The organism is Roseateles sp. (genome assembly GCF_049240545.1).
Taxonomy (GTDB): Bacteria; Pseudomonadota; Gammaproteobacteria; order Burkholderiales; family Burkholderiaceae_C; genus Paucibacter_A.
The window spans coordinates 1-41,370 of sequence record NZ_JBMLSK010000386.1 but is presented as its reverse complement, the minus strand read 5'-3'; the positions used below and the strand labels follow the sequence as shown (position 1 = coordinate 41,370).

The window sequence follows — 41,370 nt, the reverse complement described above, 5'->3', positions numbered from 1 at the left end:
CTTCGAGCCTGCAACTGCGCCAATCACCACGTCATCTCGTCCCACAAAAAACACCTGTCCCTCAAGAAGCCCGCGATTAGACTGGCCGGCGGTCAATTCATCAATCTTGATCAAGTTCATCAATATATGAATTCACAACAGCCCAGCAGAGGCCGCCAAACCAAGGCCAGGCCGGCAGCGCCCAAGCTCGCCCTGAACCTGCCCATCACCGGCACCTACACCCTGCTGGACTCCAGCGAGGCGGCAGCGCGCCTGGGCATCAGCAAAGCCACGCTTTATGCCTATGTGAGCCGCGGCCTGTTGAGCGCGTCCAGCGATCCCAGCGATCCGCGGGTGCGGCGCTACTCCAGCTTCGAGGTTGAGTTGCTGCAGCGGCGCAAGGAAGGTGGCCGGCAACGCGAGCAGCAGGCGCGGGCTGCGCTCAGCGAGGGCCTGCCGGTGATGGACACCGCCTTGTCCTGCGTGCGCGAGGGCGAACCGATCTATCGCGGCCGCCCGGCCCTGTCCATGGTGGACGCCCATTGCAGCGCCGAAGATGTGGCCCGGCATCTCTGGCAGTTCGACCCTGAAATCGACCCATTTGCCAGCCCTGCGCCGACCTTGGGCGCAAGCTGGCAAATGCTGCGTGAGCAACTGCCGCTAGGCCCCAACAGCCGCCCTTTGGCCTTGTTCGCCACGGCCTTAAGCGATCTGCATGGGCCGGCCTGGCTGCCCGATGGCGAGGCCTTGGCACTGGCCTGCGCGGCTCATCTGCGCGCCTTGGTCGCCAGTTTCTTGAACCGTCCGCCCAGCCATGAAGCGCTTCACACGCAGTTCCGCCGCGCCTGGCGGCTGCCAGCTTCTACAGACGAAACCTTGCGCCGGGCCTTGGTGCTGGTGGCCGATCATGAGATGAATATGGTCAGCTTCACCGCCCGCTGCTTGGCCTCGGTGGAGGCCAGTCTGGGCGCCGCCATGCTGGCCTCCATGTGCAATCTAACGGCCACCTTCAACGGTGGCGCTTGCGCGCAGGTGGAGGCGCTTTGGGATGAGATTGCGGCCGCACCGGATATGGAGGCCGCGCTGATGCGGCGGCTGGACCGCGGCGAAGGCTTGCCGGGTTTCAATCATCTGTCCTACCCGGGCGGTGATCCGCGCGCCCGCCGATTGCTGGAAGAATGCGCTCGCCTCGCGCCAAGTGATGCGCAGTCTTTGCCGCAAACCCTGGCGCCGGCCGTGGCCCGCCTGACCGGCTGGAAGCCCTCGGTGGACTTTGGACTGGTGGCGCTGCGCCGCGCGCTCGGCGCCCCCGCCGACGCCGCACTCAGCTTGCAAATGGCCGGCCGCGGCGTCGGCGTGCTCGCCCATATCCTGGAGCAAAAACGCAGTGGCCAGAGGCTCTGGGTGCGGGCCCGCTATGTGGGGCCTTGAGCAAGCCTCAGCTCGGCCGGTTCGGTCTCAGTGCAGCAACTGCTCCACATCGCTGGCCACATCGCCAGCGGCTTCGATCTTGGCGGCCAGGAAGTCCAAGTCCAGATGCAGGTGCTCGACCAACTCGGGCACCGCCACTTGCAGGGCCTGGCTGGGGTTGTCATGGTGTTCGGCCGCATCGGCCAGCACTTCGGCCAGGTGCAGCACCGCCGCCATCAGCGAGAAGGGGCGGATCTCCATCGGCGTGTTGGCATCCTTGAAAGCCTCCACCATGGTTGCAGGGAAATGCCATTGCGAGGCCAGCGAGGCCGTCACATCGGCATGGGTGCAGCCAAAGCGATGTTCTTCAAGCGAGAATCGGCTGCCAGGCTCGGCGGCATGGGCTTCCACGTCGGCCACCAGGTCGGGCTCGCTCATGGCCATCATGATCTGGCCGGTGCGCAGCATCAGGCCAGAAAGATACGCAGTGTCGGCATCCAGGTGCAGCATTTTGCTGAGGATGCGGGCATAGGCGGCGGTGCTGACGCTGTGGCGCCAGAACAGCGTGCGGTCCAGTCCTTTGACGACCGGGAAGGCCCCAGACAGGCAAGCCGCTAGCGAGAGGTTGCGCAGGGTTTCCATGCCCAAGGCTGCCGCGGCGTCGCTGAGGCTGGAGATTTGGTGCGAGGGGCTGTAGCGGGCCGAGTTGGCGAGCCGCAGCACCTTGGCGGAGAGGCTGGCGTCCTTGCCGATCAGGTCGGCAATCGCGCCCAGGCTGATGTTGTCGTCATCGAAACTGCGCATCAGGCGGCTGGCCACCTCGGGCATGGTGGGCAGTGCGTGGTTTTTCTGGAAGAATTTTTCTGCAGCAAGGCTCACGGAGTGTCTCCTCTGGCTCGGACGGTGAACGAGGGTTGAAGGGGAGAAAGCACCTCCCCTCGGTCACAGTCTAAGGGGCGAAAGCCCTAGGAGGCCAGCAAGAAAGACCCGGAAAGCGGTGAATTTCCAACGCAGGAGGGACGTGGGCACAGCGCCGGTGCGCGCCCGGATCTCAGTCGTGGGCCAGGGACTGCAGCGCGCCCAGATTGAGCAACTTGATGGAGTAGCCCTTGACCTCGATCAGGCCGGCGCTCATCAGGCTGCGCAGCAAGCGGGACAAGGTCTCCGGCGTGATCGCCAGCTGAGCGGCCAATTCGCGCTTACGCTCTTTCAAGGCCACATCCCCGCCGCTGGCTTCCGAGCGGCGTGAGAGCAACCAGGTGGCCAAGCGTTTTTGCGCGTCTTTGGCCATCAAGTCGTGGGTGGTTCCGGTCAGGCTTTGCACCGCATGTGCCAAGGCACACATCATCCGTTCGCACAAATCCGGGCAGCGCCCCAGCAATTGACGCAAGCCATCGAGGGGTAACTCAAGTACCGTCGCGGTCTGCAAAGCCTGTGCATCTTGAACAAACATACCGCCAGCCCACGCGCTGCTGATATCGAGCCAAGCCGGGCCATGGATATTGCGTTCCAGATGAAAGGCCTGGCCTTGCGTGGCCACCCCCAGCCCGACGGCCCCTTCAAGCACTGCAACCAGTTGCAGGGAGGCTTGGCCGCGCCGGAACACCGATTCACCCACCGCCACCGCCCGGCTGCGCAGCAGCAAAGCCAAGGCTTGACGCTCCGCCTCACTCAGTCGGGGCAGACCAAACAGCGCATCCCACCTGGGATCCCAGGCCGGGGATCGGGTGGAACTGCGCGCAAGCAAGGAGGCTGTGGGGGTGTCCACGATGGAGGTGGTCCATTCATCAAGAGGCTGAGCCGCAGCAAGCGTCGCCGCGACCAGCAAGCCAAAGCATGGCCCGCACTTTCCGATATGGCGACGTTCTTGTCTTTGCGCCATGTCAAAGCAGGACTTCGCCGCACAATCGAGCTTCGCCTTTTCAACAAGTACGCTGCAAGCCGGCAGCAGCGATACACGGCCAAGCTCAGAGAATCAGCAGCGCCCTGAAATCGTTCACATTGGTGAAGGTCGGGCCGGGCGACACCAAGTCCCCCAAGGGCTCAAAAAAGCCGCGGGCGTTGTGCGCCTCAAGCTCGGAGCGCGCCTTCAGGCCCAGCGCCCGCGCGCGTGCCAGGCTGCTCGGGGTCAGCACAGCGCCGGCGTTATTGCCAACACCGTCAATACCGTCGGTGTCGGCAGCCAGGGCATAGACACCGGGCTCTCCGTCTAAAGCCAGCGCGCAGCCGAGCAAGAACTCGGTGGCACGCCCACCCTGCCCCAAGGGATGCGGGCCCGACCGCACCGTCACGGTGGTTTCGCCTCCTGAGAGCAAAACACAGGGCTTGGCGAAAGGCTCGCCGTGCCGGGCCACCGACCGCGCCAGGGCCGCATGCATGGCGCCAATCTCGCGGGATTCGCCCTCGATTGAATCGCTCAGCACATAGGCGTTCAGCCCCAGACCACGCGCTGCCTCGGCTGCTGCTTGCAGGCTCTGCCGCGGAGTTGCCAGCATGCGCCACTGATGGCCGGCAAACACCGGATCCTCAGGCTTGGGCGTTTCAAACGCACCGGATTCCAAGCCCGCTCGCGCCGCGTCGGGCAAGGCAATGGCGTAGCGCTGGCAGATGGCCAAGGCATCGGCGCAGCGGCTGGGGTCAGCCATGGTTGGGCCTGAAGCGATGAGGGCCGGGTCATCGCCCGGCACATCGCTGATCAAGAGGGTCAGGACTTGCGCCGGCGAACAAGCTGCCGCCAAACGGCCTCCTTTGATGGCGGAGAGATGCTTGCGCACGCAGTTCATTTCATCGATGGAAGCGCCACTGCGCAGCAAGGCGCGGTTGACAGCCTGCTTGTCGGCGAGGCTCAAGCCCGGCGCCGGCAAGCACATCAGCGCCGATCCGCCGCCAGAGATCAGGCAGATGACCAGATCCTCGGGGCTCAGTCCTTGGGTCATTTGCATCAGGCGCGCCGCTCCGGCCAGTCCCGCGGCATCGGGCACCGGATGAGCGGCGTACATCAACTCAATGCGCTGCGGCCTGTAGTCGGGCGGGCAATGCCCGTAGGGCGTGAGCACCAGCCCGCTGAGCGGCATGTCTCGGGGCCAAGCGGCCTCCAGCGCCTGCGCCATGGCACCGCCGGCCTTGCCTGCGCCCAAGACCAGCGTGCGCCCTCGACGGGGCGGTGCGGGCAGATGCGCGGCCAGCACCGCAGCGGGCAAGGCGCGCCGAACCGCCACATCAAACAGATGACACAGCAGGTCGCGTGGCGGCATGGGCAACTCGAGCAAGGACTTCTCCCTATCTTTCGGCTCAGGGTCGAGCCTTGAACCACCGGTCGATCAGCGCCCGCTCAGACTCGGTCATGCCGGTGGCATTGTTCAAGGGCATGGTCTTTTGCAACACCGCCTGCTGATGGAGCGCCTGGGCATGCTTCTCAATCAATTCGGCGCTGTGCAATTGCACCCCCTTCTGCGCCAGCTCAGCGTTATGGCAGACGACGCAGCGCTGCGCCATGACCGCTTGCACCTCGCCTATGCTGGCGGCCGCTGGCTTGGGCTGTCCAGGACGGGTGGAATCCTTCTGGGGCGCCAGACCCACCATCAAGCCCGCCAGCAGCAAGAGCGCCGCCACGAGCAAGCCCCAGGCATTCGCCCCTTTGTGGCGCTTCACGAAATAGCTGCGCACCAGCACGCCCACCGCCATCAGCACGATCAGTACCAACCAGTTCTGCGCGTGGCTGTAAAGCATGCCGTAGTGGTTGCTGAGCATGGCCACCAGCACCGGCAGCGTGAAGTAGGTGTTGTGCACGCTGCGCTGCTTGCCGCGCTGGCCAAAGACCGGGTTCACCGGCCGGCCGGCGCGCATATCGGCAATCACCTGTTTCTGGCCCGGAATGATCCAGAACAGCACATTGGCGCTCATCATCGTGGCCATCATGGCGCCGACCAGCAAAAAGGCGGCGCGGCCCGCGAAGAGCTGGCAGGCCAGCCAGGTGGCGGCTGCGATGAAGATACCGATCAGGCCCAACACGCGGCCATCGTGGCCGATGCTGCCATCGGCGGTATGGCCCAAGCGGCGGCAGATTTGGTCGTACACCAGCCAGCCCGCCGCCAAAAATCCCAAGGCCGCGCTGATGGCCGCCGGCGCGCTCCAGTCCAGCACGCGCCGGTCGATCAAATAGCTGTCGGCATTGAACAGATACAGCGTGACGAAGAGCGCAAAGCCGCTGATCCAGGTCCAGTAGCTTTCCCAGTAGAACCAGTGCAAGTGCGCCGGCAGATTGGGCGGTGCCACCATGTACTTCTGCGGGTTGTAAAAGCCCCCGCCATGCACGGCCCAGAGCTCGCCGTCCACGCCTTTGGCGCGCAAGTCATCGGCCGTCGGCTTGCGTAAATGGTTGTCCAACCAGACAAAGTAGAAAGAGGCACCGATCCAGGCAATGCCAACAATCACATGCAGCCAGCGCAATAAAAGGCCGGCCCAATCGAGCAGATAGGCGCTGTTCATCCAAACCCCGAAGCGGCTCACCACAGGCGGGCGCTGTGAGCTGCGTTAGGTCGCGTCACTCAAAGCCGCTGCGACACCATTCCTTTGTGCGGCAAAGTGTAGCGAGCTTCAGGGAGCGCTCTTAGCCCATCAGGTCTTGTGCCCTTTCTTGGCCCGAGCGGCTTTGCCCCCGGGGCTGCCACCCTTTTAGCGCGGTCTATCGCTGCGCGCCACATGGCCGGGCAGAAGGCCTTGCGCCAAGGCAATGAGACGGTCGGCGGTACGACTCAGCGCTTCGTCTTCATGCTGCGCCAGAGCCAAGGCATCGACGAAGCGAGACAGGCGCTCCAGCCGGTCCACCATGGCCTGCAGTTGCAAAGGCCGCACCGTCACGTAGCTCAGCGACTCGGCATAGCTGGAGGAAAGATCCTCGAAGCAGCGCCGCCCTTCCTCGTCAGCGCGCCCCAGTTGGCCATCAATCAAGCGCTCGACCAACAAGGCCTCGGGCTGGATCAGCAAGTCCCAGGGGCTGGGCTGGATGGCAAAGCTCTGCGCCGCCGCACGCCGGCATTGCTGGGCCAGCTCGATGGCGGCGTCCTTGGCGGCCGGGCTGGGCCAATCGGTCAGGGCATCCAGGGCCAGGCGGTACAGCGCGTGACAGGGGCTGAACTGCTCGGCGCCGGGCTGACTTTCGCCGGCCCGGTAGGCCTCAATACTCATTTGCAAGCCATGCAACATCGCCTGCGTGGCGGCATCCTGATCGGCCGGCGGCAGTTGCCCACTCAACAAACGCCGCGCCTGCAAATTGGCCTTGCGTTGCCAAGCGGCGCCACGCAAGGCGGTGCGTTCGCTGTGCATGGAGGCCTGCGGCGCCAGGGCTTCACCCTCAAGTTCACTGTCGCCATTCACCACCAGGGCATCCAGCCCATCCAGGCGACGCAGGGCCAAATCGATCATGGCCTCGCCAGCCCGCCATTGCTGCTGGGCCAGCGGCTCGCCCGCCAAGGCTTGGCCCAAGGCTTTGACCGCGCGCGCCTCGCCCAAACGAGACTCCACATCGACCAGCTTTTCCAGATCCGCGATGGGCACGCCTCCGATGCGATCCACCGCTTGCGCCGCGCTCAAAAAGGCCGCCCGCGCACGCTCCCACTGGCCCAGATCGAACCAGGTTTTGCCGAGTGCATATTGCAGCTGCGGGTTTTGCTGCCAGCCCGGCGGGCAGCGCCGCGCCAGGCCATCGGCCACCCGGTCGACTTGCGCTTGCAGGGCCCGAGAGCCCAGATCGTCACCGCGCCGCGCCAGGTCGGAGCGCAGCCGCGCCAACTCATCCAGCATCTCGTCTGGCGACACATAACGGCTGGCGCCCCCGCCCCCGGCGCCACGCTCGGCGGCGGGCTCGGCCAACCAGACCGGGTCGCCATAGGCCTGGAAGGCGCCCCAGGTGATGTCCTCGGGATGGCTGGTCCACACCGCTTTGCGGGCGCTGAACACGGCATCGCCAAAGGACTGACGTTGCAGCAAGAGCTGCGCATAAAACACCTCGCCGAACAGCCGGGCCGACTCGTCATTGACTGCCCAACCCGCCACCACCACACAGCGCACGCCAATGGCAATCAGCTCGCGCGCCACGCTGGCGGCGAGCTTGTTGCTGCCAGGGCCTTGCGCGCCGCTGTCGACCTGGCCCAGGTGGCAGCAGTTCAAGAACACCAACTCCGGCACCGTCTCCATGGCCATGATCTCGGCCGCGGTGATCAGCAAACCATCGGACAAGAGCACGCCGCTGCGGCGCCGCCCATCGACATGCGGCAAGTCAAACACGCCGTGCGCCGAGATGTGCAAGATGCGCCAGGGCTTGGCATAGAGCTTGGCCAGCACATCGCTGGCCCGGTTGTGGCTGCCGACCAGCGCTTCAACCTGGTAGCCCATGCCGGTCAAGAGTTCTTGGCAGGCCTCGCCCTCGGCCTGGGCGCCCGGCAGGTCCGGCGGGTCTTGCGTGGGCTGGCCATTCAAGACCGGGAAGCCTTTGGCAAAGCCCGCCACCGAGGGGTTGCCGATCACCAAGGCCTGGCGCAGGACGCTCTGGCGCACTGCCGCGCGGAAGGTCTGCGCAGACAGCTGCCGCACCACCGCCGTGCGCAAGGCCAGCGGTTGTTTGACTTCGGAGAGGCGGTCCGGGTCATCGGCCAGCATCAGCTCCCAAGGAAGATTGGCGGTGTAGGCATCCACCACCAGCACCACCCGGTCGAGCTGGCGGGCGGCGTCCTTGAAGTCATGCGGCACCATCAGCTGGAACAGCATGCGGCCGAAGTCTTCGTTCCAAATCGGATTGCCAATTTGCTGCGCCACCATCTGCTCGATCAAGCCGGGCTGCCGCTGCAAGGCTACCGACTCGGCACGAGCGCGCTGGCCCACAAACACAAAGCGCAGCTTGTCGGCCAAGGGGGCAGCCCCATGCGCCGCCACGTTCTGCGCTTCGCTGCGATCGGCATCGGTGATGATCAGGCGCGGCCAATAGCTAGAGTTGCCATCGTCAAAGAGCCGCTGCCGGAAGCCCTCGCCTTGCTGCAACTCGTTTTGGCAATGCAAGGCCGTGCCTTGCTTCTCGGCCTGAGCCGCCAGTTGCGTGCTCAGCGTTCGCAAGGCATAGGTGGCGCCAATGGCGGTATCCAGATAGAGCTCGATGATGTCCAGCCGGGCGATGCGGATGTTCAAACGGGTGGCGGCATAAAAGCGCGCATTTGCCTCCATCACGCCGCGAACCAAGGCCTCCACCGAAGCCGCCACGGTCAGATTGGCCGAGGAGTTATAGCCCAGCAACAAGCTGGACAGCGGCACCTCGCGGTCGGCCTTGCCCAAGACATCGATCACCTGCAACAGATAGCGCAAGGCGCCGGTGCGCACCGCTTCGGTCAGATCGGCCGGGCTCAAAGCGCGGTCATAAGAGCCCAGGCCGGTGACCACCGCGCCACTCAGCGCCCCACTCAAAGCGCCGAATTTGCGCTCAAAGTCGCCGCGCACCCGCAGCACCACAGACGCCGAGCCCCGCGCCCCAGCGTAAAGGCCCAGGCTGTGGCGCTCACTCAGCTCCCGGTTCAAGAGCTCACGGTCGATCAAGGCCTCGGCGCCGGCGATCGGGTCGCGTTCGTAATGGCCCACCAAGATGGGGTCGCTGACAAAGCGCAGATCCATGGCACGCACCGCCACCTCGAGCCGCCGCTGGGTGCGTGCAGGCACCCGGTTACGCGCCGAGCTGCCCATCAACCCGCGCATCAGCGCATCGGGGTCATCGGCATTGGGTGGGCCTGCGTCGTAGATGAGGGGCCTCGCCTGCTCGATGGCGCGGCTCGTCGGCGCTTGCGCGCTCAGGCCCGAGGTTGCCCCCGAGTTCAAGAGCTCGGTGATGGCGGTGAAGTAAGCGCTGGTCGACAAGAGATCGCCATGCGCCGCCGGCATGTAGTACTGCCGTCCGACACCGCCGATGCGCCCCGAGGCCCAGGTGACCGTGCCATCGCCCCGCGCGGTGCCGACCATTTTCAGCCGCCCGCCCTCCTCGCGCAGACCGCAAGGCGTGTTGGGCGCCTGGCCGAAGATGTAGATGCTTTTGCTCTCATAGGCGGCAGGCAAGGCCGGCTGGGCCAAGCCGTCTTGCGCCCAAAGCCAGCTGGCCGAGTCCAAAACCGCTTGTTCAGGGCGACCCGCCAGCTTGTCACCGAACCAGAAGTCGCTGACCTTGTCCTTCAAGTCCAACCAGGTCTTGGCCTCTTGATACGCATAAGTCGCGCCGCCGCCGGGCTGGCCCTGGAACTGGTCTTGAAAACCCGGCTTGGGCAGCAACTGCAAAGCACCGCGGAAACCGGCGATGATGTCCAGCACCTCTTGCATATCGTGCGTCAAGTCCAGTCGCACCAAGGTGCGCAAGGTCGAACCCTTGCCAATCAGGTTCTCCACCATGGAATGCGCGCCCTGGTGGGGCGTGCCCAGCATCAGCAGGCGCGCGCCTTCGCGCGCCATCAGCTGATCCATCACCGCGCGGCGCTTGTAGATGCAGGCCCGCACCACCAGTCCGCCCATGCTGTGCGCCAGCAAGCGAATCGGTTGCTGGGTCTGGTGCATCAAGCGATCCAAGAACTCACCCAGGCGTTCGGCCAAGACATCTAGCGGTTGGCGCCAGTCATAGGGAAAAGGTTCGACCCGGTGGCTGTCGGCCAGTTGCTTGCAGATGCGGCCATAGAACATGGCGAACAGCTCATCCGCCTCCACCGTGGGCTGCGACCACTCGATCTTGGCCAAGCCGCCGGTGGCGATATCGCCCGGATCGAACCAAACCCGGTCTTTCGCCCCAACACGCAGATGCGAACCCATGATGCCCGGCAGCAGCACCACCACTGGCCGGTCGGCCGCGCCGACACTGCGACTGGCCCCGGCTGCGGCGAGCGCCGCTTCGTAATCGGCCGGGTCGGGCAGGGGCCGGAAGCTGCTCAGCTCCAGCGGCTGCGCTACCACCAGCCAGTCCCGCAAGGCAGCGCGGGTGTCGATATTGACGAAGTAGCGGAAGTGCGAAACATCGGCCCCGCGGTCAAACAAAACACGTGCCGCAGACTTGGGCGCAATGCCGGCCAGCATGGCGGTGGTGTTGACCACCAGATCGTTGTCGTCGTTATCGAAGAGCAAAAAGTCCGTCAGCATGACGCCGAGCCGGCGCAGCAAATGGCCGCCCTGGATGTCGCCGGCAATCACCGACATGGCCGTACCCGGCCGCACCGGTGCATCGCGTAGCAGGCGGGCCATGGGCGAGTCGGGCAGCATGGCCTCGATGCCGGGCACCAAATGGGCATTGGTGCGGTTCTTGGCGATCTCGATCACCACCCGCTTGAAGGCCGAATACCAAGGGCTGCCAAAGAAGAAAGGCACGGTGCCAATCAAGCTCAGCAAGCCCGACAAAAACACATCGAAGTTGCCGCTGGCCAGCTTGGTGCCGCTGGCGGGTGAGGCCGCACGCACATAGCGCTGCACCACGATCTGCCGCTCGCGCAAGAGCTTCGCCAGTTCGCGCAACTGCTCGCGTTGCTCCGCATGGGCGTTCGTCAACTCCCGAATGACGCGCTGGGCCTCCTCCGCATCGGCATCGCCCGTGCCTTTGAAGGCATAGGCATAACGGTCAATCAAGGCGTCAAAGTCACCCAGGCACAGCAGGTCGGCCACCAGACCGCCGCGCGAATGGGACACCAGGCAGACCTGCGCGCCCTTGGGGAGCGCACGAACCAGATCGATCGCGTTCTCGATCGGGCTTTGCGAGAGCGTCCGGTGCTCAAAGCCGAAGATGCCGCCGCTGAAGCGGGACTGCAGCGTGCCCCACAAGTCGCGGTCGCCACTGCGCAGCTCGCCAAAGCTGCCCAGGGTGCTGGAGCCGGTGCCATGCACAAACACCAGCAGCGGACCGGCCGGCGGATTGGCAAGCAAGTCACAGGGTTCCAAGTCTTGCGGCTTGCCGGTGGCCGAGATCCAGCGGTACAGACCCGGGTCTTGCGAGAGCTGCTTCTCGATGGCCCACATCAGCGCCTTGGTGCCGGCCCAGCTGACGCCAAGCTCGGCCTTGTTCTTCAGCTCGCCCAGCGCCGCGTCGATGATGGCATCGGGCGCCGCCCCCACCGCAAAGCTGAAGACCTTGCTGATCAACCCACCCACAGCTTCGCCCAAGCCCCGGCCCGGCGCAGCGCCATGGGCGCGCAATTCCTCCAGCAAGATTTCCCCGTCTTCCCCAATCAGCTCGGGATGGGTTTGCTGCAGCGTGGCCTTCAAACGCGCTGCGCTGGTGATCAGGCAGCTGCCATCGGCCAACTCCAGCACCAGCACCTCGTTGGGCGCGGCGGCATGGCTTTGCGCCAGCGGCACGCCCTCGGCGCTGCGGGCCGCCGGGCTCATGTCAAACGCACTCAGGGGCTGCAAATAGCCGTCGGGCAAAAACGCGTCATCGCGCCGCTCGGCGGAGCGCGCCGCCGGGGTCAGCAAGGCGGGCAGCTGCAGCCGTGCGGCGGGACGCCCGTTCAATTTAAGAGTGATCTGCGGCTCGGCCATGTCTTGAATCTCCTCACTGATGGTTCATGCCATGGCCCGCTCGGCCGGCTCACAGTTTCACTCAGTTCAAACCGTGAAAGGCTTTTGCTTCATGAAGGCCGCCAAAGTGCTCGGGTCGCCGAGCAAGAACAAGTTCGGCGACTGGCTCGGCGGCAGCCCGGCACGGATGCGGCTGTGAAAGCTGCTGTAGCTGCCACTGAAAGCGCCGCCGTTCCAGATCTTCAAGAGCTGGCCGGTGAAGGCGCCGTTGTGCTCGCCGTCCATCGAGGTCTGGTTGTCTTGGCAGCCCGAGATCAAGACCACGGCGGGCTTGAACTTTCCCACCAAGGCGGTCGCCTGCGAAGCGCCACCCAACAAGGCCAAAGCCGCATCGGGGTCGACGACGCTCTTGGCGGCATCGGCCAAGACCTTGCGCTGCAGATCGTCATAAAACTTCTTGTGTGCCTCATACACCCGGCGCGCCACCTCGGCGGGCATCAAGCGGGCACGCTGACCAGGGGGCGGTGGCGGCGGCGGGAAGTCACGCGTGACCGTGCCGCTGTGGCAGCTGTCCGACAAAACCAAAATCCGCACCCCGGCCGCAAACTTGCTCAACTCAAAGTAAAGCTCGTCATCGATCAGCTGCCCGTCGTACAAACACATTGTTTCGTCTTTGCGGTCGGGCTCATCGCCATTCACGTCGCCCACCTGTCCGCCGTGGCCGGAATAGGTCATGAAGAACAAGTCCCCCGCCTTCAAGCGCTTGGCGGCGCTGCGCATGGCCGCCAAGGTGGCGGCGCGGGTGCCTTTTTTTGTCAGCAAGACGGTGGGCTTCATGCCTTGCGCCTTGGCCAAGGCAGCCATGTCATTGGCATCGAACTCGCAAGCGGCAAGCGGCCCGTCCCAGCCGCCATAAGCGGCCGGGTCCACGGCATTCAGGCCAATGTGCAGCGAGAGCGCATTCGCCTTGGCCAAGCTGGTTTTGACGGGGGCCTTGCTGGCCGGGGTGACTTTGCTTGCCATGATGCGGATCTCCTGGCCGAATCGCGCGAGGCTTCCGGCTTGTTGTGAATCATTGAGAAAGAGAAACACGGGCCACGTCGCTGACAACGCCCGCCTCCGATCTTGGGCGCTGCCCCGAGAATGCGAAACCCCTAGGTTCAATCGCCTTCTCAGGAGCTCCTGCCATGCCAACACCCAACCCGCTGCGCCAGCATCTGCTGCGCATGGCTTACAACAATGCTTGGGCCAACTACCGGCTCTTGGGCGCCTGCATGCAGCTCAGCCCGGCCGACTTCGAGGCGCAGCGCTGCAGCTTCTTCCCCTCCATCCAGGCCACGCTGAACCACAGCCTGTACGTGGATTGGTTCTATCTGGATGCGATGGAGCGCGAGTTGCAAGGCCTGGCCCCGCATCCCGATTGCTATGTGTTCTTTGAGAAAGAGCAGCCCTTTGCGCAATGTGCCGAGCTGCGCGCAGAGCAGATGCGCATCGATGAACGACTGATCCGCTACTGCGAAGCGCAAAGCGATGCGGACTTGCAGCGGCCCGTCACCATTGCTCGGCCGGGCCGACCCCAGATCGACAGCCGCAGCCGACTGCTGGCTCATCTGTTTCAGCACCAGATCCACCACCGCGGTCAAGTGCATGCCATGCTGGCAGGCACCTCGGTGAGCCCGCCGCAGCTCGACGAGTTTTTCTGCGCCGGCGAAGCCGAGGAACGCGCCGCTGACTTTGCGGCGCTGGGCTGGACCGAAACCCTGGTGTTTGGCGAGTCTGCCGCCGGGACATAAAAAAACCGGCCCAGGGGCCGGCTTGGTCACACGCACTCAACGGGATCAGGCACTCTTGCGGCGGCGCACCAGGGCCAAGGCACCCAGGCCAGCCAAGAGCATCGCGTAAGTCTCGGGCTCAGGCACCGCCGTCACCGCGGCCACAGCCGCCAGGGCCGCGACCCCGGTATCCGGGAAGTCGGTGAAGACACCGTCCACACCCATCTTCAAATAGGCCTCCATCTCCTTCTGAGGGTCGGCAAAACCCAGCAAGGACGCATCGTTGCGGAAGGTCCAGGTGTGCACGAACAAGCCATTCGCATGGGCGTTCTCGATCACGCCGGTGGAACCGTCGACACGGCGATCCTTGCCGGTCAGCTTGCCATCACCGTCACGATCCACTCCGTCGTCCACGGTCTTCAGCAAGTACGGCTTCCACGGGCCAATGCCATCGGCATAGGTGGCCACAAAGGACAGACCGACTTCGCTCACCATATCGGCGAAGGTCAGCTTACCGCCCCGCTTGGCCACGTCGAATGGTTTGTCATAGGGCGCCACCAAGGACAAGGATCCGTCGGCCTTGACATCATCGGCATCCACCAACTGGACCAGCTTGATATCGGTCTTGGTGTTCAGGTATTGCAGGTTCGAGACTTCAAAGCTCTGGATGAACACCGGCGCATTGGCCACATTGCCGTAGGCGCTGTGCAGCGTCGAGACCAGGGCATCTTCGAAGTAGGTCTTGCTGCGACCTTGAGCCAGCGACACGCCCTGCATATAGGTCGAGTGCTTCAGCTCGGGATAGATGCCAATGGGGCGGCCGGTTTCGATGCTCTTGGCCTTGGCCAGCGCGATCACCTCGTCCAGGGTCGGCACCTTGAATTGACCGTCATAGGTCGTCGGGCGGCCGGCGCGGGTTTGCATCGCACGCAGGGTCTTCAACTCGGTCAAAGTGAAGTCCTCGACGAAGTACTGGTCTTTGTAAACCACACCATCGATGGTCTTGGTCCTCATGCGGTCGGCGAACTGCGACAGCTGACGCACATTGGTCGAGTCTCCGATCACCGGTTCATGGCGAGCGACCAGCACGCCATCCTTGGTCATGACCAGATCGGGCTCGATGTAGTGGGCACCCATCTCGATGGCCTTGGTGTAGGCCTCGAGGGTGTGCTCAGGCAGATAGCCGGATGCACCACGGTGGGCGATCACCAGCGGCGCATTGCCGTCCAGGGTTTTCCAAGCCAAAGCCGGCGCCGCAGAGAGCACCAGGGCTGCGGCCACGGAAGAAAGAATGAATGTCGACTGCATGAAACCTCCTTGAAGTCCACGCATCATCGCGACGGATCATGAAGGATTTACGTCAGATGTAGTCCGAAAGAGCCACGGGCGATTCCCTGGGCGCGCGCGATCCGTCTTATTCACACAGGAGAAGATGGGCCCCGCGATGAGACGAAGGAATCAGCGCGCATCGACAACAACTGCGCGGCCACCGCCACCGCAATCACCTCGGGTTGCTTGCCTTGGATGCCGGGCAGTCCGATGGGGCAGGTCACATGGTCCAGTTCGGCTTCACCGAAGCCACGCTCGCGCAAGCGGGCGCGAAAGCTGGCCCATTTGCTCTTGCTGCCAATCAGCCCGATAAAGGGCAAATCGCCCTGGGCGCGCTGGCGCACAAGACAGGCCCGCACAATTTCCAGGTCCTCGGCATGGCTGAAGCTCATGATCAGTACGGCCGAGCCAGGGCTCAGGTCCTTCACGGCCGATTGCACCGGCTCCGAATGCTCCGCCGTGATCGACGCCGGCAGATCCTCTGAAAACACCTCATCGCGGCTGTCGATCCAGTGCAAGCGCATCGGCAAGCGGGACAAGACCCGCGCCAAAGCCTGGCCTACATGGCCGCCGCCAAACAAGGCCACCGGCATGGGCGTCGGCTCCGCTGAACTCAGGCGTTCGGCCAAGCCGGCGCTCTCGCTGGCCTCCAGGCATTCATATCGCAGCGCCACCGTGCCACCACAGCACTGGCCCAGGCTGGGCCCCAAAGCGTGTTCGCTCAGCACAGCGCCAGCAAAGCGGCCCGCTTGTAGAAGCTGCCGCGCTTTCGCAATCGCCTCGAACTCCAGCTGCCCGCCGCCGATGGTCGCAATCAAGGGCGCCAGCGATCCCTCGGCCCCCACGGCCATCCAAGTGCCCGGCCCGCGCGGCACGCTGCCTTTCACCTGCATCACCGTGACCAAGACCAAGCTCTGTTGCTGCAGCGCCGACTGCAGCCGGTCCAGATCGCTATGCAGAGCAAAAAACGATGAGGCTCCCATATCGGCGCTCAAGCTCCGCTCAGCTGCCACGGTAGGTTGAATAGCTCCAGGGGCTGGTCAGCAGCGGCACATGGTAGTGAGCGGCGGCATCGGCCAGCCCAAAGTCCAGCGGCACCTCATCCAAAAAAGGCGGCTCGGGCAAAACCACGCCGGGCTGCCGCCTGAAGTACTCGGCCACGGCAAACACCAGGCGATAGCGGCCAGGCAAGAACTCCGCGCCCGACAGCAAAGGCGCGTCGGCGCGGCCATCGGCGTTCAAGACCAGCGACTTCAGCAGCAAGACCTGACCCTCGCCCTGCAGCCGGTACAGGCGCACCTCCATGCCTGCGGCGGGCTGGCCTTGCATGGTATCCAGCACATGGGTGCTGAGCCAACCGGGGCTGCTGGCCGGATCGTTGCTTGCTGCGGTGCTCATGCTTTGCTGGCTTTCGAGTGAGAGGCGATCAAGATTTGAGGCAAAGTGTAGGCAAGAAAACTCCTGCCACCATTGGCTGCCCGCCATGCGACAAAGCCCGACCCCTCATCGCTACCCGCGCGACCTGATCGGCTATGGCGAACACCCGCCCCATGCCCAGTGGCCAGGGCAAGCGCGCATCGCGCTGCAGTTCGTGCTGAACTACGAAGAGGGCGGCGAGAACTCGGTGCTGCATGGGGATGCGGGCTCGGAGCAGTTCCTCTCCGAGATGGCCAACCCGCCGGCCTTTTCCGCTCGGCATCTGAGCATGGAGAGCATTTACGAGTATGGCTCGCGCGCCGGGGTATGGCGCTTGCTGCGCGAATTTGAAGGGCGCGGCCTGCCGCTCACCGTGTTTGGCGTGGCCATGGCCTTGCAGCGCCACCCTGAGCTCTGCCAGGCCCTGGTGCAGATGAACCATGAAATCGCCGGCCACGGATGGCGCTGGATCAGCTACCAGGGCGTGGACGAAGCCACCGAGCGCCAGCATATGAACGAGGGCATGGATCTGCTGCAACGCCTGGTTGGCGAGCGGCCATCCGGCTGGTACACCGGCCGCGACAGCCCCAACACCCGCCGCCTGGTGGCCGACTACGGCGGCTTTGAGTACGACAGCGATTACTACGGCGACGACCTGCCCTTCTGGCTGCAGGTGCGCAAGACGGATGGCGCGCTCAGCCCGCATCTGGTCGTGCCCTACACGCTGGATTGCAATGACATGCGCTTTGCCCTGCCACAGGGCTTCTCGCAAGGCGACGAGTTCTTTGAGTACCTGCGCGACAGCTTTGATGTGCTCTACAAAGAGGGCGATGAAGCGCCCAAGATGATGAGCGTGGGCATGCATTGCCGCCTGCTGGGCCGACCTGGGCGCATGCGCGCGCTGCAGCGCTTTCTTGATCATGTGGAGAAGCACGAGCGGGTCTGGATCTGCCGCCGGGTGGACATCGCGCGCCACTGGCGCAGCGTTCATCCCTTTGACGCTTCACGCGCCTTCATTTGGGAATGAACAAGATGATGACTTTGAGTTTGAGCGCATTGAATGCGGCCACGGTGGCAGGGTTCACCGAGCTGCTGGCCGGCACCTATGAGCATTCACCCTGGATCGCCGAGCGCGCCGCCGCCGCGCGGCCCTTTCAAAGCCTGGCCCAGCTCAAGCATGGCCTGGCGCAAGTGGTGCGTGAAGCTAGTCGTGAAGAGCAACTGCAGCTGATCCGCGCCCACCCCGAGCTGGCCGGCAAGGCCATGGTGGCCCAGGCGCTGACCGCCGAGTCCAGCGACGAGCAGGGGCGCGCCGGGCTGACGCATTGCACGCCTGAAGAGTTCGCCCGGCTGCAGCAGCTCAATGCGGACTACAGCGCGCATTTCGGCTGGCCCTTCATCCTGGCGGTGCGCGGCCCGCGCGGTCAGGGCTTGAGCCGCAGCCAAATCATCGAGGCCTTTGCGCGCCGATTGCAAGACAGCCCCGAACAAGAGTTGAGCGAATGCCTGCGCCAGATCCACCGCATTGCCGAGATCCGCTTGAATGACAAGTTTGGTGTCTCGCCCGATCTGGGAAATTTAGTCTGGGACTGGGCCGAGGCCTTGGCTCAGCATTCCGACCCGGGCTTTCAAGAGCAGGGCGAACTCACCGTCACTTATCTGACGCCTGCCCACCAAGCCTGCGCCGCCCAGCTGCGCGAGTGGTTGCTGCAAGACTGCGGCTTTGACGAAGTGAGCATCGATGCGGTGGGCAATGTGGTGGGGCGCTACCTCGGTCTGGACGCTCAAGCCCCCATGCTCCTGACCGGCTCGCACTACGACACCGTGCGCCGCGCCGGCAAGTACGACGGCCGCCTGGGCGTGCTGGTGCCCATGGCTTGCGTGCGCGAGTTGCACCGCGCCGGGCAGCGCCTACCCTTTGCGATTGAGGTCGTGGCCTTTGCCGAGGAAGAGGGCCAGCGCTACAAAGCCACCTTCTTGGGCTCCAGCGCCCTGACCGGCAGCTTTCACCCGGCCTGGCTGGATGAGTTGGATGAACAAGGCATCTCCATGCGGGAGGCGATGCGAAGCGCCGGCCTGCCGGGCGAGATGGCGTCCATCCAGACGCTGGCGCGTGACCCGGCCCGCTATCTCGGCTTTGTTGAAGTGCATATCGAGCAAGGCCCGGTGCTGCAGGCCCTGGATCTGCCGCTGGGCATCGTCACCTCCATCAATGGCAGCGTGCGCTATCTGGGCGAGGTGATCGGCCAAGCCGCCCACGCCGGCACCACACCCATGGGTCAGCGCCAAGACGCGGCGGCCGCCGTGGCCGAGCTGCTGCTCTATGTGGAGCGGCGCGCGGGCGAGAAAGACAGCCACGGCGCAGTAACCGTCGGCACCGTGGGCCAATTGCAGGTGCCGCAGGGCTCCATCAATGTGATCCCCGGCCGCTGCCAGTTCAGCCTGGATCTGCGCGCCAGCAGCAACGCAGCCCGCGACGCGCTGGACGGCGATGTGCGCGCCGAGCTGGCCCGCATCTGCCAACGCCGTGGCCTGCGCTGGCGCCTCACCCCCACCATGGCTGCCAAAGCCGCGCCCAGCGATGCGCGCTGGCAAGCGCGCTGGGAGGCCGCTGTGGCCAGCCTCGGCCTGCCCTTGCGCCACCTGCCTTCCGGCGCGGGCCATGATGCGATGAAGCTGCATGATCTGATGCCACAAGCCATGCTTTTTGTGCGCGGCGGCAATGGCGGCATCAGCCACAACCCGCTGGAAACCATCAGCAACGATGATGCTGATTTGAGCGTGCGCGCCTTTCAAGCCCTGTTGACCCGCTTGGCGGAGGAACTCTCTTCATGACCGACTCATTCGAAAAGCTAGACGCCTGGATCGACGCACACTTTGAAGAAGAAGTGCGCTATTTGCAGGCGCTGGTGCAGGTGCCCACCGACACCCCGCCCGGCAATAACGCGCCGCACGCCGAGCGCACCGCCGAACTCTTGACCGCCATGGGCCTGCCCGTCGAGCGCCACCCGGTGCCCGCCGAGCAAGTGCAGGCTTATGGCCTGGCCTCCATCACCAATCTGATCGTGCGCCGGCACTACTCCGACACCGGGCCGGTGATTGCGCTGAACGCCCACGGAGATGTGGTGCCCCCGGGCGAGGGCTGGACCCACGGCCCCTATAGCGGCCATATCGAGGGCGATCTGCAAAGCGGCAAGCTCTACGGCCGCGCTGCCGCGGTCAGCAAGAGCGATTTCGCCAGCTACACCTTCGCCCTGCGCGCAATTGAGGCACTAGGCCTGCCGCTGTGCGGCGGGGTCGAGCTGCACTTCACCTATGACGAAGAATTCGGCGGCGAATTGGGCCCCGGCTGGCTGCTTAAAAATAGCCTGACCCGACCCGATCTCTTGATCGCCGCAGGCTTCAGCTACCAAGTCGTCACCGCTCACAACGGCTGTTTGCAGATGGAAGTGACGGTGCATGGCCGCGCCGCGCACGCCGCCATTCCCGACACCGGCGTGGACGCCTTGCAAGGCGCGGTGGCCATTCTGAATGCCTTGTATGCGCAGAACACGCTTTACAAAAAGATCAGCTCGCAGGTGGCGGGCATCACCCACCCCTATTTGAATGTCGGGCGCATTGAAGGCGGCAGCAACACCAATGTGGTGCCGGGCAAGGTCAGCTTCAAGCTGGATCGCCGCATGATTCCTGAAGAAGACCCGGTGGCGGTGGAAGCCAATCTGCGCAAGCTGATTCGCGACACCGCAGCCCTGGTGCCGGGTCTGAGCGTGGACATCAAGCGCCTGCTGCTGGCCCATGCACTGCAGCCGCTGCCTGGCAACCAGGCCCTGGTCCAAGCCTTGCAGCGCCATGGCGAGGCGGTTTTCGGCGAAGCCATCCCGACCTCGGGCACACCGCTCTATACCGATATGAGGCTCTACGGCGAGCACGGCATCCCCGCCGCCATTTACGGCGCCGGCCCGCGCACCGTGCTGGAGAGCAATGCCAAGCGCGCCGATGAGCATGTGAACCTGGCCGATCTGCGCGGCGCGACCAAGGTGGTGGCGCGCACTTTGCTGGAGCTCTTGAAACCTTGAAAGTGCCTGGCCCCTAGAATCTTTTCTATCGCCAGTGACGATCTGGCCCGACCAAGAGGACTGCCTTGAACAAGAAATCACTCATCTGCAGCGCATTGCTGTTTGCCGCTTTGCAAGCCTCGGCCCAAGTTGAAGTCTCTCAACCCTGGGTGCGCGCCACCGTGGCCCAGCAAAAGGCCACCGGCGCTTTTCTGCAGCTGAAGTCCAAGAGCGATGCCCGCTTGGTGGAAGTGCGCTCCAGCGTCGCGAACGTGACCGAGGTGCATGAGATGGCGATGGAAGGCTCGGTCATGAAGATGCGCGCCATTCAAGGCCTGGACCTGCCGGCCGGCCAAACCGTGGAGCTCAAGCCCGGTGGCTTTCATGTGATGTTGATGGACCTGAAGGCCCCCATCAAGGCCGGCGACAAGGTGGCGCTGACCTTGGTCTTTGAAGACAAGGCCGGCAAGAAGCTGCCCGCCGTCGAGGTGCAAGCCGAAGCGCGCCCCATGGGCGCACCAAAGGCCGACGCACACACGCACAAGCACTGAGCTCAACTCAGCCTAGTTAAGGCAAATCAAGGGCGTCTGTTCGACGCCTCGCTAGAATCGCCCCTGTGCAAGGCTCTCTTCTCCACTTCTTTCGCCCCTCCGCTGCAAGCCGCTGGCTGGTCCTCGTGACCTTCCTGCTGGCCGCGCTCGCCCCTGCCTTGTCGCAGGCGCTGGCGCATGCGCGGGGCGATGTGGTGGCCTGGAGCCAGGTGTGCCGCAGCAGTGTGGTGTCGCCGCGTGCGGCGCAATCGGTGTTAGCCGCTCAAGCCACTGAGCAATCCTCCGAGGCTGCGGTTCACGGTTTGTTCTCGACTTGCCCTTATTGCGCCCTGCATGCGCAAGACCTGGCCCCACCACCGCCTGCAGCGCAAACGCCCTTGCTGCTGAGCGGCCTGCAATTTGCGATGCCCGAGCGTTTCTACAGCGCTCCGCAAGCCAGCCATGCCTGGGCCCCGGCGCAATCTCGCGCGCCTCCTCACACGGTCTGACAAGCCCGCCTGGGCGACGCTGCTGCGCGGCGCCGCCCTCTCTCCCTTTTGAATGCCGCGCCCCTCGCCGCGCGCTTGTTTGCGCGCACCGATGCGGCCGCCGCACTGCTTGTTCGACCATGTATTCAAACTCTCGTTCCGCCGCCTTTCGCCTCAACCGCCTGAGCCTGGCCACGCTGGCCCTCACCACGCTCTGCCTGGCCACCCTTCAACAACAAGCCAAGGCCCAAGGTGTCGCCACCGAGGGGCAACTCGCCCCGGTCTTGGTCAATGGCGCCGCCTTACGTTCGGGGTTGGCCGCCAACCTGCCCAGCAATAGCGTCAGCAAGACGGCCGAAGACCTGCGTGACCAAAACCTCTTCAACCCTGAAGATGCGCTGAAGTACATGCCCAACACCAGCATCCGCAAGCGCTACATCGGCGACCGCAACTCAATGATTGGCGGGCGCAGCTTTGGCACTTTGCAACCGGGCCGCGGCCTGGCCTATGTGGACGGCTACCTGATCAGCAACTTCCTGGGCCGCTTTGACGGCCCGCGCTGGAACATGATCACGCCCGAAGCGATCGCGCGGGTGGACATGCTGTACGGCCCCTTCTCGGCCATCTACCCCGGCAACTCGATCGGCACCACCGTGGTCACCACCGAGCGTGAGCCCACAAAATTTGAAGCCTCGGCTCGCTTGACCGGCTACAGCCAGAGCTTCGCGCAATACGGCTTGTCTGAGCGCTACTCGGGCGGCCAGGCCTCGGCCTATGTGGGCAACCGCCTGGACTCGGGCCTGTGGTTCACCGCCACGCTGAACCATCAGGACTCGACCTCGCAGCCGATGAACTACTACACCGCCGGCGTCAATGCCAAGACCGGCAGCTTCGAGCCGGCCAAGCCCGGCGATAAGCGCGTCACCGGCATTCAGTACGATCTCGACCCCAGGGGCCAGCGGCGCGCCATCTTTGGTGCCAGCGGTGGTGCCATCGATCACACGGTGCAAGACACCGTCAAGCTCAAAGCCGGCTATGCCTTCACGCCCGAGTTATTGGGCAGTGCCATGCTGGGCTTTTGGACCAATGACACCCAAAACAGCAATCGCCCCTTCCTGCGTGATGCGGCAGGCAACACCGTGTGGTCCGGCGCGGTCAGCGATGGCACGAACCGCTTTGTCATCCCCGACACGGCCTTTGCCCCCTCCAATCGCGAAGAGCTGCACCGCCATGCCGGGCTGACTCTGAAGAGCAAGCGCCCGACCGGATGGAACGCCTCGGTCGTCTACTCCAACTACCGCATCCTGAAAGACATTGCGCGCCAGGCCAATCTGCCCGAGCCGCAAGCCCAGGCGGGCGGTGCCGGCAGTTGGACACGCCGCGACGGCACGGGCTGGGACACTTTTGAAGTGCAAGCCGCCTACACGCCAGTGGCCGGCGACTGGGGCCAGGGCCGCCACAGCCTGGTGCTGGGCCTGCATCGCAACAGCTACCAACTCGACAGCCCGACCACCCAGGCCAGCGACTGGCGCAATACCGAGACCGTGCTGTCTCAACGCTACCGGGGCCGCACCGAGGTCATTGCCGCCTATATGCAAGACGCCTGGAAGCTGCAAGACGACTTGACCCTGACCCTGGGCCTGCGCCAGGAGCAGTTCCGCAGCATGGACGGCGAACAATTGCTGCGCGTCAGTAGCTGCAAGCCGGCCGCCGGCTTTAGCTGCGAAGCCACGGGCGACGGCAGTTTCAACAAGATCGTGCCCTATGAGGGTCGCAAGCTCAGCGGCAGCTCGCCCAAGGCCTCGCTGGCCTGGCAAGCCTTGCCGGACACGGTGCTGAAAGCCAGCTATGGCCGCGGCGTGCGTTTCCCCAATGTGGAGGAGCTGTACAACGGCACGGTCACCGCCACCTCGCAAACCCAGAGCGATCCGAACTTGAAGCCCGAGCGCTCGGACGCGCTGGAGTTCAGCCTGGAACAAGACTGGGAGCTGCAGCGCCTGCGCGTCTCGCTCTTCCATGACGATGTGCGCGACAGCATCTTGCGCCAGTCCGACACCTCGGTACTGCCGAGTGTGACCCGCGTGTCTAACGTCGATCGTGTGCGCACCTATGGCGTCGAGTTCGTTTGGCAAACCCAAGATCTCTTCCTCAAGGGGCTGAGCCTGGACGCCAATGCTGCCTTTGCGAATTCCAAGGTGCTGGAAAACGCCCGCGACCCGCAGAGCGTGGGCAAGTGGTGGTTGCGCGTGCCCAAGGTGCGCGCCAACCTGCTGGCAGCCTACCGGCCCGACGGACATTGGATGGGAAGCGTGGGTGTGCGCTACTCCGGGCGGGCTTACAACGACGTCTACAACCTGGATGTGAACCCCAACGTCTTTGGCGGCGTGTCCTCCTTCACCTTTGTGGACCTGCGTACCAGCTACAAGTTCAGCCCCAAGCTGGAATTGGCGCTGGGCCTGGACAATGCCTTCGACAGCCGAGGCTACCAAGCCCACCCCTACCCCGGCCGCACGGTATTCACCGAACTGCGCGCCAGCTTCTGACCGGAGGGCTCACGCCATGCTCAGACCTGACATTTTCCGAAACTGGCTGGCGGCCGTGCTGCTGATGAGCTTGAGCCTGTCCTGGGCTCAGGCCCAGCATGGGCCGCATGCCAGCCCGGCGGCCGCCGCCCCAACAGCGCAGACCCCCAGCCCCAAGCCGGCCAGCGTCAAGCCAAAGAAGATGAGTTTGGGCACGGGTGCGGCCTTCGCGCCCAATGGTGACCTGTGGATCACGGGCCTGGACGCCCAAGGCCGCTTGTTCGTGCAAAGTAGCACCGACCTGGGGCAAAGCTGGGACGCTGCGCGGCTGCTGGACATCGGCTCGGACACGGTGTCCGCCGACGGCGAGAACCGCCCCAAGCTGGCCTTTTTCGGCCCCCAAAACTGGGTGGTGATCAGCTACACCAAGCCGCAAAGCAAGCCCTACACCGGCGATATCCGCCTGCTGCGCTCCAGCGACGGCGGCCAGACCTTTGCGCCACCGGTCACCGTGCATGCCGACCGGCAGCTGATCACGCATCGCTTCGACAGCATCGCCTTTGATGCACAGGGCGTGCTGCACACGGTCTGGATCGACAAGCGCGATCTGGAGGCCAGCAAGACCCGCAAGCAGCCCTACCGCGGCGCGGCCATCTACCGCAACGAGTCCAATGACGGCGGGGCTAGCTTCGGGCCCGACCTCAAGCTGGCAGATCACACGTGCGAATGCTGCCGCATCGCCCTCAGCCCCACAGCTGAAGGCGGCATGGCGGCGCTGTGGCGCCATGTCTTTGAGCCGAACCAGCGCGACCATGCCTTTGCCCGGCTGCAAGGTGAGGTACCGACCGTGCAGCGCGCCAGCCAAGACCAGTGGGCGGTGGATGGCTGCCCGCACCACGGGCCGGGGCTGGCGCTTGACGAACCCCGGGGCGGCTACCACGCGGTTTGGTTTGGGCTGCGTGCCGGCGACGCTGCCGTGCGTTACGGGCGTTTGGCCCCCGACGGCCGCCCGGTGGGCGCGGTTCGCGCGCTGCCCGACCCTGCGGCCGAACATGCGGATCTGGCGGCCAGCGGCGCCAAGTTGGCGATCGTTTGGCGCAGCTTTGACGGCCAGGCCCATCGACTGCGCGCCTGGGTCTCCAACGATGGCGGGCAACACTTCGAGCTGAAGGACTTGCGCAGCAGTCCGATGGACAACGACCACCCCCGACTGCTGCTGCGCCGCACAGGCAGCGGCGCTGACACTCGCACCGAGTTTTACGCGCTGTGGCGCACTGCGGAGAAGACCCATGTCATTGCGATTCAACCCTGATTCTGCGCGTCGCGCCCCTGGTAAGCTGGCCCGAATCGGCAGGCGGATGGGTGTATTCGCCGCCGCGACGCTGGTGGCACTGGCGGCTGAAAGCGCACCGCAGAAAGTCGAGCCCTTTCGCGCCGATGCCTGGGCGAGTCTGCAAGACCGCCTGAAGCAGCCGGCCATCGTGGTCTTCTCCAGCACCGATTGCGCCCATTGCCCCGCCGTGCTGCAAGACCTGGCCGCCAACCCGCACAGGCAGCGGTTAAAAGTCCCGGTCATCGCCGTCGTGATGGACCAAGAGCCCGGCAGCGACGACGCCGCGCTGCTGTCCAATCCGCACTACCGCCCCGCCGATCGCCTGATGGCTTTTGAAGGCCAAAGCGCCCAGCTGCGCTACGCCGTCAATCCGCAATGGCGCGGCATGACGCCTTACATTGCCCTGCTGAGACCCGGCTCCGCCGCGCGATTCATCATCGGCCCGCCCGATGCCAGCGAGCTTCGTATGTGGTTGAACACCACTCGCCACTGAAGCCGGATCGCGGGGCGCATTGGCCCAAAAAGGCCCCGAAATCCGGCCAACAATCAGGCGCGATTTGCCCCCGGTTCTTGGGGAATTTGACCGTCGCGCCGGTGCGAAGATGTGAAACATGAACTCACGGCCTCAAACCTCTCCCGACTGCCACCCCGCCCGTCTGACACAAGCGCGAATGCCTTGCCCAGGCCCTGCACCGGCAGCCTGAGCCCCCCCAAGAGTTCTGCGCAGACTTGTTTGTCTGTTTCTCTGACCGTCTCTCTGTCTGTCTCTTCCCCAGGTTTCACAGCGCCCAGGCTGCCTGCCTTCACCGGCAAGCCTCGCCACGCGCTGCCAGCGCAAGTCAGTTGTTTACGTCTTCCACGCTGCAGCCCTACAAGTCAGCCCTGATCATTGAGCATCGAGCTGGCCATGTCCCCAGGGCAGCGTCACGCGCTTTTGACAGCCCCCGGCCGACTCAGTTCCGCCGGGGGCTTTTTTTCTTGCACCGCGCTGCGCTTCTGGGCCTGACTAAGCCTGAGTAGGCCCGACCCTCAATACAAACGGATTGCCGTATCAAAACCCCAGCTACGACGGATTTCGATGACGTCGAATTCACGCGCCAGGGCCGGCGAGAACGGCGGATACGGCGCCTGGCTTTGAATGATGCGGCGGATGGACTCGTCGATCTCGGCCACGCCGCTTGACAGCACAAAAGTCACCGACTCCACCGAACCATCGCTGCGCACCGCCACCGTCACCAAGGGCGTGCGGTGCGGTTTCTTGGCGGCCTCGCGGATCATGTCGAAGGTCTGGTTCAGCTGAAGCTTGCGGCTCCAGAGCTCGGCGTACTGAATCAGCTCGGCATTCGGGTCGCTGCGGCCAAACAAGCGACCGCGGCGCAGGCTGCTGGCCGAAGGCAGAGGTGGTTTCGTATCCGCGGACGCCAAGGGCCGCGTCGGCGCCTGTTGAGCTGCAGCAGCGGCTGCAGCGTCCCGGCGGGCCGCTTCTTCGTCCAGCTGCCGCCCCATGGCACGGCGGGCCGCTTCGCGCCGGGCGTCTTGCTCGGCGCGCTCGGCGTCCAGTTGCGCGCGGGCTGCTTCTTGCTTGGCCTTTTCTTGGCGAGCCGCTTCCTGACGGGCGGCCTCTTGGCGGGCTGCCTCTTGTTTGATCGCTTCCTGCCTTGCCGCTTCCTGGCGGGCTGCTTCTTGACGAGCGGCCGCCTGTTTTGCGGCTTCTTGCCGGAGGGCGTCTTGCCGCGCAGCCTCTAGCCGCTCTGCGGCCTGACGCGCAGCCTCTTGTTGTTGCTGTTGCTGCTGCGCGGCGGCCAAGCGGGCGGCCTCGACCTTGGCCGCTTCCACACGCGCCGCCTCGGCACGCGCAGCTTCCAAACGTGCAGCCTCTTGCTTGACGGCCGCCAGACGGGCCGCCTCCTGGCGAGCCGCCTCGGCGCGTTCGAGTTCTTGTTTGGCTGCCGCTTGCCGGGCCAACTCCACGCGCTCGGCCTGAGCGCGGGCTTCTTCTGATCGGGCCGCCTCAAGGCGAACCGCCGCCTGACGTTCCTGCTCTTGTCGCAATGCTGCTTGCTTGGCGGCTTCTTGACGTTGCAGAGCTTCGAGACGGGCAGCCTCCACTCGAGCGGCTTCGAGACGTGCTGCCTCTATGCGAGCCGCCTCCTGGCGCGCCAATTCCAGCTTTTGCTGCGCAGCTTCACGCATGGCTTGCTGAAGCACTTGCTCACGCCGTTCGGCCTCGGCGCGCTCTTGTTTGAGCTGCAAGGCCAGGCGTTCGGCTTGTTCACGCGCCAGCTTTTGAGCCTCCTCCTGCGCTTTCTCTTGAGCTTCTCTTTCCGCCCTCAACACCTGCGCATAGGCAGCACGGAGATCCGGCATCGAGGCACTCGGGCTGCTGGCTGTAGCAGCCAGTACAGGGGCGGAAGTGAGGGGTGCGCTGGGCACCCGCCAGCGATTCAGCTCCGGCTGATCCAGGGCCAGCAAGGCCGGCGCGGCGGGCACTACAGGGACCTCCGGGGCCTCGGGCTGAGGATCAGGCCGCGGGTCAGATACTGGATCTGCCGACGGCGAGCTCAAAACAGGATCGGTCTTGCCGAGCGCCACACGCGCTGGAGCGACCCGGGGCAAAGACTTGACCTCACTGAGTTCGACGATTTGGAACCCACCCGCTGCGCTGGCGGGCGAGTCGGGCGGCGCCGCAGACTCAGGCTCCGTTGGCTCCCTTGGTTCCACGGCCGACAGGGCGGCCGCCTCCTCCTGCGTCTTGGGCGGCGCCGGCTGCAGCCGAACCTGAATGTCATCGGCCGCCAAACGGCGCTCTTGCCAGGGCAGGTCCAAACCCGGCAGCCCCATGCCCTGGCCACCGAAACTCAGGCTCAAAAGCAAGGCATGGGCGAGCAAGGAGACCAGCAGGGACGTGCTGACCCGCCGTGTTTGCCCCTGCAGCCCGGCTTCGAGCCGCACCTCAACGCCCGACCGCCTCATCAGCACCGGTGTTCCAGCAAGAGCAGCAGTCGCACAAGCGCTTGAGGCGCAGATCCATCCATCACTTCGCTCGCATGAAGAAGAAGAAAAGGTATTGAGCTTGTCTGGCGCTGAAACGCGCAGGCCCGCAGACGATTGCGCCGCATTGTGCCTTGCCAGGCAGCGCCGCTCAGGCCGCCAACAAGGCTTGCAGCGCCTGCTCCTGAATGCCGTAGAAGCGCTTGATCTCGTCGATTTGCGCCAGCAACTCGGCCCGGCGCGCCGCCGACACCGGCTGGCTGCGCTTGACGGCCAGAATCATCTTATTCTTGCTGGTGTGCTCCAGCGCCACGAACTCGAAGACCTGGGTGTCATAGCCCTCGGCTTCCAGCAAGAGCGCGCGCAGGCCGTCGGTCACCATCTCGGCCTCTTGGCCCAGGTGAATGCCGTGTTGCAGCAGCGGGCGCAAGAGCGTCGGCGTTTGCATTTGCGGGCGAAGCTGCTTGTGGCAGCAAGGCGAGCACATGATGACCTTGGCCCCTGCGCGCAGACCAAAGTGAATGGCGTAGTCGGTGGCGATATCGCAGGCGTGCAGGGCGATCATGACGTCCAGCCTCAGCGGCGTGTAGCTGCGCACATCGCCTTGGTCAAAGCGCAAGCCGGTCATCTGGTGCTTGGCGGCGGCAGCGCCGCAGAGCTTGACCATATCGTCACGCAACTCCACGCCGGTGACCTGCGCATCTTTGCCCTGGCTGCGCAGCCAGTCATGCATGGCAAAGGTCAGATAGCCCTTGCCGGAGCCGAAATCGGCCACATGCACATCGGGGCTGTCGACCAGGCCCGAACTCTTCATCGCCGCGGCAAAAATCTCGATGAACTTGTTGATCTGCTTCCATTTGCGCGACATGGCCGGCACCAGCTGGGGTCGCTCTTCCCCGGCGCTGCGCACCTGATGCGTCACGCCCAGGTCCAGCCAGAAAGGCCGGCTCAGCTCCAAGTAACGGTGCTTTTCCTTGTCATGCCCGGCGTCCGTGGCCGCCGGCTGCACGGCCGGCGCCACCTTGCCCATGCGCAAGCTGGGTCGCCCCTTGCGGCTGAACACCAGCTGCACCTCTTCGCCCTGCTGGGTTTGCAAATGCGCGCTGTGGAATTGGGCGCCCAGCAAGCCACTGATCTGCTGCAAGGCCTCGTCAAGGGGGAAATTCTTGGTGATGTCGCGGGTTTGATAACGCCACAAAAAGCTCAAGTGCCGCTCACCGCGCAGGCTCACCTCGCGCAGCGTCAACCGCTCCAGCTGCGCCTCGGTCCCAACGTACTTGCTCAGCAGCAGCCGGCTGAATGTGCCATTGGCCAGCGCCGTCTCCAGCAGGCGCAAAAAGCGCACGCTGGCATCGGTCTTGGAGACCGGCGGGGCGGCATCGGGAATCAGATCGGTGAACATGGGGCGGGCCAAACTTGGGGTGAGCAATCGGCGATTTTCTCACCCCTGGCCTTTCAGTCCGGCCCACGGCGCCAGACGGCAGCAAAAGCGCGCAGCTTGGTCCAGGCAGACACACGTTCATCGGACAAGATGTCCAAGAAGTCCGACAGCCGCTTGGACTTGACCATGGTGAAAACCGTCAGCGCCACCGTGACCGCAAACACGGCGATGAAGTAGAGCAGACGCTCGCTCCAGGGCGCGTCTGCCTCGGCCAGCAGATTCATGCCCAAAAAGCCGGTGGTGATGGTGCCGACCAGGCCAAAAATGGTCACCACCGTCAGGCGCACCACCGTATTGGCCTGGCGGCGGATGCTGTCGGTCTCCAGATAGTTGCTCATATCGCTGATGCGCTCTTTGACCTCGGCATACAAGACGTCCAGCTCCAGATGCTTGGCACACATGCGGAACAGCGCGCGCGACTGCGCCTGCTCGGCCACCTCATGGAACCAGTAGCGGTGCGAGAAACGCAAAAAGCCTTCAAAGCTGGAACGTATAGCGCGCTTGAATCGGCGCACGTTTTCAGCGTCTTGCACATTCAGCCGGCGCAGCGCCTCGACCAGCCGGTCGGAGAACATCAAGAGCGCTGCCTTTTGAAAATGCGCGATCAAAAAGATCAGGAAATGCTGATGCCGAAACTGCGCCAGCACACCCCGGTCGCGGCAACTGAAATAGCTGGCATCGGCTCGCCCCACCACCACCAGCGAGTGGCCGCTGCACAGATAACGTGTATTCGGCGCGGGGCCGACATCGCTCCAAAAGCGGTCATAGCAAAACTTGGCCTCGAAGTCCTGCAGATGCTGATCGCCAAAAGGCAGGCCACCGCTGTCGGACACACCGGCCGGCGCCGTCACCAGGCCCAGGCGCACAAAGTCGCTGCGCGACAGGGCCTTGGGCTCGTCCAGCGCCAAATAAGCCATCACCGGCATGCGGTAGTACTCGATCTGGCGGTAGCGCAAGGGGCCCGGCTCGTCGGAATAGTCGACCACCAAAGGGCGCAGCAGAAAGGCCCAGTGCTCGGCAATGCGCGGCGCGCGGTGCTCATGCACATGGGCAATGTAACGTTCACGCTCCAGCGAATCGGAGGCGGCCAAGACTCGCCCTTCACCATCCAACCACTCGGCACTGGCCAAGCTGTGCAGCGGCAAGCCTGCCGCGTCCCAGCCGGACGGATAGGCTCGCCCCAGTCGGTAAAGCAGGTCTTGGGCCTGATGCAGGCTCAGATCACTGGCACTGACCTCGAGATTCAGCAGCACCACGTCGATGTCAAAGAAGAAATACAGATCGACATGCATGACGTCCAAAACCAGCGGCACATCGCCGGCCCGGCAACACACCCGCAACTGCTTCAAGTCATGGCGGCGAAACACCTTCATGCCCGACTCAGCGCTGGCATCGCCCTTGGCCCCAGAGCGGCGTCCATCGCCATAAAGAAAGCGCTGCACAAAGGGCAAGAAGGTCACAAACTCCTGGTAGTGCCGTTCATGAAAGCGCGCCGCGTCTCCGGTGTATTCATCCACCAGCTCTTGCCACGGGCTGGCCTCGCCGAGCGGGGGCAGCAGCTCCCAAGGCCGACGAGGCGCGCCCGGCGCGTCGCCAACCGGCATCAGGCGCAGCGGCCACAGCAGCGACTGGTGCATGCGCCGGACCTGCACTGCAGCGCTTGCCGAGGCACTCGCTGGAGCAAGGGGCAGGATCGGGGGCGGCTGAGAGCTGGGCATAAGGTGTCCACCAAGAGCGCATGATCGATGCCACCATCATGCCCGCAGGCCGGGCCAGGTCAAGCCTTCAATAGGCGAGGTTTGCGCCGGCGATCAAGCGCTTGCCCATCGAGGCCTGAACGGAGAAGTGAGCCTCGGCACCCTTACAGTCCCGATGTCTCAACTCCAGCACCAGCCCCTCCGGCGATAGCAAGACATGGCTGATACGCAGCAACGCCTCTCCCGAGTGCATGCCCAGGTAATGCGCTTGCTGTGCATTGGCAGCCAAGGCTTCGACCCGATGCAACTGCAGTTGGAAAGCCCCTTTCGACTGCCCCAGCTCGGAAGGCTCGATCAGCGCCGCCGGATCCGGCAATAGCGGCGGTCTGTCGCCGCGCTGGATGCGACTGAGCAACTCGGGCGCCCCATCGTTCGACCCGGCCAGACTCAAGCCATGCCAGACCGCCCCCCCGGCGGCGAGGCCCAAGAGTCGAGCTTCGCTCGCATCGGCGGCGCGCAACCGGCAGCCCAGACTCTGGACGGCCTGGCCCTTGGCAAGGCCTTGCATCGGCTCGTCCGCCATAGCGAAGTCCGGACGCTCGGCTGCCGCTGGCCTTTGCCAGCCCGCCGAGGGCCGCGCAAACGTACCCAAGCCCTGCACCCGCATCAACAGACCGCGCTCACACAGCAAGTCCAGGGCTTTGCGCGCGGTTTCTCGCGACACCTCCAGCAACTCGGCCAAATCCCGTTCCGAAGGCAAGGCCTCGCGGGGCTGCCACCGACCGAGGCGCAGGCCCTCGCGCAACTGCTGCGCCAAGTTCATGTACAGCGGTTGGCGTACCCGCCGCCAATGCCTTGGGCCGAGGCCTTCCGGCGGCGCAGCCTTCATGCGTCGAACCGGGGGCGGATGATGGGCGAGAGTGTCCATGGCTGAAGAGATCGATGAGGGGTCGCGTGGCGCGCTGCGGAGAAGCCGCGCCCATTTCGCAAGCAATGCCGCCAGCACCGGCGTCAGCGGCACTGCTGGTCTGCCCGGACTATCGCCGCCCCTGTCTCAGCGTTTACGCAAGATTGGCTTAAGCCTGCGTCAAGACCGCCGCTGAATCCGGCATCAAGCGCGCACGCATTCAGCCTTGGCGCGTCGCCTCATCGACGTCAACAAGGCCAGCCGCCCTCAGATGCTCAGGCGGACCCCTCGGCTGGCCAGCTGCTTGACCAACAAGGAGATCAAGACCGAGTAAGCCGCACCAAACAGGATCCCGATACCGCCGCTGCGCAGCATCAAGGGCCATTGCCAAGCAAACAGCTGCATCAGCAAGCCAATCACAAAGGGAAGGAGGTAGGCCAACAAGGGATTGGCCGCCACCGGCGCCAGCAAGGCGGTCAAGAGCGGCCGCCCCATCACATCCATCCACTGGTAGAGCATGGCGAAGATCAAGACACTCGCCGCCGCACTGTAGAGCGCCCAACTCGGCGTGGCATAGATCTTGGAAATTTTGAACTCCGGCCGCAGCGCAGCGGCCGCCAGCGCCAGCAGCAGGGCCAAACCCAGCGCCCAGGCAAAGCGGCGGCGACGCGACAAGGACTGACTCTCATCAAAGAAAATCATCGAGGTCAAGGCGCCACACAAAGCAATGGAGGCGTGCACAAAATGCCCGTCCGCACTGAAGAAACCACTCAGCGCCGGGCTTGCCGCCACACCGGGGAGTCGCAACGCCACGAAGTAAGCCGTGCAAGCCGCAATGCAGGCCAGCAAACCCAGCTTATGGCCACGCACGGCCTGGTAGGCCAGGCAGGCGATCAGGTAGGCCCAACCGATCAGGCCCAGGATGCCCCACCACTGCGGCGTCATGCCACCCTGCCCATCCGCACCGCCACGGTACATCCAGGCCAGAGCCGCAAACAAGAGCAAGCCGCCCACACGCCAAGGCAACGCCAAATTCGCGCCCCCGGTCAGCGAGCCCCAGAGCAAGAAGGCCGCGGCGTAGCACAGCAGATTCCACAGCTCGACAGGCAAAACCATCGAAGGCGCATGAAAGCCGCCCCCGCCATTGACCATGAAGAAGCCGATCAACACCAAACCGGCGGCGCGAAGCAAGACATGACCCTGTACCTGCCAGCCGCTGTCCCCCGCTTTGAAACGCTGCTGCAAGGCAAAGGGAATCGACATGCCAACAATGAAAAGAAAGGACGGCAACACCGCGTCGACAAAAGTCATCGCGTCCACATCGGCCGGCATGTGGCCCATCCATTGGGGCAGCCCCGCAACGGCAGACCACTCGTTGACCATCACCATCACCAACACGGTCAGGGCGCGCATCGCGTCTATGGACAAGATGCGCCCGCTGCGCACGGCCGGCAGGGTCCAGTGGGCAGCGCTCAGCCCGGGTTCAGTCCTGCTTGCCAAAACATGCTCCATTCATAGGGAACTCCTGCAGGAAGGAAGTACACAAAAAAGGCGCCCGCCAGCCACAGCCGAGGGCGCCCCGAGGGCGAAGAAACGCCGTCGATCAGTAGTTCAAGGTCGCACGCAAACCGACCATGCGAGGCGGGTTGTAGCTGTTGAAGGTGTAACCGCCGGCATTGCCTTGACCCATCCAGTTCTTGACGACGTTATTGCTCAGGTTGGTACCCCAGAGCTCGACATCCCATTTGTCATTGCCACCGGCGAGCTTGACCGAGGCATTCCAGTTTGTGTATGAATCCTGGTAGTCGCCGATATGTGGGTTGTCGAGGTTGCGGACGCTGAAGTACATGCGGCTCTGATAGCGCATGCCCACCGAGGGCGACAGGCGCAGTCCGCCGCCGATGTCGAAGTCATGGCCGTAGTTCAGCGCGAACGAGTACTTGGGGGCATTCGGCAACTGATTGCCGGTCACATCGCGGATGGCGCGACCCCGCTTAGTCGGGTCATCGCCCAGATACAGGGGCGCGCAAGGCTCGGCCTTGAACTCGGCGCGATAGCCGCAGATCCAGTTGTCATCGTAAGTGGGGTAGGACTTGACCTTGGAGTCCAGCACCGACAGATAGCCCGACAGATTGCCGCCCGCCCAAAGCTTGGACTTGAATTCCAGCTCTAGACCTTGGATCAGCGCATTGCCGATGTTCTCGGTCTTCCAGGCTGTGACCACATCGCAGGCCGGGTTCCAATCCGGGCAGGTCTCGCCGACCCGCAACTTGCGCTGGCCGACCGCATTCATGCCGGTGGCATGCATGTCTTTGTAGTCGGTATGGAAGTAGACCGCACTGACCTCCAGCTTGTTGCCGAAGTGCCGGCCCTTGTAGCCCAGCTCGATATTGCTGGTCAACTCGGGGTTGTATTCCAGGAAGCTGTACTTCTTCGTGCTGCCATCGGTGCAGGTGCCGCCGCCGCAGGTGTCGTACTTGTCACCAAAGCCGCCGGGCCGGTAGCCCGTGGCCCAGGAGCCAAACACCATCTGCGTGGCCGAAAGGTCGTACTGCAAGCCCAGGCGGTACGTGGTCTTTTGCCACTTGGCGCTGTGTGAGTTGACCACCGGCGAGGGGTAGACGCCAACACCGGCGAAGGGGCCCATGTCCTTGGTCAGGTCGGTGCCGTTGTGCGGCGTGCCGGTACCCGGTGCGACGGGGGTGAACTTGCCGTTGTAGTACCAGGGGGTTTCGGCACTCCACAGACCCGCACTGACGCCGCCGTTGTCGGTGCGGCTGTCGCGGCTGAAGCGCACGCCAGCGGTGGCGGTCAGCTTGTCGGCCAAGGCAAAGTCAGCCTGCGCAAAGATGGCCTTGGAATCGACTTGGCGGTCGCCCTGGTTGTAAAACTGCCCTTGCGGCATGGCATAAGGCGCAGCGATCAAATTGTCTTGGGCGAAGTCAATCGCGTTCTTTTCACCCAGGGCAAACAAGCCCGCCACATAGCGCCACTTGCTGAAGCTCTGCTTGATTTGCAGTTCATTGACCAAGGATTTGTAGGTGGAGCTGAGCGTGTAGCTGGCCCAGTCGATTGCATGCTGGTTGCCCCAGTTGCCCCAGGACTCCATCTTGCCCACATCGTCGGCCAACCAGTTCTGGCCGCCGTCGTCGTCATGCTGCTGGTAACGCTTTTGCACCGCATACGCCACCTTGTAGCCCAGCTCGGTGCTGTCGCTGAGCTTCCAGGTGAAGCTGTTGCGGAAGGTGTCGATCGTCATGTCGATCTTGCCTGGCACATTGATCTTGGCAAACCACTGACCTTCGGGGCCGCAAGCAAAGCGGGTGCCGGCGGCCATCTTGCAGTCCTTCAAGCCCACTTCGCCGGCGCCATTGTTCTTGTAGTGCTCAAACGCACCGGTCCATTCCAGGTCCTTGGTCGCGGCCCAGCGTGCGGTCAGGCGGCCGCCCCATTGGTCGGAGTTGCTGTAGTACTCGGACGGGTCGAGCTTGCGGTTCAGACGCTGATCCACATCGGGCTTGCCATCGGGCGAGAAGGTGCCATCAGGCTTTTTGATGCCGCGATCGGTCAGGTCTTGAACCTGCTTGATATAGCCGTCACGTTTGTCCACCATCACGGCGGCACGCAGCGCAAAGTTGTCGCCGAGTGCCAAGTTGTAGACGCTGCGCACCTGCTTGGCGTTGTAATTGCCCAGCTGCAGCGAAGTCCAGCCGTAGTTGTCCTTGAAGTCGGGCTTGGCGGTCAGGATGTTGATGACGCCGGCGGTGGAGTTTCGCCCGAACAGCGTGCCTTGCGCGCCGCGCAAGACTTCCAGCTGATCCAGGTCGAACATCAGCGCCAGCGAACCCTGGGGGCGCGGCGAATACATGCCGTCGATGTGGATGCCTACAGCCGGGTCACCGATCTCGGTGAAGTTGGTCGAGGTCACGCCGCGGATCGAGACCTGCACGCCCGAGTCGCCGTTCGACAAACCGAACTGCACGTTAGGGATGCTGCCGCTCAGGTCCAACAACTCCTTGACGTTGTCGCGCACCAGGTCGTCGCCCTTCAGCGCCGAGACGGCCACCGGCGTCTTCAGCAAGGTGGAATTCACCCGCGTGGCGGTCACCGTCACAGTGGGCAGTTCGCTCTTGTCGACGGTTTTCTCCGCTGCCGTTTGCTGAGCCCAGACGGGCAGGCTCATGCCCAGCGATGCACAAACCGCCAGGCGCACGGCGGTGGGCAGGAACTTCTTGACGTCTTTCCTCATATCGTTTGTCTCTTTCTTGAAATTAGGATCGAAGGGGAACAAAAAAACGGGCTCAGCAGCCCAGCTTGCCTCCCGGCGGGACACCGAAGAGGCCGACCGCTTGGCGGTAAAACATGGCTCGGCGAGCCAGTTGCTTGGCCGCATGAGCATTGCTGGCGGGCTGGTCGCACTCCAGCACGCCATTGATCGAGCGAATGGTGCCGCCCAGGCCGTGCCCCTGGACCATGGCTTGATGGGCCGGCATGGTGTTGGGGCCGTTCTGATTCATCCAGTACCAAATGGCGGTTTGCCAAGCCACCTTGGGGTCGCGCGCGACCCGGTCAGGGTCGGCCCACAGATCCAGGCCGATGGCTTGCCCCGCGGCCAAGTACTGGAAGTTCCACGACAGCTGGATGGGCCCGCGCCCGTAGTACTGCTGACCCGGCGCGCATTGCAGGCCGTTCTCGGTGCTGCAGTACTTGTCGTAGTTGGCCTGGTTGTATTCGCGCACCGCCTTCAACTCATCGGACTCATGGGCAATATTGGCCAAAAAGGCAGCCATCTCCTGGCGCCTCAGGGTCGCATCGCCACTGGCCGCAAAAGCGGGGAAGGCCGTCACCGCCTCCACAAAGCCCTGGTAGGTGTAGAAGGGCAAACGATGGGGAAACAGGCGATCAAACTCGGCCAAGCTCGGCAAGAACTGCCCGGCAGTTGCAGGCTGGGCGAGTGCCTTGCGGGCCGACTCTGTGACCTGCGCCTGGGCCGGCCTGCTCACCATCAGCAATCCGAACTGCACTGCGCCCAACAGGCCGGTGGTCAATAGACCCGCGCGAATCAAGGAGCTCCATCCTGTCTCTGGCTTCATGGCTTGTACTTTCCACCTCGTTGAGGGCGCGGCCTTGCGCTTGAGATCCGCCTTGGCCACTGGTACGTTATTGGACTGAGGCAACTATCGCTGCTGAATGTTCAGCAAAAGATCAGTGCTTTCTTAAGATTGCATTTACACAACAGCACGCCGGGGCAAGGCGGGGCGGCCAGTTGGTAGAGTCGTCCTGATGAAAATCTGCTTGGTAGAAGACGATCTCGAACTGGGCCACAGCCTGCAAGCCCTGTTGCAGGACGGCGGCCACGAGGTCGTCTGGGTGCGCCGCATCACCGAAGCGCGCTTTTGGCTGGATCAAAAAGGCTTTGACGCTTTGGTGCTGGACCTGGGCTTGCCCGACGGCAACGGTTTGGATTTGCTGCGTTCGGCGCGCCAAGCCAACAAACAGTTGCCGATTTTGGTGATCACGGCTCGAAGTGGTATTGAAGATCGTCTGCACGGTCTGGACAGCGGCGCCGACGACTATCTCGTCAAACCCTTTGCCGGGCCGGAGCTGCTGGCGCGGCTGCGTGCGGTGGCCCGGCGCTCCGGTCTAATGGGCTTGGGCGGGGATGGCGAATCGCAGGAGTGGCTGGTCAAAGACCTGAAGCTCGACGAGCGGCGCATGACGGTGAGCCGCAACGGCACGACCATCAACCTCTCCAAAACCGAGTTTGCGATTTTGCTGGCGCTGTTGAAGCTGCCCGATCGCGTGGTCACCCGTCGCGAGCTCGAAGCGCGTGCCCTGCCCAACGCCGACAGCCATGCCCTTGATGTGCACATCTTCAATCTCCGCAAGAAGATCGGCGAGGGCTATGTCCGCACCGTGCGCGGCGTCGGTTTCGTGCTCGAACGCGCCTGATGTCCAGCCCACCACCCAGCGCGCCAGCAGCCCCCCTGGCGCCCGCAACGAAGAGCACCGCCTCGCTGTTTGGTCGCACCTTCGGCAGCTTCTTCATGGTAGTGGCGACGATCTGGTGCGTCTTGATGGTGCGCGAGTTCCGCGAAGTCAGCATCGTCAACACCCGCAACGGCCAAGCGGCTAACAAGATGTGGGCCGAGCAGGCCAAGCAGCAGGCGCTGCTCTGGAGTGCACGCTGGGACCAAGAGCCTGAACTCTTGCAGCGCGGCTTGGCCGAGCAGGAACATCTGCGCGAGCAGGAATGGATGGAAATTGGCTACGAGCCTCCCGTGATTGCGCTGCAGGTCTGGCAGGGCGATCGCATGCTGTACCGCCAAGGCCCGCCCGAATTGGGCGACCGTTTGACCCCCGATGAGCAGCGCTTTGAAAGCGATGCGACTTGGCTGTATGTGGAGGCCCGCGCGCCCGAACAGGGCATCGTGGTGCGGCGCTGGCAAGAGGTACCGGGCGACTGGCACTTCAGCGCCCAAGGCCTGATCTATTACGCCCGCCCCTTGTTCTACAGCCTGCCCATCATGCTGATCGTGGCCTGGCTCTTGCTGCGGGCCGGATTCGCACCCTTGCGGCGCATTGGCCAAGACATCTCGCAGCGCTCGGCCAAAGACTTGTCGCTCTTGCCGGCCAGCCCCTTCAAGGAACTGGCCCCGGTGGTGGACTCGGTGAACGGCTTGATGAGCCGCCTGCAAGAGCGGCTCGAGCGAGAGCGCGAATTCCTGCTCGATGCTGCCCATGAGATGAAAACGCCGCTGGCGGTGATCCAGCTGAATGCGGAGTCCCTGCAGGATGCCGCGCCGCGCCCCAAGGAAGCCGAGCGTCGCCGCGAAGCGCTGCAGCGCATGAACGAAGGCGTGCGCCGCGCCACCCATACGGTGCACCAGCTGCTGGCTCTGGCCCGCTCCGGGGCGGATCATGAGGCGATTGAGCTGCGCTGGCATGACTTGGTGGCGCTGGTGCGCGACCGCATCGTGCTCAGCAGCCAGCTGGCCCTGCAGCGCGGCATTGAAGTGGAGTTGGAGGCCCCCGAAAGCTGCGAGCTGATGATGAACCGGGAAAGCATCGGCGCGCTCGTCGACAACCTGGTCGACAACGCCGTCAAGTACTCCCCGCCGGGCAGCCTGGTGCGCGTCGGCATTGAGCGCCATGAGGATCACATTGACTTGACGGTCAAGGACCAAGGGCCAGGCATCCCTGCCGACATGCGTCACAAGGTGTTCGAGCGCTTTTTCCGCCTGCCCGACCAGAGCCAATCCGGCAGCGGCTTGGGGCTGGCCATCGTCGAACGGGCCGCCGCTCAGCACGGGGCGCAAGTGCGTTTGAGCGAAGGGGCTGAGGGGCTGGGCTTGAATGTGAGCGTGAGCTTTCCGCGCGCCGTCTGATTTTTCCGTTAGCGGGTGGCCTCCGGCCTGTGGGCCACGGCCCTGAGCGCCGCCAAGACCTGCAATGCCCCAGGCGGCAGCACCTCGGGCCGAGCATGCACCAGCACCGACTCACGCGTCATTGGCGGATTCAGCGGACGCAACTGCATGCGTTCATGCAAGGCCAAGACATGCGGGGTGCTGTCACTCTCCTGCGGCATGATGGTCGCGCCATAACCCGCCGCCACCATGCTCTTCATCGCCTCGGTGTAGTTGAGTTCTATGCCGGTCACCGGGCTGAAGCCGGCTTGCGCAAACCAGGCCATGGTGTGGCGGTACATCTGCGTGCCGCTCTCGTTCATGATCAAGCATTTGTCGGCCAACCACTCGGGCGTGACCTCCTCCGGCGCCTCCCAATGCGCAGGCAGATACGCTAGCACCGGATCGCTGCGCCAGGCTTCGCGGTGCAGGTCGCCGAATTCAGCCGGCAATGGCAGGGTCACCACGCCCAAGTCTTGCCGACCTTCGCGCAAAGCCTCCAGAGTGTGATGCGTGCCCAGCACCGACACCTCCACCTCAATGTCCGGATGCGTTTGCTTCAGGCGCTGCAAAACCTCCGGCAAGAGGTAAACCAAGACCCCGGTCTGAGCCGCCAGCCGCACCTTGCCCGCCAGACCCTGCGCATGCCGGCTGACCAATTCGGTGGCCGCTTGCGCATCGCGCAACAAGGCCCGACCCCGCCCGACCAGGGCCTGCCCGGCCGAAGTCAGCTCCACCCCGCGTTTGCCGCGCAGCAGCAGTGGAGCACCCAGGCGCGACTCCAGTTCGCTGATGTGCAAGCTGACCGTTGGCGGGGCCAGATGCAGCGCCTGCGCCGCGGCGGCAAAGGTGCCCAGATCGGCAATCGCCACCAGGGTGCGTACTTGGTCCAGATTCAAAGATCGCATCAGGTTTTCTGAATTGACTATTCAGATGATTCAACTTTTCAAACGATACACCGAATCGGAAGATGCAGCTCACACCCACGGAGCCCCATCATGCAAGCCAACACACCCGCCCAATTGACCTCCCCTCAGCCTGGCGACTCTCTCCTCGCCTCGGCCTATCAACTGATCTCACGAGGGTTCAGCGCTTGGAGCCTGGCGATGCAGCGGCGCCGCCGCGAAGTGCAACTGCGGGCAGAACTCCAAGGCCTCGAATCCCGCGAATTGGCAGACCTGGGCATTGGGCGCGGCGAGTTGGACTACTGGCTGGCCGAGCCTCCGCCTGCCCACGCTCGCCCTGAATGAGAGCAGCCGGAGCCCGCAGTGGACTTCCGGTTGAGGCTCTGCCTCGCGCTTTGACTCGGCCCGCCGCCGTGCTCATGGCGCGCGGGCCGAGTCAAATCGAAGCGGGCGTTTGCGACGGTGGGTGACGCAGGGCGTTCGCGATGCAAGCGCACGGCAGCTCGGGCCGTTGCTGGGCGATTTGCGAGGGGCTGCTTGGAGGCGCGCGCGCAGCGCGCTTCAACATCTGACTTGGCGCCGCATGTTTGAACGAAACGAGCGAAGTGAGTGCAGTGAGGTTCTATGGTTTTTGGCAAGCGCTGATCGTCCCCACCATGCTTGGATCA

At 64.1% G+C, this 41,370-nt stretch carries 31 protein-coding genes; 14 read left to right on the top strand and 17 right to left on the bottom strand.

What is annotated here, in order from left to right:
• Positions 1–126 precede the first annotated feature (126 nt).
• Entirely contained in the window at positions 127–1,410 is a 1,284-nt protein-coding gene (locus ACOVRJ_RS23190) for a citrate synthase family protein (RefSeq protein ID WP_422046186.1), read from the top strand.
• 27 nt (positions 1,411–1,437) lie between these two features.
• Here the strand turns inward: ACOVRJ_RS23190 and ACOVRJ_RS23185 are convergent, their stop codons facing one another.
• The 6 genes from ACOVRJ_RS23185 to ACOVRJ_RS23160 form a co-directional block, all read right to left on the bottom strand.
• Complete coding sequence (locus ACOVRJ_RS23185; protein WP_422046185.1) at positions 1,438–2,268, bottom strand: HDOD domain-containing protein; 831 nt, start codon at positions 2,266–2,268, stop codon at positions 1,438–1,440.
• A gap of 172 nt (positions 2,269–2,440) precedes the next feature.
• A complete protein-coding gene (locus ACOVRJ_RS23180) occupies positions 2,441–3,157 on the bottom strand; it encodes a Crp/Fnr family transcriptional regulator (RefSeq protein ID WP_422046184.1) in 717 nt (238 codons plus the stop codon).
• Positions 3,158–3,356: 199 nt separating this feature from the next.
• The gene (locus ACOVRJ_RS23175) at positions 3,357–4,643 is read right to left on the bottom strand and encodes a glycerate kinase type-2 family protein (protein ID WP_422046189.1); all 1,287 of its coding nucleotides are present in this window, start codon (positions 4,641–4,643) and stop codon (positions 3,357–3,359) included.
• Between the two features lie 37 nt (positions 4,644–4,680).
• A complete protein-coding gene (locus ACOVRJ_RS23170) occupies positions 4,681–5,877 on the bottom strand; it encodes a urate hydroxylase PuuD (protein WP_422046183.1) in 1,197 nt (398 codons plus the stop codon).
• Between the two features lie 186 nt (positions 5,878–6,063).
• Positions 6,064–11,931, bottom strand: a complete 5,868-nt coding sequence (locus ACOVRJ_RS23165; RefSeq protein WP_422046182.1) for a CHAT domain-containing protein — start codon at positions 11,929–11,931, stop codon at positions 6,064–6,066.
• A 66-nt stretch (positions 11,932–11,997) separates the two neighbouring features.
• Positions 11,998–12,933, bottom strand: a complete 936-nt coding sequence (locus ACOVRJ_RS23160) for a caspase family protein (RefSeq protein ID WP_422046181.1) — start codon at positions 12,931–12,933, stop codon at positions 11,998–12,000.
• A gap of 164 nt (positions 12,934–13,097) precedes the next feature.
• On the opposite strand from ACOVRJ_RS23160, the gene ACOVRJ_RS23155 reads away from it, so the two are divergent.
• The gene (locus tag ACOVRJ_RS23155) at positions 13,098–13,703 is read left to right on the top strand and encodes a DinB family protein (RefSeq protein WP_422046180.1); all 606 of its coding nucleotides are present in this window, start codon (positions 13,098–13,100) and stop codon (positions 13,701–13,703) included.
• Between the two features lie 45 nt (positions 13,704–13,748).
• Here ACOVRJ_RS23155 and ACOVRJ_RS23150 read toward each other — a convergent pair whose 3' ends face one another.
• The 3 genes from ACOVRJ_RS23150 to uraH form a co-directional block, all read right to left on the bottom strand.
• A complete protein-coding gene (locus tag ACOVRJ_RS23150) occupies positions 13,749–14,990 on the bottom strand; it encodes a glycerophosphodiester phosphodiesterase (protein ID WP_422046179.1) in 1,242 nt (413 codons plus the stop codon).
• A gap of 110 nt (positions 14,991–15,100) precedes the next feature.
• On the bottom strand, positions 15,101–15,994 hold the full coding sequence (xdhC, locus tag ACOVRJ_RS23145; protein ID WP_422046178.1) for a xanthine dehydrogenase accessory protein XdhC: 894 nt from the start codon (positions 15,992–15,994) through the stop codon (positions 15,101–15,103).
• Positions 15,995–16,013: 19 nt separating this feature from the next.
• Positions 16,014–16,409 (bottom strand): hydroxyisourate hydrolase, encoded by a 396-nt coding sequence (gene uraH / locus ACOVRJ_RS23140; RefSeq protein WP_422046177.1) that lies wholly within the window; start codon positions 16,407–16,409, stop codon positions 16,014–16,016.
• An 85-nt stretch (positions 16,410–16,494) separates the two neighbouring features.
• On the opposite strand from uraH, the gene puuE reads away from it, so the two are divergent.
• The 8 genes from puuE to ACOVRJ_RS23100 all read left to right on the top strand — a co-directional run bounded on the left by puuE (position 16,495) and on the right by ACOVRJ_RS23100 (position 25,848).
• On the top strand, positions 16,495–17,454 hold the full coding sequence (gene puuE / locus ACOVRJ_RS23135) for an allantoinase PuuE (RefSeq protein WP_422046176.1): 960 nt from the start codon (positions 16,495–16,497) through the stop codon (positions 17,452–17,454).
• 8 nt (positions 17,455–17,462) lie between these two features.
• On the top strand, positions 17,463–19,262 hold the full coding sequence (uraD, locus tag ACOVRJ_RS23130) for a 2-oxo-4-hydroxy-4-carboxy-5-ureidoimidazoline decarboxylase (protein WP_422046188.1): 1,800 nt from the start codon (positions 17,463–17,465) through the stop codon (positions 19,260–19,262).
• Positions 19,259–20,503, top strand: a complete 1,245-nt coding sequence (locus ACOVRJ_RS23125) for a M20 family metallopeptidase (RefSeq protein ID WP_422046175.1) — start codon at positions 19,259–19,261, stop codon at positions 20,501–20,503. Before uraD ends, ACOVRJ_RS23125 begins: the two co-directional genes overlap by 4 nt.
• Positions 20,504–20,568: 65 nt before the next feature.
• Positions 20,569–21,033 (top strand): copper chaperone PCu(A)C, encoded by a 465-nt coding sequence (locus ACOVRJ_RS23120; protein ID WP_422046174.1) that lies wholly within the window; start codon positions 20,569–20,571, stop codon positions 21,031–21,033.
• A 65-nt stretch (positions 21,034–21,098) separates the two neighbouring features.
• Positions 21,099–21,521, top strand: coding sequence for a DUF2946 family protein (locus ACOVRJ_RS23115; RefSeq protein WP_422046173.1), 423 nt, complete (start codon positions 21,099–21,101; stop codon positions 21,519–21,521).
• A gap of 119 nt (positions 21,522–21,640) precedes the next feature.
• Positions 21,641–24,043, top strand: a complete 2,403-nt coding sequence (locus ACOVRJ_RS23110) for a TonB-dependent receptor (RefSeq protein ID WP_422046172.1) — start codon at positions 21,641–21,643, stop codon at positions 24,041–24,043.
• A 16-nt stretch (positions 24,044–24,059) separates the two neighbouring features.
• Positions 24,060–25,334, top strand: a complete 1,275-nt coding sequence (locus ACOVRJ_RS23105; protein ID WP_422046171.1) for a hypothetical protein — start codon at positions 24,060–24,062, stop codon at positions 25,332–25,334.
• Positions 25,312–25,848, top strand: a complete 537-nt coding sequence (locus tag ACOVRJ_RS23100) for a hypothetical protein (RefSeq protein WP_422046170.1) — start codon at positions 25,312–25,314, stop codon at positions 25,846–25,848. The genes ACOVRJ_RS23105 and ACOVRJ_RS23100 overlap by 23 nt, the downstream gene beginning before the upstream one ends.
• A gap of 536 nt (positions 25,849–26,384) precedes the next feature.
• On the opposite strand, the gene ACOVRJ_RS23095 is transcribed toward ACOVRJ_RS23100, so the two are convergent.
• From ACOVRJ_RS23095 to ACOVRJ_RS23080, 4 genes are all read right to left on the bottom strand, one after another.
• Positions 26,385–28,328 carry a TonB C-terminal domain-containing protein gene (locus ACOVRJ_RS23095; protein ID WP_422046169.1) on the bottom strand — a complete coding sequence of 648 codons (1,944 nt, stop codon included), beginning with the start codon at positions 28,326–28,328 and terminating at the stop codon, positions 26,385–26,387.
• A gap of 169 nt (positions 28,329–28,497) precedes the next feature.
• A complete protein-coding gene (locus ACOVRJ_RS23090; RefSeq protein WP_422046168.1) occupies positions 28,498–29,748 on the bottom strand; it encodes a class I SAM-dependent methyltransferase in 1,251 nt (416 codons plus the stop codon).
• A 53-nt stretch (positions 29,749–29,801) separates the two neighbouring features.
• Positions 29,802–31,424, bottom strand: coding sequence for a hypothetical protein (locus ACOVRJ_RS23085; RefSeq protein ID WP_422046167.1), 1,623 nt, complete (start codon positions 31,422–31,424; stop codon positions 29,802–29,804).
• A gap of 148 nt (positions 31,425–31,572) precedes the next feature.
• On the bottom strand, positions 31,573–32,412 hold the full coding sequence (locus ACOVRJ_RS23080; protein ID WP_422046166.1) for a GntR family transcriptional regulator: 840 nt from the start codon (positions 32,410–32,412) through the stop codon (positions 31,573–31,575).
• On the opposite strand from ACOVRJ_RS23080, the gene ACOVRJ_RS23075 reads away from it, so the two are divergent.
• On the top strand, positions 32,411–32,587 hold the full coding sequence (locus tag ACOVRJ_RS23075) for a hypothetical protein (protein ID WP_422046165.1): 177 nt from the start codon (positions 32,411–32,413) through the stop codon (positions 32,585–32,587). The two genes, ACOVRJ_RS23080 and ACOVRJ_RS23075, sit on opposite strands and share 2 nt — an antisense overlap.
• A gap of 71 nt (positions 32,588–32,658) precedes the next feature.
• Here the strand turns inward: ACOVRJ_RS23075 and ACOVRJ_RS23070 are convergent, their stop codons facing one another.
• From ACOVRJ_RS23070 to ACOVRJ_RS23060, 3 genes are all read right to left on the bottom strand, one after another.
• Complete coding sequence (locus ACOVRJ_RS23070; protein ID WP_422046164.1) at positions 32,659–33,891, bottom strand: DUF5009 domain-containing protein; 1,233 nt, start codon at positions 33,889–33,891, stop codon at positions 32,659–32,661.
• A 103-nt stretch (positions 33,892–33,994) separates the two neighbouring features.
• Positions 33,995–36,640, bottom strand: coding sequence for a TonB-dependent receptor (locus tag ACOVRJ_RS23065; RefSeq protein ID WP_422046163.1), 2,646 nt, complete (start codon positions 36,638–36,640; stop codon positions 33,995–33,997).
• A 52-nt stretch (positions 36,641–36,692) separates the two neighbouring features.
• A complete protein-coding gene (locus ACOVRJ_RS23060; RefSeq protein WP_422046162.1) occupies positions 36,693–37,484 on the bottom strand; it encodes a chitinase in 792 nt (263 codons plus the stop codon).
• Positions 37,485–37,674: 190 nt separating this feature from the next.
• On the opposite strand from ACOVRJ_RS23060, the gene ACOVRJ_RS23055 reads away from it, so the two are divergent.
• Positions 37,675–38,343, top strand: coding sequence for a response regulator transcription factor (locus tag ACOVRJ_RS23055; RefSeq protein WP_422046161.1), 669 nt, complete (start codon positions 37,675–37,677; stop codon positions 38,341–38,343).
• The gene (locus tag ACOVRJ_RS23050) at positions 38,343–39,779 is read left to right on the top strand and encodes a sensor histidine kinase (protein WP_422046160.1); all 1,437 of its coding nucleotides are present in this window, start codon (positions 38,343–38,345) and stop codon (positions 39,777–39,779) included. Before ACOVRJ_RS23055 ends, ACOVRJ_RS23050 begins: the two co-directional genes overlap by 1 nt.
• A gap of 8 nt (positions 39,780–39,787) precedes the next feature.
• On the opposite strand, the gene ACOVRJ_RS23045 is transcribed toward ACOVRJ_RS23050, so the two are convergent.
• Positions 39,788–40,705 (bottom strand): LysR family transcriptional regulator, encoded by a 918-nt coding sequence (locus tag ACOVRJ_RS23045; protein ID WP_422046159.1) that lies wholly within the window; start codon positions 40,703–40,705, stop codon positions 39,788–39,790.
• Between the two features lie 90 nt (positions 40,706–40,795).
• Between ACOVRJ_RS23045 and ACOVRJ_RS23040 the strand changes: the two genes are divergently transcribed.
• The gene (locus ACOVRJ_RS23040; protein ID WP_422046158.1) at positions 40,796–41,047 is read left to right on the top strand and encodes a DUF1127 domain-containing protein; all 252 of its coding nucleotides are present in this window, start codon (positions 40,796–40,798) and stop codon (positions 41,045–41,047) included.
• Positions 41,048–41,370 lie beyond the last annotated feature (323 nt).

Coding starts and splice junctions, on each gene's coding strand:
- ACOVRJ_RS23190 (WP_422046186.1), top strand. CDS start 127: ATGAATTCACAACAGCCCAGCAGAGGCCGCCAAACCAAGGCCAGGCCG.
- ACOVRJ_RS23175 (WP_422046189.1), bottom strand. CDS start 4,643: ATGCCGCCACGCGACCTGCTGTGTCATCTGTTTGATGTGGCGGTTCGG.
- ACOVRJ_RS23170 (WP_422046183.1), bottom strand. CDS start 5,877: ATGAACAGCGCCTATCTGCTCGATTGGGCCGGCCTTTTATTGCGCTGG.
- ACOVRJ_RS23165 (WP_422046182.1), bottom strand. CDS start 11,931: ATGGCCGAGCCGCAGATCACTCTTAAATTGAACGGGCGTCCCGCCGCA.
- ACOVRJ_RS23160 (WP_422046181.1), bottom strand. CDS start 12,933: ATGGCAAGCAAAGTCACCCCGGCCAGCAAGGCCCCCGTCAAAACCAGC.
- ACOVRJ_RS23155 (WP_422046180.1), top strand. CDS start 13,098: ATGCCAACACCCAACCCGCTGCGCCAGCATCTGCTGCGCATGGCTTAC.
- ACOVRJ_RS23150 (WP_422046179.1), bottom strand. CDS start 14,990: ATGCAGTCGACATTCATTCTTTCTTCCGTGGCCGCAGCCCTGGTGCTC.
- xdhC (WP_422046178.1), bottom strand. CDS start 15,994: ATGGGAGCCTCATCGTTTTTTGCTCTGCATAGCGATCTGGACCGGCTG.
- uraH (WP_422046177.1), bottom strand. CDS start 16,409: ATGAGCACCGCAGCAAGCAACGATCCGGCCAGCAGCCCCGGTTGGCTC.
- puuE (WP_422046176.1), top strand. CDS start 16,495: ATGCGACAAAGCCCGACCCCTCATCGCTACCCGCGCGACCTGATCGGC.
- uraD (WP_422046188.1), top strand. CDS start 17,463: ATGACTTTGAGTTTGAGCGCATTGAATGCGGCCACGGTGGCAGGGTTC.
- ACOVRJ_RS23125 (WP_422046175.1), top strand. CDS start 19,259: ATGACCGACTCATTCGAAAAGCTAGACGCCTGGATCGACGCACACTTT.
- ACOVRJ_RS23110 (WP_422046172.1), top strand. CDS start 21,641: ATGTATTCAAACTCTCGTTCCGCCGCCTTTCGCCTCAACCGCCTGAGC.
- ACOVRJ_RS23105 (WP_422046171.1), top strand. CDS start 24,060: ATGCTCAGACCTGACATTTTCCGAAACTGGCTGGCGGCCGTGCTGCTG.
- ACOVRJ_RS23100 (WP_422046170.1), top strand. CDS start 25,312: ATGTCATTGCGATTCAACCCTGATTCTGCGCGTCGCGCCCCTGGTAAG.
- ACOVRJ_RS23095 (WP_422046169.1), bottom strand. CDS start 28,328: ATGAGGCGGTCGGGCGTTGAGGTGCGGCTCGAAGCCGGGCTGCAGGGG.
- ACOVRJ_RS23090 (WP_422046168.1), bottom strand. CDS start 29,748: ATGTTCACCGATCTGATTCCCGATGCCGCCCCGCCGGTCTCCAAGACC.
- ACOVRJ_RS23085 (WP_422046167.1), bottom strand. CDS start 31,424: ATGCACCAGTCGCTGCTGTGGCCGCTGCGCCTGATGCCGGTTGGCGAC.
- ACOVRJ_RS23075 (WP_422046165.1), top strand. CDS start 32,411: ATGGCTGAAGAGATCGATGAGGGGTCGCGTGGCGCGCTGCGGAGAAGC.
- ACOVRJ_RS23080 (WP_422046166.1), bottom strand. CDS start 32,412: ATGGACACTCTCGCCCATCATCCGCCCCCGGTTCGACGCATGAAGGCT.
- ACOVRJ_RS23065 (WP_422046163.1), bottom strand. CDS start 36,640: ATGAGGAAAGACGTCAAGAAGTTCCTGCCCACCGCCGTGCGCCTGGCG.
- ACOVRJ_RS23060 (WP_422046162.1), bottom strand. CDS start 37,484: ATGAAGCCAGAGACAGGATGGAGCTCCTTGATTCGCGCGGGTCTATTG.
- ACOVRJ_RS23055 (WP_422046161.1), top strand. CDS start 37,675: ATGAAAATCTGCTTGGTAGAAGACGATCTCGAACTGGGCCACAGCCTG.
- ACOVRJ_RS23050 (WP_422046160.1), top strand. CDS start 38,343: ATGTCCAGCCCACCACCCAGCGCGCCAGCAGCCCCCCTGGCGCCCGCA.
- ACOVRJ_RS23045 (WP_422046159.1), bottom strand. CDS start 40,705: ATGCGATCTTTGAATCTGGACCAAGTACGCACCCTGGTGGCGATTGCC.
- ACOVRJ_RS23040 (WP_422046158.1), top strand. CDS start 40,796: ATGCAAGCCAACACACCCGCCCAATTGACCTCCCCTCAGCCTGGCGAC.